59 protein-coding genes and 1 riboswitch (1 of these 60 only partly in view) are annotated in these 57671 nt (G+C 41.4%); of the genes, 11 read left to right on the forward strand and 48 right to left on the reverse strand.

Translation table 11 applies throughout. The features are described from left to right. The 31 genes from L3V38_RS12410 to flgB form a co-directional block, all read right to left on the reverse strand. Nucleotides 1–652 carry the 5' end (the start) of a sigma-54 dependent transcriptional regulator gene (locus L3V38_RS12410; protein ID WP_237119606.1) on the reverse strand. The gene continues 659 nt to the left of window position 1, outside the view, so 652 of the gene's 1311 nt are visible here — the first part of the coding sequence; its start codon is at nucleotides 650–652; the stop codon falls past the left edge of the window. A gap of 15 nt (nucleotides 653–667) precedes the next feature. After that, entirely contained in the window at nucleotides 668–1552 is an 885-nt protein-coding gene (locus L3V38_RS12415; protein ID WP_237119607.1) for an OmpA family protein, read from the reverse strand. 97 nt (nucleotides 1553–1649) lie between these two features. Next, nucleotides 1650–1735, reverse strand: a riboswitch (cyclic di-GMP riboswitch). 132 nt (nucleotides 1736–1867) lie between these two features. Then, the gene (gene flhA / locus L3V38_RS12420) at nucleotides 1868–3946 is read right to left on the reverse strand and encodes a flagellar biosynthesis protein FlhA (RefSeq protein WP_276319622.1); all 2079 of its coding nucleotides are present in this window, start codon (nucleotides 3944–3946) and stop codon (nucleotides 1868–1870) included. Between the two features lie 9 nt (nucleotides 3947–3955). After that, nucleotides 3956–5086, reverse strand: a complete 1131-nt coding sequence (gene flhB / locus L3V38_RS12425) for a flagellar biosynthesis protein FlhB (RefSeq protein ID WP_130151063.1) — start codon at nucleotides 5084–5086, stop codon at nucleotides 3956–3958. Further along, entirely contained in the window at nucleotides 5087–5869 is a 783-nt protein-coding gene (fliR, locus tag L3V38_RS12430; RefSeq protein WP_130151062.1) for a flagellar biosynthetic protein FliR, read from the reverse strand. After that, nucleotides 5866–6135, reverse strand: coding sequence for a flagellar biosynthetic protein FliQ (locus L3V38_RS12435; protein WP_130151061.1), 270 nt, complete (start codon nucleotides 6133–6135; stop codon nucleotides 5866–5868). The genes fliR and L3V38_RS12435 overlap by 4 nt, the downstream gene beginning before the upstream one ends. Then, on the reverse strand, nucleotides 6132–6884 hold the full coding sequence (gene fliP, locus L3V38_RS12440; protein WP_062570313.1) for a flagellar type III secretion system pore protein FliP: 753 nt from the start codon (nucleotides 6882–6884) through the stop codon (nucleotides 6132–6134). The genes L3V38_RS12435 and fliP overlap by 4 nt, the downstream gene beginning before the upstream one ends. 3 nt (nucleotides 6885–6887) lie before the next feature. Further along, on the reverse strand, nucleotides 6888–7217 hold the full coding sequence (locus L3V38_RS12445; RefSeq protein WP_130151060.1) for a FliM/FliN family flagellar motor switch protein: 330 nt from the start codon (nucleotides 7215–7217) through the stop codon (nucleotides 6888–6890). A 7-nt stretch (nucleotides 7218–7224) separates the two neighbouring features. After that, nucleotides 7225–8109, reverse strand: coding sequence for a flagellar motor switch protein FliM (locus tag L3V38_RS12450; RefSeq protein ID WP_237119608.1), 885 nt, complete (start codon nucleotides 8107–8109; stop codon nucleotides 7225–7227). 27 nt (nucleotides 8110–8136) lie between these two features. Then, nucleotides 8137–8526 (reverse strand): PilZ domain-containing protein, encoded by a 390-nt coding sequence (locus L3V38_RS12455; protein ID WP_130151058.1) that lies wholly within the window; start codon nucleotides 8524–8526, stop codon nucleotides 8137–8139. Continuing rightward, complete coding sequence (locus tag L3V38_RS12460; protein ID WP_237119609.1) at nucleotides 8519–9511, reverse strand: flagellar motor protein MotB; 993 nt, start codon at nucleotides 9509–9511, stop codon at nucleotides 8519–8521. Before L3V38_RS12460 ends, L3V38_RS12455 begins: the two co-directional genes overlap by 8 nt. After that, nucleotides 9512–10375: a flagellar motor stator protein MotA gene (gene motA / locus L3V38_RS12465; RefSeq protein ID WP_130151056.1), complete on the reverse strand. Its 864-nt coding sequence runs from the start codon at nucleotides 10373–10375 to the stop codon at nucleotides 9512–9514. 18 nt (nucleotides 10376–10393) lie between these two features. Next, entirely contained in the window at nucleotides 10394–11116 is a 723-nt protein-coding gene (locus tag L3V38_RS12470) for a FliA/WhiG family RNA polymerase sigma factor (RefSeq protein WP_130151055.1), read from the reverse strand. 9 nt (nucleotides 11117–11125) lie between these two features. Further along, nucleotides 11126–11563: a flagellar basal body-associated FliL family protein gene (locus L3V38_RS12475; protein WP_130151054.1), complete on the reverse strand. Its 438-nt coding sequence runs from the start codon at nucleotides 11561–11563 to the stop codon at nucleotides 11126–11128. 16 nt (nucleotides 11564–11579) lie between these two features. Then, the gene (locus L3V38_RS12480; RefSeq protein WP_237119610.1) at nucleotides 11580–12995 is read right to left on the reverse strand and encodes a flagellar hook-length control protein FliK; all 1416 of its coding nucleotides are present in this window, start codon (nucleotides 12993–12995) and stop codon (nucleotides 11580–11582) included. Continuing rightward, entirely contained in the window at nucleotides 12995–13306 is a 312-nt protein-coding gene (locus tag L3V38_RS12485; RefSeq protein ID WP_130151052.1) for a hypothetical protein, read from the reverse strand. The genes L3V38_RS12480 and L3V38_RS12485 overlap by 1 nt, the downstream gene beginning before the upstream one ends. A gap of 276 nt (nucleotides 13307–13582) precedes the next feature. Continuing rightward, entirely contained in the window at nucleotides 13583–13975 is a 393-nt protein-coding gene (gene fliS / locus L3V38_RS12490; RefSeq protein ID WP_062570303.1) for a flagellar export chaperone FliS, read from the reverse strand. Nucleotides 13976–13986: 11 nt separating this feature from the next. After that, nucleotides 13987–15279 (reverse strand): flagellar filament capping protein FliD, encoded by a 1293-nt coding sequence (fliD, locus tag L3V38_RS12495; RefSeq protein ID WP_237119611.1) that lies wholly within the window; start codon nucleotides 15277–15279, stop codon nucleotides 13987–13989. Nucleotides 15280–15379: 100 nt separating this feature from the next. After that, the gene (locus L3V38_RS12500) at nucleotides 15380–16219 is read right to left on the reverse strand and encodes a flagellin (RefSeq protein WP_237119612.1); all 840 of its coding nucleotides are present in this window, start codon (nucleotides 16217–16219) and stop codon (nucleotides 15380–15382) included. Between the two features lie 188 nt (nucleotides 16220–16407). Next, on the reverse strand, nucleotides 16408–17436 hold the full coding sequence (locus L3V38_RS12505; RefSeq protein WP_237119613.1) for a flagellin: 1029 nt from the start codon (nucleotides 17434–17436) through the stop codon (nucleotides 16408–16410). 24 nt (nucleotides 17437–17460) lie between these two features. Further along, nucleotides 17461–18360, reverse strand: coding sequence for a flagellar hook-associated protein FlgL (gene flgL / locus L3V38_RS12510; RefSeq protein WP_237119614.1), 900 nt, complete (start codon nucleotides 18358–18360; stop codon nucleotides 17461–17463). Nucleotides 18361–18369: 9 nt separating this feature from the next. After that, nucleotides 18370–19704, reverse strand: coding sequence for a flagellar hook-associated protein FlgK (gene flgK / locus L3V38_RS12515; protein WP_237119615.1), 1335 nt, complete (start codon nucleotides 19702–19704; stop codon nucleotides 18370–18372). A gap of 5 nt (nucleotides 19705–19709) precedes the next feature. Next, nucleotides 19710–20186 carry a rod-binding protein gene (locus L3V38_RS12520; protein WP_237119616.1) on the reverse strand — a complete coding sequence of 159 codons (477 nt, stop codon included), beginning with the start codon at nucleotides 20184–20186 and terminating at the stop codon, nucleotides 19710–19712. A 15-nt stretch (nucleotides 20187–20201) separates the two neighbouring features. Continuing rightward, on the reverse strand, nucleotides 20202–21311 hold the full coding sequence (locus tag L3V38_RS12525) for a flagellar basal body P-ring protein FlgI (RefSeq protein ID WP_237119617.1): 1110 nt from the start codon (nucleotides 21309–21311) through the stop codon (nucleotides 20202–20204). A gap of 9 nt (nucleotides 21312–21320) precedes the next feature. Next, nucleotides 21321–22040 (reverse strand): flagellar basal body L-ring protein FlgH, encoded by a 720-nt coding sequence (locus L3V38_RS12530; RefSeq protein WP_237119618.1) that lies wholly within the window; start codon nucleotides 22038–22040, stop codon nucleotides 21321–21323. Nucleotides 22041–22045: 5 nt separating this feature from the next. After that, the gene (flgG, locus tag L3V38_RS12535; protein WP_062570295.1) at nucleotides 22046–22831 is read right to left on the reverse strand and encodes a flagellar basal-body rod protein FlgG; all 786 of its coding nucleotides are present in this window, start codon (nucleotides 22829–22831) and stop codon (nucleotides 22046–22048) included. Between the two features lie 15 nt (nucleotides 22832–22846). Continuing rightward, nucleotides 22847–23587, reverse strand: a complete 741-nt coding sequence (flgF, locus tag L3V38_RS12540; protein WP_062570294.1) for a flagellar basal body rod protein FlgF — start codon at nucleotides 23585–23587, stop codon at nucleotides 22847–22849. 11 nt (nucleotides 23588–23598) lie between these two features. Further along, nucleotides 23599–24960, reverse strand: a complete 1362-nt coding sequence (locus tag L3V38_RS12545; RefSeq protein ID WP_130151044.1) for a flagellar hook-basal body complex protein — start codon at nucleotides 24958–24960, stop codon at nucleotides 23599–23601. A 17-nt stretch (nucleotides 24961–24977) separates the two neighbouring features. After that, nucleotides 24978–25634 carry a flagellar hook capping FlgD N-terminal domain-containing protein gene (locus tag L3V38_RS12550; protein ID WP_193988435.1) on the reverse strand — a complete coding sequence of 219 codons (657 nt, stop codon included), beginning with the start codon at nucleotides 25632–25634 and terminating at the stop codon, nucleotides 24978–24980. 4 nt (nucleotides 25635–25638) lie between these two features. Then, nucleotides 25639–26055, reverse strand: a complete 417-nt coding sequence (gene flgC / locus L3V38_RS12555; RefSeq protein WP_062570291.1) for a flagellar basal body rod protein FlgC — start codon at nucleotides 26053–26055, stop codon at nucleotides 25639–25641. 2 nt (nucleotides 26056–26057) lie between these two features. After that, a complete protein-coding gene (flgB, locus tag L3V38_RS12560; RefSeq protein WP_062570290.1) occupies nucleotides 26058–26429 on the reverse strand; it encodes a flagellar basal body rod protein FlgB in 372 nt (123 codons plus the stop codon). 104 nt (nucleotides 26430–26533) lie between these two features. On the opposite strand from flgB, the gene flgA reads away from it, so the two are divergent. The 4 genes from flgA to L3V38_RS12580 all read left to right on the forward strand — a co-directional run bounded on the left by flgA (nucleotide 26534) and on the right by L3V38_RS12580 (nucleotide 28714). After that, nucleotides 26534–27295, forward strand: a complete 762-nt coding sequence (flgA, locus tag L3V38_RS12565) for a flagellar basal body P-ring formation chaperone FlgA (RefSeq protein WP_237119619.1) — start codon at nucleotides 26534–26536, stop codon at nucleotides 27293–27295. Nucleotides 27296–27371: 76 nt separating this feature from the next. After that, nucleotides 27372–27674, forward strand: a complete 303-nt coding sequence (gene flgM, locus L3V38_RS12570) for a flagellar biosynthesis anti-sigma factor FlgM (protein WP_237119620.1) — start codon at nucleotides 27372–27374, stop codon at nucleotides 27672–27674. After that, on the forward strand, nucleotides 27671–28099 hold the full coding sequence (gene flgN, locus L3V38_RS12575) for a flagellar export chaperone FlgN (protein ID WP_228074417.1): 429 nt from the start codon (nucleotides 27671–27673) through the stop codon (nucleotides 28097–28099). Before flgM ends, flgN begins: the two co-directional genes overlap by 4 nt. A 90-nt stretch (nucleotides 28100–28189) precedes the next feature. Further along, on the forward strand, nucleotides 28190–28714 hold the full coding sequence (locus tag L3V38_RS12580; protein ID WP_237119621.1) for a hypothetical protein: 525 nt from the start codon (nucleotides 28190–28192) through the stop codon (nucleotides 28712–28714). A gap of 250 nt (nucleotides 28715–28964) precedes the next feature. Here the strand turns inward: L3V38_RS12580 and metH are convergent, their stop codons facing one another. The 3 genes from metH to metA are packed head-to-tail and all read right to left on the reverse strand — an operon-like array spanning nucleotide 28965 to nucleotide 33609. Then, nucleotides 28965–31595, reverse strand: coding sequence for a methionine synthase (gene metH, locus L3V38_RS12585; RefSeq protein WP_237119622.1), 2631 nt, complete (start codon nucleotides 31593–31595; stop codon nucleotides 28965–28967). A gap of 9 nt (nucleotides 31596–31604) precedes the next feature. Next, a complete protein-coding gene (locus L3V38_RS12590) occupies nucleotides 31605–32672 on the reverse strand; it encodes a homocysteine S-methyltransferase family protein (RefSeq protein WP_058586491.1) in 1068 nt (355 codons plus the stop codon). Then, nucleotides 32662–33609, reverse strand: a complete 948-nt coding sequence (gene metA / locus L3V38_RS12595) for a homoserine O-succinyltransferase (protein ID WP_105181396.1) — start codon at nucleotides 33607–33609, stop codon at nucleotides 32662–32664. The genes L3V38_RS12590 and metA overlap by 11 nt, the downstream gene beginning before the upstream one ends. 246 nt (nucleotides 33610–33855) lie before the next feature. Here metA and ettA point away from each other — a divergent pair, with 246 nt between their 5' ends. From ettA to L3V38_RS12620, 5 genes are all read left to right on the forward strand, one after another. Then, nucleotides 33856–35529, forward strand: coding sequence for an energy-dependent translational throttle protein EttA (ettA, locus tag L3V38_RS12600; protein WP_237119623.1), 1674 nt, complete (start codon nucleotides 33856–33858; stop codon nucleotides 35527–35529). Between the two features lie 116 nt (nucleotides 35530–35645). Continuing rightward, complete coding sequence (locus tag L3V38_RS12605; RefSeq protein WP_237119624.1) at nucleotides 35646–36137, forward strand: TlpA disulfide reductase family protein; 492 nt, start codon at nucleotides 35646–35648, stop codon at nucleotides 36135–36137. Between the two features lie 35 nt (nucleotides 36138–36172). Further along, the gene (locus tag L3V38_RS12610; RefSeq protein ID WP_237119625.1) at nucleotides 36173–36538 is read left to right on the forward strand and encodes a PilZ domain-containing protein; all 366 of its coding nucleotides are present in this window, start codon (nucleotides 36173–36175) and stop codon (nucleotides 36536–36538) included. 53 nt (nucleotides 36539–36591) lie between these two features. Then, the gene (locus L3V38_RS12615) at nucleotides 36592–37500 is read left to right on the forward strand and encodes a histone deacetylase (RefSeq protein WP_237119626.1); all 909 of its coding nucleotides are present in this window, start codon (nucleotides 36592–36594) and stop codon (nucleotides 37498–37500) included. A 117-nt stretch (nucleotides 37501–37617) separates the two neighbouring features. Then, nucleotides 37618–39468 carry a hypothetical protein gene (locus tag L3V38_RS12620; RefSeq protein WP_237119627.1) on the forward strand — a complete coding sequence of 617 codons (1851 nt, stop codon included), beginning with the start codon at nucleotides 37618–37620 and terminating at the stop codon, nucleotides 39466–39468. Between the two features lie 72 nt (nucleotides 39469–39540). Here L3V38_RS12620 and cyoE read toward each other — a convergent pair whose 3' ends face one another. The 6 genes from cyoE to L3V38_RS12650 all read right to left on the reverse strand — a co-directional run bounded on the left by cyoE (nucleotide 39541) and on the right by L3V38_RS12650 (nucleotide 45121). Next, on the reverse strand, nucleotides 39541–40425 hold the full coding sequence (gene cyoE / locus L3V38_RS12625) for a heme o synthase (RefSeq protein ID WP_130151033.1): 885 nt from the start codon (nucleotides 40423–40425) through the stop codon (nucleotides 39541–39543). 142 nt (nucleotides 40426–40567) lie between these two features. Then, nucleotides 40568–40927, reverse strand: coding sequence for a cytochrome o ubiquinol oxidase subunit IV (gene cyoD, locus L3V38_RS12630; RefSeq protein ID WP_237119628.1), 360 nt, complete (start codon nucleotides 40925–40927; stop codon nucleotides 40568–40570). Then, the gene (cyoC, locus tag L3V38_RS12635) at nucleotides 40927–41562 is read right to left on the reverse strand and encodes a cytochrome o ubiquinol oxidase subunit III (protein WP_193988422.1); all 636 of its coding nucleotides are present in this window, start codon (nucleotides 41560–41562) and stop codon (nucleotides 40927–40929) included. The genes cyoD and cyoC overlap by 1 nt, the downstream gene beginning before the upstream one ends. After that, a complete protein-coding gene (gene cyoB / locus L3V38_RS12640) occupies nucleotides 41559–43547 on the reverse strand; it encodes a cytochrome o ubiquinol oxidase subunit I (protein ID WP_237119629.1) in 1989 nt (662 codons plus the stop codon). Before cyoB ends, cyoC begins: the two co-directional genes overlap by 4 nt. 2 nt (nucleotides 43548–43549) lie before the next feature. Then, a complete protein-coding gene (cyoA, locus tag L3V38_RS12645) occupies nucleotides 43550–44464 on the reverse strand; it encodes a ubiquinol oxidase subunit II (RefSeq protein WP_130151029.1) in 915 nt (304 codons plus the stop codon). Nucleotides 44465–44701: 237 nt separating this feature from the next. After that, complete coding sequence (locus tag L3V38_RS12650; protein ID WP_237119630.1) at nucleotides 44702–45121, reverse strand: hypothetical protein; 420 nt, start codon at nucleotides 45119–45121, stop codon at nucleotides 44702–44704. A gap of 498 nt (nucleotides 45122–45619) precedes the next feature. Here L3V38_RS12650 and L3V38_RS12655 point away from each other — a divergent pair, with 498 nt between their 5' ends. Both L3V38_RS12655 and L3V38_RS12660 read left to right on the forward strand, forming a co-directional pair. Then, a complete protein-coding gene (locus tag L3V38_RS12655; RefSeq protein WP_237119631.1) occupies nucleotides 45620–48673 on the forward strand; it encodes an Ig-like domain-containing protein in 3054 nt (1017 codons plus the stop codon). Nucleotides 48674–48904: 231 nt separating this feature from the next. Continuing rightward, nucleotides 48905–50257 (forward strand): M14 metallopeptidase family protein, encoded by a 1353-nt coding sequence (locus tag L3V38_RS12660; RefSeq protein ID WP_237119632.1) that lies wholly within the window; start codon nucleotides 48905–48907, stop codon nucleotides 50255–50257. A gap of 39 nt (nucleotides 50258–50296) precedes the next feature. Here the strand turns inward: L3V38_RS12660 and nqrM are convergent, their stop codons facing one another. The 8 genes from nqrM to L3V38_RS12700 form a co-directional block, all read right to left on the reverse strand. Further along, nucleotides 50297–50509: a (Na+)-NQR maturation NqrM gene (gene nqrM, locus L3V38_RS12665; RefSeq protein ID WP_055020649.1), complete on the reverse strand. Its 213-nt coding sequence runs from the start codon at nucleotides 50507–50509 to the stop codon at nucleotides 50297–50299. Nucleotides 50510–50588: 79 nt separating this feature from the next. Beyond that, on the reverse strand, nucleotides 50589–51620 hold the full coding sequence (locus L3V38_RS12670) for an FAD:protein FMN transferase (RefSeq protein WP_130151025.1): 1032 nt from the start codon (nucleotides 51618–51620) through the stop codon (nucleotides 50589–50591). 112 nt (nucleotides 51621–51732) lie between these two features. After that, nucleotides 51733–52959: an NADH:ubiquinone reductase (Na(+)-transporting) subunit F gene (gene nqrF / locus L3V38_RS12675; protein WP_130052183.1), complete on the reverse strand. Its 1227-nt coding sequence runs from the start codon at nucleotides 52957–52959 to the stop codon at nucleotides 51733–51735. A 19-nt stretch (nucleotides 52960–52978) separates the two neighbouring features. Beyond that, nucleotides 52979–53587, reverse strand: coding sequence for an NADH:ubiquinone reductase (Na(+)-transporting) subunit E (gene nqrE, locus L3V38_RS12680; protein WP_016708692.1), 609 nt, complete (start codon nucleotides 53585–53587; stop codon nucleotides 52979–52981). Between the two features lie 10 nt (nucleotides 53588–53597). Further along, nucleotides 53598–54230, reverse strand: coding sequence for an NADH:ubiquinone reductase (Na(+)-transporting) subunit D (locus L3V38_RS12685; RefSeq protein WP_054554281.1), 633 nt, complete (start codon nucleotides 54228–54230; stop codon nucleotides 53598–53600). Continuing rightward, complete coding sequence (locus tag L3V38_RS12690; protein WP_237119633.1) at nucleotides 54230–54982, reverse strand: Na(+)-translocating NADH-quinone reductase subunit C; 753 nt, start codon at nucleotides 54980–54982, stop codon at nucleotides 54230–54232. The genes L3V38_RS12685 and L3V38_RS12690 overlap by 1 nt, the downstream gene beginning before the upstream one ends. Next, nucleotides 54975–56177 carry an NADH:ubiquinone reductase (Na(+)-transporting) subunit B gene (locus L3V38_RS12695; RefSeq protein WP_062570263.1) on the reverse strand — a complete coding sequence of 401 codons (1203 nt, stop codon included), beginning with the start codon at nucleotides 56175–56177 and terminating at the stop codon, nucleotides 54975–54977. Before L3V38_RS12695 ends, L3V38_RS12690 begins: the two co-directional genes overlap by 8 nt. A 4-nt stretch (nucleotides 56178–56181) precedes the next feature. Next, the gene (locus L3V38_RS12700) at nucleotides 56182–57525 is read right to left on the reverse strand and encodes a Na(+)-translocating NADH-quinone reductase subunit A (protein WP_237119666.1); all 1344 of its coding nucleotides are present in this window, start codon (nucleotides 57523–57525) and stop codon (nucleotides 56182–56184) included. Nucleotides 57526–57671 lie beyond the last annotated feature (146 nt).

Raw genomic sequence — 57671 nt, forward strand, 5'->3', positions numbered from 1 at the left:
CAAGCTCAAACTTACCCGCTTGCTGTGCTACCGCACCGGTAAATGCACCTTTGTTATAACCAAATAACATAGACTCCAGCATATTTTCTGGAATAGCTGCGCAGTTAACCGCAATAAATGGCTTATCTGCACGTGGAGAAGATTGATGAATGAAGTTAGCTAACTTTTCTTTACCTGTGCCCGACTCACCCATAATGAGTACGCTTGCAGATGTTTGTGCTGCACGATTGGCAAGCCTCAGCACTTGTTGTGATTTCAGTGACACAGCAATTAAATCACTCACACCATGCTTCATAGAATCAGCGTTACGGATGGTTAGTTTTAGTTGATCAGCAAAAAACGGTTTAAGTAAAAAGTCGACAGCACCATTATTAAGTGAGTGTGAAGCAAGCTCACCTTGGTTCGATTCCACAAGGGTGATAATTTGTCCACCTTGATGAGTTCTTTTAACTAGTTTTACCAAGTCAACCAAGTTCATTTGTGCTTGTTGAGCATCAATTAATACCAGTTCAGGCTGATAACTCAAACAATAACCAATAGCATCGGGGATCGAATCTGTGTACAGAAGTTGATACTGCTCATCATTGATCGCCAATTCAATTTCACGTGATGGTTGTTCTGGCGCAAGCCATAGTAGATGTTTCTGATCCATATTCCTTCTCACACCTTAGCTTTTTTGACGAAATAGACGAATTAAGACGCGTCTATTTGACGACTGACCGTTCGAATCTGAATTGCTTGCCACGGGATAGCGTCCTCCGTGAGCCCTGATTTCAATTAACTTTGCATCGATCCCATACTCGATAAGTCGGGATGCCACATCATCTGCTCTTTCTTTCGATAACAAACGATTGGCAAGCGGAGAACCTACATTGTCTGTATGCCCATCAATCATGACTTTCTTAACTTTAGGATCGAGTTGAATATAACGAACTAGTTTCTCTAAATAACTCAGGTCTGCGGCACGTTTAACAACACGCTCTCCTGAGTCAAAATTAATTTCATAATCTCTCGCTTGTCGCCAAGACAAAGGTGCTAATTTTTCACGGCATTGCTGATATTGATCAATCGCGTTATCGCTATGAGTTGTAGGAAAAGTCAGTCTGAGCTGCTCATCACCAAACCCGACGATTGTATCTAACCAGTAGCCCTGCTTAATGGCGCTTAAAATAGGTGCAACACCTTGGTTAAACGTAACCTGTTGCTGCTCAATATTGGCTGAAAAGAATTGTATTGAAGGGGCAATCGCTCGTTTATCTTGCCAATCTGCTGTACGAGCAAATACCTGTACATCCGTGATATCACGCTCAGTTAACAGCCACTTAAAATCCAGATGCTGTGGCTCTGAAGGCTCGCTGATAATCGATAATTGTGCATAACTATCTAGTTTCTGGCTAAGCTGGCAATAAAAAGCATCGCCACTGACATACCATGTTGCCTGCTCATAATTTTGGGTAATTACGCGTTCAGCTTTCACAGGCAATGCATAAGCAGTTATAATGCCTACAACAATTAAAAAAGTTGCCTTAACAAGCTGATGTGAGTTATTCATTCGTATTCCAATTATCATAAACAGCCCAATTAGAGCTTTAACGTGTATAATAAGCGGAACAAATTGCCTGAAGAGGCGAATAGACGTGCCGCTAAGTTAATGTAACCCCACTATCATGACCTTGCGGTTTTAGACTGGAAGCTTTGCGTCCTACCCTTTCGGCGTAGTTTGCCATTTAATTGTCTTAGTGTTTCCAACTAAGTAACTGTTATTATAAAACAGTTAACAAGTACCTAATTCTTAATGATTATAGATAAAAAAAACCAAAAAGCAACATTATGGGTATTTATTCATATTAAATTCATACGCCACATACTATCCTAGGGAACCGATAATACTAACCTTAATGTTATCAGGCACTTCGTTATAAGAAAGCACAGATAAACCTCCCTTCGTAAATGAACGAGCATAGCGCGCCAGTAATGGTCTTAGCTGCGGAATAACAATCAACACAGGGTTAACACCTTGAGATTTCATTTCATCTGCAATCACAGGCATGGCTCGTTGAAACTGGCCAAGTAAATTAGGGTCTACAGCAAAACTATCCAATGCTACCTTCCCTGCTTGCATTGCTTGCTCTAACGAACTCTGCATCGTTTGCTCTAGTTTTTCATCTAAGCTATAAGCAGCTAATTCGTCACGACTTCCCATCACTTGTTTTACTAACACACGTTTTAGTGCACAGCGTACATCGGCAGCAAGTAGAATCGGGTCTTTTGTGACTTCAATACTGTCAACTAAAGTACCTGCAATAGTCACGATATCACCAATCGCAACATGCTCCTTAAGTAGCATTCTCATCACTTTTAGTTGCAGGTTAATTGGTAAAGACTTTTCAAGCGCATCAGCCAAACTAGGTGATACAGCCTTTAATCTTTCGTGTAAGTTTTGAATATCCTCATAACTGAACAACTCATCTAAATGCTCTTTTATCACTTTGCCCATATGCGTTGCGATCACAGTGGCTAAGTCGACAACTGAATAACCCATATTCAGTGCCTTGGCTTTATTTTGCTCATCAACCCACACAGCTTCCAAGCCATAAGCCGGATCTGTCGTTAGTTCACCATCTAACTGGCCGTAAGTATCGCCGGTGTTTAAAGCTAGTAGCTGCTTGGCATTCAGTTGAGCAGACGCAACGGCCACTCCCGCTAGTTTGATTTTATATTCTTGAGGATTAAGATTTAGATTATCTTTAACTCTGATTTCAGGTAACAAGAAACCAAGTTGTTCAGATAAGCTCTTACGCATACCACGTATTGTTTTTGCTAGTTCCTCGCCTTTTTCCTTATCGGCCAAATAAACTAAACGAAAACCAAGCTCAACGCTTAAAGTATCGACATGCGGAATATCTTGCCAGCTCAGAGCTGCTTGTTCTTGGGCAATTGTATCTGTAATGCTTTGCGCTTCTTCTAACTGCCCTTGTGGTGTCTTTTTGTAAAGTCGCCAAGCAACATACAAAAGAGGCAATGCAAAGCCAATAAACGCAAGGCTTGGCATACCTGGCACAATACCTAACACCAACATGACTAAGGCGGCGGTTAGAATAACTCTTGGTGAGGCAAGTAACTGGCTTCCCACCGCTTCACTCATGTCACCTTCATCGTTCATTCTGGTAACAATAATTGCTGCAGCAACAGCCAGCAGTAATGAAGGGACTTGCGCAACTAAGCCGTCACCAATTGTTAAAAGAGCGAAACGTTGAAATGCTTCAGCCATGCTTAAGTCATGCTGAAATACCCCGATACTGACACCACCCAGTAAGTTGATTACTAAGATGATCAGACCGGCTATTGCATCACCGCGTACAAACTTAGAAGCACCATCCATTGAACCATAGAAATCAGCTTCTTGTGCCACGGTGGCACGTCGTTCTTTAGCTTGTTCTGGGCCAATTAATCCCGCATTTAAGTCAGCATCAATTGCCATTTGCTTGCCTGGCATTGCATCAAGAGTAAAACGTGCTGCAACTTCAGAGATACGCTCGCCACCTTTGGTGATTACGACAAAGTTAATCACCATCAGGATAATGAATACGACGATACCGACAACATAGTTGCCACCAATCACCACTTCACCAAATGCTTGAATGACTCGCCCTGCCACATCAGAGCCTTCATGACCATGTAGCAAAACAACCCTCGTCGATGCGATATTTAGGGTAAGGCGCATTAAGGTTGCAACCAACAGAATGGTTGGGAAAACAGAAAAATCGAGCGGCTTTGAACTTGAAACAGCAACCAATAACACGATCACAGAAAGTACAATATTGAAGGTGAATAAGGTATCCAGTAGCCATGCGGGTAATGGCAAAATAACCATAGATAAAACAGCTAACAGCAATACCGGTATAGCGGTGTAAGGTCGGGTTAAACTACGCCAATTCAAAGTCATTCTCCACCATTATGGTTTTTGTAAATTTTTGGGAATTTCAAGTTCAGGCAATGGCGCTGGCGCTTGACCTCGCCCTTGCTTGTAAGCCTTTAGCTGCATTACATAAGTAAGTACATAAGCAACCGCTTTATAAAGTCCATTAGGTACTTCTTGGTCGATGCGTGTCGAAAAGTAGATAGCCCGCGCTAAAGCAGGTAACTCAATGACTTCTTTATTGTGCTGACGCCCTAATGTTCTGATCCTAAGTGCCATTTCATCCATACCTTTAGCGACAACATAAGGGGCTTTGGCTTTTTCTTCGTTATAGCGAATCGCAACCGCATAGTGTGTTGGATTTGTAACAATTACATCTGCTGTGGGGACCCGCTCTTCGATACGCCTATTTGCTTGCTGATATTGAATTTGCTTAATTTTGCTTTTGATCTCGGGGTTACCATCGGATGATTTGCGCTCTTCCTTGACTTCTTGATGGGTCATTTTTATTTTATCTAGAATTTGTTTTTGCTGAATAGGCACATCAATCACAGCCACAAATAACAGCAAAGTTACAGTGATCATCATAGCTAAAAATAGCAAGCTAATACCTTGATTAAGAGCCACCAGCAAATCTTGATTTTGTAAGGCTACCAACTGTTGCCATAGCTGAGTCAAAAAGCTGAATAAGCAAATAGCTAACAAGGCAATTTTAATCATCGACTTTAACAGCTCAGTCAAAACTTGCTTACCAAACATTCTTCCTAAACCCGAGAGAGGATTTAGCTTACTTAACTTAGGTGCAAGTAATTTTTTTGAGAAAATAAACCCACCAGGTAACACACCCGTGATCCACATAGCACAGAACGCGAGCAATAAAAAAGGCACTAAAGTTGCCAGCATATCGAGTATTGCTTGAGCAATGGCATTTGGCATGAGTTTCGTATTATCGATAATACTATGATCCAGTTGCATACTTGTGCGCATCAAGCCAATAAATAGGTCATAAAATAAATTAGCGAAAAACAATAGCCCTGCCACACTCACCATTAATAAAATAGCCGTATTAAGTTCTTTAGAACGCGCTACTTGCCCATCTTCACGTGCTTTTTTGAGGCGCTTTTCACTGGGCTGTTCTGTTTTTTCTTGTGCGCTGTTATCTGACATTTACCCTCCCATCGCCGTTTTAAATACGGTTAAAACATGGTAGGTCAGGTTAGCAAATGCATTGCCTGTGTAACTAAGCGTCATAAATACACAAAAGAAACCCATTATTAAGGCCATCGGAAAGCCTAAAACAAAGATATTCAAAGAAGGAGCTGCGCGACTTGCTACACCAAACGTTAGATTGACTAACATCATGGCAATCACGCCAGGTAGTGCAAGCAGTAAAGTAGAAGCTAATAACCAAGCAAATAAATTAACGACAGCCATAATGTCTAAGTTATAAATACTGCTGCCAATAGGCCAAACAGTAAAACTCTCGACCATGACGTGCAAAGTAATTAAATGACCGTCAGCGGCAAAAAACAAAAGCGCTGCCATTATCCAGAACAACTGCCCTAACAATGCAACTTGGTTACCACTGCCTGGGTCCATTACCAAAGCCATCGATAAACCCATTTGCATCGACAACACAAGACCAACCAGAGACATCACTTCAAACAACAACCGCAAGGCAAGCCCCATTAAGACACCAAAAATGATCTGCTCAACAGTCAGCACGACAGCATCTAACGAAAAAATATCAACGGCTGGCGCGAGTGGTAATTGCCCTGCCACTAAAAAGGCCAACATCATAGCCACAGCGATTCGCGCGCGTGGAGTCACTGCAGGGTTTTCAAATACTGGCATTGCCCACAGCAAAGCCGAAAACCGAACAAATGGCCACCACATGGTACCCATCCAGCTAACAATGTCGTTACTGGTTAAAGCAATTAAGGAGTTCAACCAAAAACCCCTGGGATCATAAACTTAAGATCTTCAAACCACGTCAATAAGGTGCGTACTAACCAATGCCCTGCAAACACCACCATTAACAGTGTTAGCAACATACGAGGTAGAAAGGTTAACGTTTGTTCTTGAATAGAGGTGGCGCCTTGTATAACTGCCACCACAATACCCAAGATAAGCCCTGGTACTATCAGTACCAAAATCATCTCTATAATGGTATAGACTGCATCGGCAATCAGTTGCGTGGCCATCTCAGGACTCATATTGGCCCTCCGAATGTCGCAGCCAGCGTTCCTGCCACCATTGACCAACCATCAGCGAGTACGAACACCATCAGCTTAAATGGTAAGCTGATAATCAAAGGGGATAGCATCATCATACCCATCGACATCAATACGCTGGCAACCACTAAATCAATAATCAAAAAGGGAATAAATAGCATAAAACCGATTTGAAAAGCGGTTGTCAGCTCACTAAGCACAAAAGCAGGCATAAGCACTTCAAATGGAATTTCATCCGCTTTTAAGTTGGTGGGCTCATTAGCAATTAAAAGCACTTGATGTAGCTCGCTTTCACGTGTTTGCTTAAGCATAAATGCACGTAGAGGCTGTTCAGCTCGAGCAAGTGCTTGCTCTAATCCCATCTCTTCTGCCTGAAAAGGCTTATACGCATTTTGATATATATCTTGCCAAACCGGACGCATAATAAGCATGGTAAGCATCAATGCAATACCAATTAAGACACGATTTGGAGGGCTTTGCTGTAGACCCATTGCTTGGCGCAAAATCGCGAGCACAACAATGATCCGAGTAAATGAGGTCAGTACCATTAACAACGCCGGTATTAAACTCAACACTGTCATCATTAACAAAATTTGCAGCTTGACGTTATAGTCTTGCCCTTGCTCTGTGTCTTGCAACGAGAACAATGTTAATTCTTGCGCGTTTAACCAAGTTGGTAAAAGAAGGATAAGTAAACCAAACCCGACGTTGAATGCACTGCGTAAATTCATTACTTAACTATCCGCCTTTTCTTGCTCATCTTGGCTGATAAACTTAATGCCATATTGGCCATCAACCAGTACAACTTCAGCTTTCGCAAAGTACACACCGTTCACTTTCACATCCATCGGCTCACCTGCGGCTTTGTCTAAGCGTAAAACATCACCGTGTTTGGCTTGTGATAACTCACCTAACGTTAATTCTGTGCTCGCGACTTCTAGCGTAATAGTTAACGGCACATCAGCAAATACAGACATATCATTCTCATTGCTTGGCTCAGCGGTTAAGTCGTCTAAGCCATCAAGATCTAAACCTGCTAATGCATCATCAAGGTTGTCAGTCATAATTCATTTACTCTTTATTTGTGTTATCTGTAATTTGGAAAGTCAAACTGGCATCTTGTTGTACAATTTGACCTGTAAAGAAGGTTTTATTACCTAACTTGAAAGAAGCAGGCTCACTAAGTTGAATAGGCAATACCTCACCATTTAATGCCGCTTTTAACTGCCTTAACGTGACTTTTTTGCGCGCCATTTCAACATGTCCTTTCACTAAAAATTGGCTGCTTTTTTCCATACTTAATAAGTGTGTTTGTTGTTCGTCATGCTCGCCCTGCGGTTGACTAAAGAAAGCCACTGGTAACCAAATGAACCAGCTGATCACATCGTTATCAAGAATCAACCGTACTTTAAATGCAAGGTAATTGACCGCGCTCGGTAAGTTGTTAGTGCTACATGGTTCAGCGAGTAAGCATGCCCGCTCTTTAAACATAAGCTCTTGAATACCTTGCACTTGTTTTTGTAACAACCGTGCACAAATGCGGCTTTCTGTGCGCGTTAACTCTGCTGGCGGCTCTTCTGCTATAGCCTTATTAGCTTGACTTAAATCACCACCGAGGCATAAATCAGCCATTCTGTGAGCACTTGTGTAATCCAATGCGATATAAGCATCAGCGTCTATTGGCTCAAAAACAGCACTTTTAAAGAAAACGCGTTTCGCTTCAGCCAGCCAGCTTTGCAAGGTGCTGTGTGAACATAAGTTAATATCAACGGCAAACTGACTATCATTAAATAGCTGTCCTAACTCAAATTCGATGGCTTTATGCAAACTAAATTCACCCGCTCGCTGATGGGCAATTTCGTATTGACGTTGTTGCTGCGTGATCGCATACGGCCTAAACTCTTTACCTTGTTCAGCCTTGAAGAGCTTTATTTTTGGCTTAACAAATTGCTTCATAAAATTTTCCAATATCCAAAAGTGTGGCTATAAAGTCGTTGTGTAATTAGCCTGCTTTTGTAACTCAGCAACTAACTCTATACGCCTTAATTCATCTTTCTTTTGCCATTCAATACCAACAAAGTTCAATTTTTCTGTAACGGGGTGCGTATAACGAATTGTGCCAATAAAAGCATTACTATCATTAAATGCTACACGGACCTTGCCCGGTAACTTATGCTCATTAGGCACCAACATTCCAGCCCCACCTACGCTAATATCTTTAACCACAGCACGGCATATAAAGTAGTTAAACAACCATGAATGATGCAGCTTCACGGCAATGCCACCTTGCTGCATTGCCGCAGGAAGTTGAGTATCTTGCTCACAAAGAGGCCAGCGAGGGTGAGTTCGTTTCGACTCTTCTGACTTATTCATATAACTCCTGAGAGCGTAATACGGGCTGATTTGCTGTTGCAGCACTGGCGGCCTTTTTAACAGGATTATTGATGTTATCCTCAGCGAATAACGCCTCTAACTCTGATTCTGCCTTTTTGGTCAGAATCAGGATTTCGACACGTCTATTCTCACTCGCAAATCTATCTTTTTGATTAATCGGTCTATTAGAAGAAAAAGCATTAACTTGCATAACTTGGTTTGTTGGCATCCCACCTGCGGCCATGATTTTTCTTGCTTGAAATGCACGTGCACCTGATAAGTCCCAGTTATTCGACTGAGTTCCTTTGAATGCACTGGCATCACTGTGACCCGAAATAATGATTTTGTTTTCAATACTTCTGAACAGGCCACCTAAGTGTAAAAATAAGTCTTCAAAAAATGGCGACATCGTTTGCTCTGAACGCGCAAACATTTGATGATTTTTATCATCTTGAATAATCACTCTGAGCCCAGAACTGACTTTTTCAACGTGCAGATTGTTCTGTAATAGCTCTTCTTTGGCTAAATCTTGAAAACTACTTAGCAATAAACTCAGCTCACTCGATGCTGCAAATTCACTGTCTATCACTGAGTTAAGCTTATCGCCTTTACCCGCTAAAGGCGCATGATCGCCTTTAGGTACTTTTAAATATTCACTCATGCCTGGGCGAGGATTATCAGGTGGCAAGCGATTTGATGCTTTATGGTCAACAACAGAAGGAGATCCCCCTAAATCGACAGGAAAAGGGCTATTGCCTGGTTCAAATAATGCGGGGCTGCCATCAAAGATTGAATGTGTGCGCATATAATGAGCAATATCTTTTCGCTCTTGCTCATTGGTAATAGCCATGATCCATAGCACCATGAAGAACGCCATCATCGCTAATGTGAAATCAGCAAAGGCTACTTTCCAAGCACCACTGTGTTTTCCACTCTTTGCTGAGCGGCGACCACGTTTAATAATTACTGGGTTAGAATTATTCATTTAAGCTGCTCGGTTATTGATCCACTGTTCCATCGTGGTAAAAGAAGGTTTACTTTCTTGTGTTATCAGTTTTCGACCAGAGTCAGTCGCCACAATAGCTACATGGCCTTTTGCGTGGGCTACTAACATAGCTCGAACACACTCAAGCATAGTCATTTGTTTCTTAACATACTGCTGCATAGCCGATGACAAAGGTGCCAGTAGGCAGTAACAGCCAAAAATACCAACAAAAGTTCCCACCAGTGCTGCTGCAACGTGATAGCCTATTTCGCTCAAAGGGCCATCTAAGTGCTGCATCGTGATAATAATGCCACCTACCGCTGCTAGAATACCGAAGCCAGGCATTGCTTCGGCAATATCGCCTAATGCATTTGACGGCTTCATTTTTTGCTCTTCAATTGAAAAGATCTCTTGCTCTAACATTGCATCGAAATCATGTGGGCTAATTTTCCCCATACTGTATAGACGAAGGTTGTCACAAATAAATGTTACTAACTCAGGGAAGGCTGTTACCTGTGGGTAGGCTAAAAAAATTGAGCTGGTATCAGGGTTTTCTACATGGTCATCTAACTCTTTAATTCCTTTTAGGCGAGCCAGTTCAAGTAAGGTGTATACCACCATGAGCAAGTCATGATACAAGTCTTTGTTATTTTGATTTTTATTGTCAAAGAATTGATATTTCAACTGACTTAACATTTCAGTTAAAACATGGCGTGAATTACCAACAATAAGCGCCCCTAAGCCCGCACCAAAAATGATTACAAACTCTGCAGGCTGCCACATACTCGCTAAGTTACCACCAGCAATAGCAAAGCCACCTAGTACGGCGGCCAGCACAACGACTAAACCTAATATTCTTTGCATAATTGTTTTCCCGGTTGGTTATTCACTTTGTTGAAGTTTTCTTGTTAAAGATTCTATTGCCAATTTATGTAGTTGGCAGACCCGTGCTTCGGTTAAATCAAGGGCAAGGGCTATTTCTTTCATGTTCATTTCATGGCTGTAGTAAAGATGCAGTAACAACTTGTTTCTTTCTGGTAGGCTGGCGAGTGCTTTTTGTAGCATTAACGCTGTTTCTGTATGTGATAACTGGCTGCCCGCATCAGTAAACGAGTCATCGTGACCGAGCAATGCTTCAAGGCTATCAATTGCTTCAGCTTGACTTGCATAATGCAGTTTCAACAACTGCTCTAAATCAATATCCAATGCTTGGCACAGCTCACTATCACTGGGCTCTCTACCTAGTTGCTTCAATAACTTGCGCGAAGCATCACGCAATTGATGCGACTGCTGCCTTAGTTGTCGTCCTCGCCAATCTATTCGACGAAACTCATCTAGCATCGCGCCACGAATACGCTTAAAAGCAAATGCCGAAAATTGTTCGTCGACATTTCGACCATAACGACGAATTGACGAAAGCAGTGCCACTAAACCTATTTGCTGAATATCGTCCATGTCGACAACAACACCCAATTGCGTTCGCATGTGGGAAGCTGCACGCTTCACTAAGTATGCATACCGTTCGAGTAGTTCACCCTCGGTATGTGTACTCATTAAACCTGCTTGCTGCTCATCCGAAGATGGCCATTGTTGTTCAACTAACATACGCGTTCTCTACTGAATGAAAACATTGGTTATTAATACATCAGCCAATTCAAGCGATGACTTATTAGCCAACACCTTATTAAACTGGCTAAGTAGATCTGTTTGAACTTTCTCTACATCGGTAAATGTGCTTCGCACAGTAGCGTGCTCCATATTCGCAAAATTTTTTACAAGCACATTACGTAGTACTGGCATAAAGGTTTCTGCATCTGTTTCGTTTTGTAAGGTTGGTGCAAAACCAAGGCTCAAATCGAGCACTAAATAACGAGCATATTCATCGTCAGCAACACTGATAATAAAGCGATCCATTGCCATATATTTAACGTCTGGTTTATCAACGGAGGCCACTGGGGCTTGCTCTGCTTTTGATTCTTGAAAATAGCTTGCACCAAAAAAACCAAGTGCTAATAATCCGACAGCAAGTACTGCTAATTGTATTTTTTTCAAAGTTCCACTCCCATTTCTATATCAGTCTATTCAACCAATCTTGTTGCTGCGCTTGCCTAGGCTCAACAGAGGTAGGCAAATCATTTAACTGATTAGCTGCAATATCTTGCTCTTGTGTAAATTCGTGTGTTTGTTTGTGCTGCTGATGTTTATCGCTAATATCAACATCAACAGTACTTTGCTCAGCATTAGTGAGTGATTGGCGAAGTTGCTCAAGCGTTTGTTGCATGGCTTCACGTATTTGTGGATTACTCGCAACAATGTGTACTGTGGTTTTTTCTCCCTCAACACTAATACTTATGTCAATACTGCCTAACTGGGGAGGATCAAGACGGATTTGCGCGCGTTGAACCTGTTGGCCTATTTGCAACTGCACCTTGTCATGCAGCACATTCAGTAAGCGTTGGCCCCATTCACTACTATTTGTCGATAACGACTCAGTTCGCCACTGCTGCACCTGTGTGGCTTGCTCTGAACTGGCAGCAGAAGAAAAAGAAAATGAGCGACTTAATTCTGTCGTCGCAAAATTGGGCTGCTCAAGCGCTGTCTTGACCTTACTGGGCTGTGTTGGGCTTGTTTCCAGCATTAAAGCCGGTCCTACTTTAGTTTCACTTGAGCGCAACGTTTCCAACTCAGCCACAGGGGGCATTTGCGGTTGCTGGCTGCTAAGTGGGTATTCTTTACTCGGCGATACAATAGCCGTATTCAAACTTGATGCATTAAATAAAGGTGCTTGCTTTTTAGTTAACTCAACAGTTTCAATGTTTAATAATTGATTAGCTGCCGGTATAGCTTGAGCACCATTAGGGCTAGGCTGTAGTAACTCTTTAGCGTACGGAGCACTCGTTACTTGTAACTGCTCCTGCTCTGTAGCATTTGCTATCGACTGAGTAGATAAACCATCAAGCAAGGTTTTCGAGGCTGATTCACCCTGTGTAGTAGGGCTTTGCTCATTCACGCGTATTTTTTCTGATATAGCTTCATTTTCAGCAGTAGCCTGCATAGCTGAAGTAAGGCTATTCTGCACAGGAAGCGAGCCTAAAGCTTGTGGTTCTGTAACTCCCTGAGAAGCGGGTTGAATAGGCAGGGCTGAATCAACTTGGTCCATATTGATTTGTTCTTGTTCTGTTGCTTCAGCACCTTGTTGTAGCGATGTTTCAGATAATGCAGTTATATCTGGCGCTAACATGCTTGACTCATTTTCAGCTTTAAACTGTGTATATACGCCTGAGCGCCATTGAGACGGTAGCTCAAATGGCTTTTCTGTCTCTATTTGCTCAAGCTCAGAGCCAAGTTCACTAGTAGATTGTGCGTGTTCTTCATGTTCGGTTAAATCGAATTGGCTTGTTTCAGGGTCAGTAAAGTTTGCTTGCACCTTTTCAGCACCGGCTCTATTCCCTGAAACATGTGGGTGTATGATTAATTCTTTCATTAACGCGCACCATCAGTAAATTGTTTGTATGCAATAATGCCGTCACGATCTTTTTGATGTTGCTGCATACGTGTTTGTAATTCGTTTTTTTGCGCATTAATTAATGCTAGAAAGTGTGAATATTCACCTTTCAACTCACTCACTCTAGACTGCCAACTTGGGTACCAAGGTGCTAACTTTGCCTCATTAAGGATCTGCATTAATTGCTGATCAAAATGACGAATATGTTGCCACTGCTGCTCTTCTATCGCTTTCGCCATAGCTTGCAATAGGGTTTGAATTTTCTGGTCTGTTTGCTGTTTATTCATCATGATCATTTCAATTAAAGCGAGCAGCCGTAAACAATTCAGAGCTGCATTAACACCAGCTTAACGAGCAAAAAGCATTCCAAAACACAAGGCGTTGATATATAAATAAAAAATTAATTTACAACATGCAGAACGGAAGTTTAATTTCCGCTTATCGGAAAGATAGGAAGTAAAGAGGAACTTAAGCGTTTGTTGAGAGTGCTAAGTTACAAAAAAAGCCAGCTAAAAATGCTGGCTTTGGATTCAGAACAAATAACATTACTTATAAATAAGGTGTGATTAAGCAGCTTGAGAGCCTAATCCTGCCCAGCCCTGCTGTAGGTTTTGCATAACTTCACGTACAGATGACAATGCAGATAAATCATTTTGAAGACTTGCAGTCATTAAAGCACCACCACAGTACTCATAAAGCTGCTGCATATTAACAACGACTTCGCCGCCTTTTTCTGTATCTAAAGAGGCATCTAAACCGCCAAGAATACGCATCATCTTTTCAATGCCCTGAGCTTTTTTATCAAAACGCTTTTGCTGTATATGACCAGCTACACGCTCAAGTTCATCTAAAAACCCATCGAATAACATTAAAACTAACTTATGAATATCAGCGCCAGCCGCACGGCTTTCTACTGAAGTATTTTTATAAGCTGAAAAGCCATCATTTAAATCATACATAATTAATACCCTTAAAATTGTCCCATTGATGACTCTAATTTAGAAATCGTTATTTGCATTTGCGTAAATTGTGATAAGTAACGGTTGTAAACCTGCTCCATAGAATATTCATGGCGCTGTTGTTTATCCGTCACTAGGTTTAAACTCGCCTGCAAAGTGTTTTTCTTATCATTAATTAAACCATAACTTTTTGTGTATGGCTCAACACGCTGCTCGAGTTTTGCCATCAAACCATCAGCACCTGTTAACATGTGTGTTAGTTGCTCTGGTTGTGTGGCAATTGCATCTTCTAACTTACCTTTATCAATAGATAGCTTGCCATAACGGTCAAATTCAATACCAATGGAAAATAAGGTTTTCCCTGCAAATTCACCTTGAAAGTCATTACGCAATGAACGCCCTATTCCCGATGCCATAACATCTCTTTTTAACGCATCGTTATCGTTTATTGAGCTTAATAATGTATTGAATTTATCAACAAATTGCTGAATATTCTCAACGCTTTTCTCATTATCTTGTGCGACAGACACTTTAATGGGTGTCTCTCCAGCCTGCTGGGCTTGAGTAAGGTTAATGCTCACACCATCAATAACATTATCTAGTTGGTTACTGGTTGAGGTCACCGTAATATTTGAGTTTGCACCTAGCTTTACAATAGCATCTTGCGCACTGGTTAATTCCTGCTGTGATGCAATCGCATTACTAATATTTGCACCATTTGCATCTGCACCAGGTGTAAATGTTGTTGATACAGTATTTGCAGCACCAGACTCTTCACTGGTCAGCACTAAAAATGTTTCACTCCCTGAGCGCATCAACGTCGCTTTTACGCCACTATTGTCAGCATGATTGTTGATTGCACTGGCCAAGTCAGTAAGCGTTGCCCCCGCAGGCAAACCTGCTAGGTCAACAGAGAAGCTGTCCGTGCCAAGGCTAACAGCCAATTCGCCATCGGTCGATAAGGGTTGGCTTGGATCAAAGCTTAATGCTATCTGGTGTGCTTGTGCTAACTGCTCAACAAAAATATCGTAGTCACCGCTGACTGCATCAGCTGAGGCTGTCACATTCATATTTGTTTCGCTACTAACAGACGCTGTATTAGTAAGCAAACCTGTATCAGGGTCTTGGTAATCTTCTAATGCATCAAAAAAATCTGATAAATCATTCTTAAGCTGAGTAAATGCTTTAATTTGATTATTATATTTTGCATATTGCGTAGATAAAATCTGATCTTTTGCTTGTCGCTCAATTTGCGTGTATTGACTCGCTAAATTAGCGGGATCGATGCTAAGCGCTGATGTCATATTGGCTCTCCAATTAACGATAACGAAAGCACTTTACAAAAAAATGCTTTCGTTATTGAAAAGCACCGCTTAATTGGCGGTGCTTATTATAATGATTAGATTAACGTAGTAGTGAACCAATCATTTGTGTTGTGCTGTTTGCTGTACTTAGTACTGAAATACCAGAGTTCATAAGTAGCTGTTGCTTAGTCATATTTGACGTTTCTTGTGCAAAATCAGCATCCATTAATTGACCCGCAGAAGCTTGCGTGTTCTCTTTCATGTTTGTAACGTTGTTCATTGTGTGCTCAAGGCGGTTCATTGTTGCACCTAGACCAGAACGAGCTGTACCAATTTCATCAATGATAGTGTCAACAAATGCGATTTGAGCTTGAGCTGTTGCTACATCAGTAAACGCTGCTGCGCTACCAATTGCAGTAGTTACGTTGCCAAGCTCAGCTGAGATATCCACACCTAGTGTTTCTGCTGCACTTGCACCTACTTGGAAATCAACTTGACCAGCACCGAATTTACCAGCTGCATCAAGTAGTGTTGTACCGTCACCAAACGACGTGTTATCCATGATGTTAGTTAGCTCTGCGGCAAGAGCTGTGTACTCTGCACTTTGTGCTGTCCATTCACCGGCACCATTTGTGTCACTTGCACCTTGCGTTGCAAGTTCTTTCATACGGTATGCAATATTTGTCATTTCTTCAAACGCGCCTTCAGCTGTTTGCATCATAGACATTGCATTGTTACCGTTATAAAGGCCTGCTTCTTGACCACGAACCTGTGCATTAAGACGTGTCGCGATTTGCAGACCAGCAGCATCATCTTTTGCTGAGTTAATTTTAAAACCAGAACCTAAACGCTCAAGTGCAACAGAAAGATCGTTGTTGCTACGGTTAAGTTGGTTTTGAATAGAAAGTGACGCCATGTTTGATTGAATTGATAAAGCCATTTTTAAATTCTCCTGTGAATTCTATTTATTTAACTTTCATTTATTAAGAGCGACCACCTACTGTGAAAACTAAAATTTTTTTTCTATTTTTTTCATTTATTTTTAAATCTGTTCAAAACCGCCTGTTATTAAAAACGCAACAGCGTGCTTCAAGGCACGCTGTACGAATTTAAAAACTAATTTATCTTTTAAGCTAAAGCGTATTTCACCATACTACGGGTCATGTTTGCTTGTGCTGTTATCACAGCAATATTATCAACATTTGGCGTAAGCATTTTTGATTTTAATGATTGGCTAAGTTGCGTCATTTGCTCACCAGAGACATCTGCACTTTTTTCTATTTGCTGTAATTGGGCTGTAAGCTCACGGTGCTGGGCTTGGATTTGTAATAAATTAGCCTTTAGCTGACGCTGAGCACGATTTATAAAATCTAAATGTGCGCTGACATCTTGCTGTTTTTTTACCGACTCTTCTAGTTGTTCAAGCGGACTGGTGAGCTCTGAAAGTTGGAGTGAAATAGGATTACCCGCTGCAACCCGTACTCCCTGGCCGGTAATGACCCAATTTTCTTTAAGTGCATCACTGTGCTCAGGGGATGTAGTGAACAACAAACGGTTATCGCGGTTCACCTCAACATTTATTTGCTGCTTGGCAAATGCTTCAGCAATCGTATTTAAGTTTTCAGCTTCACTTTGATTAGCCGGTAGCTGTAAATGTACGGCTTTACCGCTTCGTCCTAGCAGCAAATGAATACTTTCATCGTGCGGACGCTGTGATATCAAATCGACTTTACTATTTAACTGACGCACAACTTGAGCATTTGGCTGCTGCACTTTAAGTTGCGAATTTAGACCTGAACTTTGTGCGCTTGCTTGTTGCTGCAGTTGAGTAATTTGCTGCGTCATACTGTGGCTTTGTAAAGCAGAAACCGGTGCACTACTAGGCATTGATTTTAACTGTTGCGCGAGTTTTTCAAGACCTGAATACAACTGTTTTATCGTCATTTCACGATGTTCAACTTGCGCCATCGCTTGGCTCAACTGCCCCTTTTTAGCCCATCGAGATAATACGGCAACTTGGCCTTGTTCAGGAGCTGTATTTTTAGCTGATTGCTTTACATCACTAGCCGACACCGAGCTCAGCTGCTCAACAACAGATGCTTTGCTCGACTTAACTGATTCAATCTGCGTTGGCTTCTCGCTACCTTGAACAAGCATGATTAATTATTCCTTAAACAATAACTACTTAATATATGAAAACAATGATAGCTGTGTAACATTTGCATACACTTGCATCGAAGACTCATAAGCGGCCATTGATTCGTTCATGCGAATATAGGCTTCAGGGTAGTCAACTGCACTAATGTCATCACGCAGGTTAGTCGTAAACGTATTGATGTCTTGGTTGCTGGTTGCCAACGAATCCATTGATGCCATCGTGCCACCGATCACTGTTATTTCGCCGGTAATATGCCCTAAGTAATCAGATAAATTATTAATCATAGTGCGTGACTCATTACCAACACCTGCAGCAGGTGGGTTGTCAATTAAATCCAAATAATCTTTCATGGCGTTTAAAAAATCAGCATTAGGGTCTAAATCACTACCGATAATATTTGTTAATACGCTAGAGTCTGGTGACACTGCCACTTCGCGAATACGTTCATCACCGTTATAAATGTAATCTCCCGCTGCATCTTGAATAAAAGGCTTATTATTGGTTTCGCTACCAGAAAATAAATAGCGCCCTTCGCCATCCTGAGCATTCATTAAATCGAGCATTCCTTGAAAAATCACCCGCATTTCTTGTCCAAGTGCTTTTAATTGCTCAGTGCCCATTGAACCATCTGCCGCAGTCGTAATGAGCTCTTGTAATGAGTAGCTTTGATTTACAATGCCTGTTAGCTGTACTTCTTGCTGGCCTAAAGCGTAATTGACTGCATCCATGTTGCTTTGATATTGCGATAAAGACTCGATTTCACTTTCAAGCTTTAGCAACATAACGGCACCTAAAGGGTCATCCGATGGTTTCGAAATACGCTCATTGGTCGACAATTGAACTGATGCTTTATTAAATTCTGCAGTGTTATGCTGGATATTTTTAATTGAATTAAGATGAAATTGGTGACTACTAATACGCATGACTCACTCCTAAAACATGGTTAGTAAAGTATTGAATACTTGATCAGCCGTAGTAATCACTTTGGCATTCGCGCTGTACATTTGCTGAAAATGCAGCAAATTAGCAGCTTCTTCATCTAGGTTTACGCCGCTTCGGCTATCTCGAGCAAGTACCGCATTGCTATTTAACACTTCCGAGGTTGTCGCACTGTTTTGATTTTGTTTACTTGCAATCCCCAAATCCCCAACCAACACAGAGAAGTCATCATCATTACTTTGAATAGCCGCAATAATATTGGCGACATTGGCGTTATCGCCACGCCCGCCTGCTGCAACCCAATTTCCTCCAGCATCAAACTCCCCCCCTATTAACGCAATTTTTTCTGGGGTAATTGCAGGATTAACTTCGATTGACGATAGAGGGTTTGCAACGTTGTAAGTAAATAAAGGAATACCAGCATCACCATTTAAGTCAAACCCTTCAGATAAAGCAGTATTCACATCATCGGCAAAGTCTTTGACCAAATCACTTAGTTTTTCAAGTGTTGGTTGAATAACTTGCAAGTCGGCACTAATTAAGCCACCAAACTTACCACCGACTTGGTCATTAAGTGTAAATGATTGTCCCTTTAATGACGTGCTAACCTCAGTTCCCGCAACTGACACTGTTGCAGCAGAAGTTCCAATAACTAAAGGCGCGCCACTTAGAGTGCTAATATCAAGGCTGCCATCATCACGTTCAGTGATGGCAATGCCTATTTGCGATGATAGTTCTGTTATTAATTGTTCGCGCTTGTCTTTGAGTTCTGCGGTAGGCTGCTTATTTGCTATAGCTTGCACTATATTCTGATTCACGTCCGCGATCTGTTGAGCTGTTGAACTAGTATTACTTGCTAGGTTCGTCATCTCTAGGCTCAATTTATCTATTTGTGCCGAAAGCGCGCCATTCATTTGTGCTAAGTCTTGTATCAACCCTTCAGATGAAGAAATAATTTGCTGTCTATATGCATTTGAATCAGGGCTACTTGCCGCAGCATTAAAGGCATTTGTTATCTGCCCAACAGCATCATTAAAATTTAACGAGTCTGTACCAACAATTTCTTCTACATAACCTAAATATGTTTGCTTGCTTTGATAATAAGACAAGTCAGACTGCGTGCGCCAAATATCATCATTTAAAAATGCATCGACAATACGATCGACTGAATTAACATAAACACCGCCTAACGGCGAGTTGCTCGTAGCAAAACTTGCAGCTTGACGTGAGTAGCCATCAACCGCTGCATTTGCAACATTTTGACCTGCAACCGTCATAGCGACATTAGCCGCATTTAAGCCACTCATGGCGTTACTTATCATTGACATAGCAATTACCTAATCGGAATAATATTAAGTGATTGAGCGAATGCAGGGCCACTTAAACGCTCAACAGGCGCAGGCGCTGCCTCAACTTCATTCACCTCTTTACTATGTTCAGCGACAACTTGTGCCATTTCCTTAAATTTATTTTCAACCGGTGTAAACTTTTCGCTAAATTGACGAACGATTGCCTCAGCTAAACCTAACTGGTTATTTGCAGCTAGCTCCTGAGCTGTTTGGGCATCATACATATCACGAAATTGCTGTTGCTCTTTGCTTGCAAAAAAGCCATTTTGTGATGACACGGCCTCGGTTGCAGCATGCATGTTTTTCAAAACCAACTGCAAGAAAATAGCTTCAAATTGCTCCGCAGCCTTTTGAATTCCTTCCTCTTGCGTATTATTAGCTATAAGCTGCTGAACTTGACCAGGATCGATAGCAAGCGATTGTAAGGTATTAAAATCCGGCTTGGTTAACTCAATAGTCACTGTATTGACCCCTTATTAAATCACGAGTAGTTCAGCTTCTAAGGCTCCAGCCTTATCAAGCGCAATTAGAATTGACATTAACTCACTCGGTGTAGCACCAAGCGCATTAATTGCTTTTACAATTTCATCCAGCGAAGTCCCTGTCGGCATCAGTAACATGCCATTGTGTTGCTCCTGCACATCGATATTACTCGATTGCAATGGCATCGTTCTGCCATTCGAAAATGCGTTAGGCTGTGAAGCCCCTTCCATTTCAGTTATCGTAATGGTCAAGTTGCCATGACTTACCGCAGCTTGGTTCACTTTTACCAACTCGTTCATCACGACCGTACCAGTACGACTATTAAAAATAACACGTGGCTGTTTAGAGCCTTGTTCTACACGAATGTCTTGAAGCATTGACATGAAAGTGTTGCGGCTATCAGGGTCAATTGGCGCACTGACTTTTAAACGCCCCCAGTTTTCAGCACTTGCAACCGATGGCCCAAAAACTTTATTGATCGCTTTAACAATGTTTCGAGCGGTTTGGTAATTGGGTTCTTTTAAATTCAAAATTACATCAGGTTGCAACTTGAACATATCAGCCGTGTTACGTTCAATGATCGCACCGTCAGGAATAATCCCCGACGTGGGGACGTTTACTGTGACAGATGAACCATTACGGCCACTGGCATTTGTACCACCTACAACAAGGTTACCTTGCGCCAGTGCATATACTTTGCCATCAATGCCCTTTAAAGGAGTAAGCATTAAACTCCCCCCATGAAGGCTTTTGGCGTCCCCTAAAGAGTTAACCGTTACATCAATTGCTTGGCCAGGGTTGGCCATAGGAGGAAGTGTTGCATGCACAGCAACCGCTGCGATATTCTTCGATTTAGGCAGACGGCTTTCATCCATTGTGACGCCGAACTGTTTAAGCATATTATTCAAAGATTGCGCAGAAAACTTTACTTGTGCCTTATCGCCTGAGCCAGCTAGACCAACCACTAAGCCGTAGCCTACAAGCTGATTGTCTCTTACTCCTAATACATCAACCAGCTCAAGAAGCTGGCGTGAAGACGGCTCTGCTCGAACTGGCGTAAAGCAACTACTAAGAACAAGCAATAGTAAAAGTATCTGTTTCATATCTACGCTCTAAAATGGGTTTAAATAACGGCTAAATAAAGAAGTAAACCAACCTGGGCTTGATGCATCGGCTAGTGTGCCGCTACCTGTATAGCTAATTTGTGCTTCGGCAACTCTTAATGATGAAATGCGGTTAGCTACGTCAATATCATCTGGGCGAACGAGGCCTTCCATTTCAATGTATTCATCACCTTGATTTAGCTGAATCTGTTTGCGTCCTTTAATCACTAATGTGCCATTTGAAAGCACATGAATAACGCGCACTGTGATTGCACCGCTTAAAAAGTTTTGCTGACTTGCGCTACTACCACCATCAAATTCAGTGCTTGAACCTATTCCTAAATTAAAATCAGCGACATTCAAGTTACCCGCTAAAGGCACCGACACATCAACATCAGTATTTTTTTCTAAGTTACTATCAGCACTTTTGCTCGACTGTGTGCGCTCATTTAAAACAACCGTTAAAATGTCACCCACTCTATAAGCACGTTTATCGGAATACAGAGAAAACATATAGCTGTCACTGTAAAGGCTACCGTTTTCATAATTTAAGCCTACTTGATACGCATCTTTAGCGACTTCATAGTCTTCGCGTGCTCTGGATTGTTTTTGAATCGGGCACTTGGGTTCACCATGAACAACTTTACATTGCACATATTGTTCATGATCGGTATTGCTACACCCTGCTAGCAGCATAACCAATAAAACAGTAGCACTTAACTTAATCATAGCAATCACACATTCTGATTAATGAAACGCAACATTTCGTCAGCTGCAGATACGACCTTAGCGTTCATTTCGTACGCGCGCTGTACCGCAATCATACTTACCATTTCATCAACAACACTGACATTCGAACCTTCAATGGTAAATTGCTGTAATTCACCAAATGCTTCTTCACCTGGCACACCTTCAATGGCTTCACCTGAGGCTGCTGTTTCACGGTAAAGATTACCACCTAAGCTCTCTAGGCCAGCAGGGTTTGCAAAATTAACCGTTAGTAACTGACCCAATTCAATTGGCTCAACGCCATTATCAACAACTGCACTCACTGTACCATCGCGACCGATAGTGACTTTAGTTGTCCCCTCTGGTAGGGCGATATTTTGCGCAAGCGGTAAGCCGTTACCATTTACCAATAAAGACTCTGAATTTAATTGGAATTGACCATTGCGCGTGTAAAGTAGCTCACCATCTGGGCTTTCAATTTGAAAAAAGCCTTGCCCTGCAATCGCAACATCTAATTGATTGCTGCTTGTCTCAAAGCTTCCTTCAGTAAATTGCTTTTGCGTACCATTAATACGCACCCCAGTTCCCACCTGAATACCCGACGGTAACTGATTCAAGTCATCTGCTTGTGCGCCTGGTTGCTTCTGTACTTGGTAGAATAGGTCTTCAAATACGGCACGGTCTTTTTTGAAACCAGCCGTGCTCACATTCGCTAAGTTGTTTGAAATTGTGGTCATACGCAAGTCTTGCGCTGCTAACCCTGTTTTACTTACCCATAATGCTGAATTCATTATTCACTCCACATCCTAACCGCGACCGCTAACCAGCTTATTACCACTGTTTGCCAGTTCATCAGCTGCTTTCATCATGTTGATATTCATTTCAAATTGGCGGCTAATATTCATTGTTTTAATCATTTCTTGAACCGCATTCACATTCGACCCTTCCAGTACACCTGTACGCAAACGAATAGCTTCATCCATGTCTAGCGGCTCGAGGTTCTCAGCACGAAATAAACCATCACGCCCTTTAACCATCACCGCACCTTCATCACCGGTACTAGCAAGTTTAATTTGTGCTTCTTCAGCGATAACACCACCACCGAGCGGAACCACATTAATGATACCGTCAGGAGCAATTTCTAACTCTGCAAAATCCCCTAACTGAATATCACCGATATTGCTTTGCACACGGCGATTGTTTACGGTTAAGAAACCATCTGCATCAATTTCAAGGTTGCCAGAGCGCGTATAAGCAGGTTCGCCATTGTCATCAATCACTTCTAAAAAACCACCATCGCTAAGAGCAACATCCAGTTTTCTGCCAGTGTCCATCATAGGACCCGCTGATAAATCGGTAGTGACTGGCAACATTTGTGCGTGATAACGAGTGCGAAACCCACTGCCTGTAACTTGCATTGATTGCGCTTGCTCTAAATCAGCCTTAAAACCTGCGGTGCTTACATTGGCTAAGTTATTGGCTGTTACTTTTAAGGCTGTATTGTTTAGTTCAGCCCCTGAGACAGCGGTATAAATTAACTTTTCCATAAGATGAAACCTTAAGTATTACTAAATAAAATTTGCATCATTTCATCAGCACTACTGATGGTTTTCGCATTTGCTTGGTAGTTCTGTTGGAACGACATTAAGCCGACTAACTGCTCACTGATATCAACATTAGAGCCAACATACGCACCTGCGATTAATCCGCCAACTGTGCCACTATCTGGCTCACTGTATGAGGCACCTCCAGAGTCACGGGTTTCATACCAAACCGTATTATCACCCGCTTCTAAACCATTTGTGTTTGCAAACGAAGCAAGTACAACCTGCCCTTGAAGCTTAGATTCTCCGTTAGTGAATGTGGCGAAAATTTTGCCATCTTCTTCAACTGATAAACCTGAGAAAGTGCCTGCTGAATAGCCACTGGCATCATTTTCAAGAATATTAAAATTAGTACCAAACTGCGTTGTTTTTGCCATATCCAGCGTTAAAGACATTGGCGCAGCACCGCCACCAACAGGGAAAGTCATGGTAATTTCACGTTGACTATAAGGGTCAAGAACGTTGTCATCTTCTTGTGCTGGCGGCGCAGGAGGCGTAAAGCCTGGATCAAGCGGTTGCATTTGCCCATCGGCATCAAAGGTAATATTAACAACACCTGCTGTGACAACATTGCCATCTACAACAACATCCTGAGTATCAGTCACAGCCCCTGCGGGGGTACCAAGTGCACTTGCAGGTAGTGGTGAACCATCCATAAAGTACATTACTTGCCATTGGTTATCAGCTGTATGATTGAAGTATTGAGTCAATACATGACTGTTACCTTGCGAATCGAATACTTCTGTTAACTGTGAAAAGTTATACTGTGTGCCATCGGTAGGATCAAAATTATTCGGTGCTACAGGATAAGAAATAATGTCGCTGGCTGAGCTTAAGTTGCCATGAAAATCGATTGCATCAGTTGCGACAGCTGGAATGTTCGCACCTTGTACTTTAAGGTCCGTTAACACACCTGGGATGATCTCAGCTTCGCCAGCCGCATCAGCATCACTCACGCCATAACCTTGCAGCTTTGCCCCATTTGCATTAACAATATTAAGCTCGTTATCTAGGGTAAATTGCCCTGCTTGCGTATAAGCAATACGGTTACCTTCAGAGATAGCAAAAAAACCTTGACCATCAATTGCAATATCGAGTGCGTTACCTGTTCTAACAATATCACCACCAGTTACAAAGTCTTCTTTGATATCTGAAACACGCACACCACCACGACTACCACCATTATAAACTGCGGCAAATTCTGTATTACCGGTTTTATAACCAGAAGTTGATGAGTTAGCGATATTATTACTTGTTACTTCTAACCCTGTTTGAGTGCTTTTAAGGCCGCTTAAACCTATATTAAACATAGACATAATTATTCCTCTTTAGTCTAGGCAACTTGATTAATATCGGTTAAGGCAAAATTACCTAAGCCATCAACTTGCAATAAAATATCGTCGCTGCTGCTACCCACAGAGACGCGCTCTACTTCACCATTTAGCCAAGGTGTCAGGCGTTGTGAAACACCATTGGTTGTCGAAAAAGCATTAATCGAATAGCCACCCGCATCTTGTTCATCAAATTCAAAATTCAAAGAACCCACACCACTGTATGCCAACTGTTTTTCTTCAACTAACTGGCCATTACTGTCATAAAGTTGCACAGTGACTGAATCAGCAGGTGTTGATAAGTTAACAAGACCCGACACTTTACCCTCTTTTTCTAAGGCAACCACATCCGCTGGCACTGTCACTGTTTCACCAACTAAGTTAGTCGCTTCAAGGACTAACATACTGCTACTGTTATCTAAACTCGCGCTGGTGTTATTTTTTATACTTTGCAATGATTCAACATTTGAGAATTCAGCTAGTTGGCTAACGTATTCGGTTCCGTCCATAGGTTGTAACGGATTCTGATTACTGATCTGTGCCACCAGCAACTCTAAAAACATGGTCGACATTTCTTCTGCCGAGTTAACATTCCCTGAAATACTTGAGCTTACATTGGCAGCATTGTTATTGCTTTGTGTGGTATTTGCGATATCCATGGTGCTACTGTCCTAATTTAAGAATGCTTTGCTGCATGCTGTTAACACGCGACATAACATCAACGGATGTTTGATAACTACGACTTGCTGACATCATGTCTGCCATTTCTTCAAGTACATTGACGTTTGAATAAAAGACATAGCCATCATCATTGGCAAGTGGGTTGTTAGGCTCATAACGTTGCTCAACAGTACGATTAGACTCTGTCACACCCATGGTATTGACAGCAGCTGCCACATTTTGCTGATCAAAAGAGTCTTTATACATGGCAGAAAAAACCGGCTTAAGCGCCTTATACGCGCCCTCTTCGGTAGACGCCGCCGTGTCAGCATTAGCAAGGTTAGAAGCAATGGTATCTAAGCGCATGACTTGAGCACGCATTGCACTGCCACTAATGTCATAAATAGAATTAAAAGACATTATTAATTTCCTTTGATTACTTTATGCAGGCCACTGATTTTCATGTTTAGAAAGGTCATACTGGTCTGAAAATCCATACTGTTGTTAGAGAATTTTGCCTGCTCGACATTGAGCTCTACGGTATTACCGTCACTGGATGCTTGATACGGCACACGATACATCAGCTCATTGGCAGTAATTCCCGCAAAGCCTACATCATTGTTATGCTCCATACTCGCTGCGACATCGCCCAAAATTTGCTGGTAATCCACATCTCTTGCTTTAAAATTTGGGGTATCGACATTTGCTAGGTTACTTGCGATAACCTCAGCTCTGTCTATTCTCAACTGCATAGCAAATGGGTGTACGCCTAACGCTTTATCAAATAATGCCATTGTTGCCTCAACTGACTACGTCTTGTATGCTCGTTTGCACATTTTGAATTCGGTATAAGGCTATTAACAACCTTTATGCCAAATTTTATAAGACATATTTTTCAATGAGTTACTGTAACAAATTCAATCTAAGGCACGTAAAAGCGGAAGCAATACTTCCGATACGGAATGGTGCTTTTTTCCTCTTTTTTGGAATTATTTCCTTATTATTTTCAGCTAATGTCTTAGCAAGCAATTTTCAAAAAGAGATTAAACAGTATATAAATAGCGAAATAACTCATTACTTAGGCAGCATAAACAAGCAAGGTCAGCAAAAAAAAATTGCGTTATACATTCCAGCTGCAGCAAAAGAGCTTAGCTGTGATCAGTTATCAATAAACAGGGTAAAACCCAATTCCATTCCCGCAGGTAGAATTCGTCTGACCGTCAGCTGTGCAGATCCCATTTGGCAATTTAGAGCCACCGCAAAAGTTGATCTGTGGCTCAATTTAGTCGTTGCTAAACGTGACTTACAACGCGGCGAAGTGTTAAGCAATGAGTTACTAAACTATGACTCCATTAACATTGCAAAACACGTTTACGGTATGGAAACGAGCACAAATGAATTGATTGGAATGACAGTTAAAAGAAACATCAAGCAAGGCGATTTAGTCACTCGCAGACAGCTCGAAAATAACTACCTAGTCAATAAAGAGCAGCATATAAAACTTCTCATCAGCACAAGCTCCTTTACTGCAAGTGTAAAAGCAATTGCACTTGAGGAAGGGATTAAAGGCCAAATGATCAAAGTAAAAAACCTCAGTTCTGGTAAAATTGTTGAAGGCCAAGTGATTGATAAAGGGGTTGTAAAAGCAACACTTTTATAAATTTAAAAATAAATTTAAGAAATCGATAAATTGGGTCGCTTTACAAAATTAGTAGAAAATTAATTGGGGATTGATAATGAACATAAACAACAAAGGTAGCAGTAGTCATGTTGAGCAAGCTGCAAAAGTGAACAACTTTATTGATTCGGGCAGTCAAGATATCAGTAAAAAATCTCACACAGCGGCAAACAAGCAAGCAAGCGCAGAGCAAATTAGTTCGCTTAGTAAAACAATCGATAATACCTTTGAAGACTTAGCGTCAAAGCCTGATGTTGACTTTGAAAAAGTAGCAAAAGTAAAAGCCGCTATTGCGAATGGTGAGCTGTCACTTGACCAAGATACATTAATCAATGCCCTACTAGAGTTTCATAAAAAATGACCATAAACAGCATTAAGCAGTTTATTGAAAGCCTACAACACGATGTACGCAAGCTTGATTCACTCATTAGTGCACTTGAACAACAGTATGTGCTTCTAAGCGAACGAGATACAACATTACAACAGCACAACGCCAAGATGTCTGCTGTTTTACAATCTTTAGATAAAAACCATCTAAGCCGTGATAGCTATTTACAAAGTTTAGGGCTTGCACAAGGTAAAGAAGGCTTAATGATGTTAGTTGAAAAGTTGCCAAAAGAAATCAAACAAACAACACAAACATTAATGCAGCAGTTAGTCATTAAATCAAAGCACTGTCAGGCACTTAACGAACGCTCAGGTTTATTATTAGCCAGACAAAAACAGTTACTGCACAGACTAACAGGCACACAAAGCAAAACCGCTTACCCTGAATCACCTTTTTAATTTTTATGCCTCCCCTAGCATCACATCAGTTTATTGGTGTGGTGCTTTCTATTTTAAAAAAGCTAATCTAGATTTATAAGTTAGAATTAGATGACGTTTAAATTAATATTTTCACACCTAAGTTTAATGAGATATTTACTTTTCATATTAAGCACTTTTTTATTTGGCTGCAGTTCAAGTAATAATACTTTGCATAATAATGACTTGCTCGATTCCTTCAATAAATATAAATCCCTGTACGGCACCCCTAGAGAGCAAACTTTACTAAAAAAAGAGCTCTGGGAGGCTTTAGTGGAAGCAAGATCCATAACTGATAAAACAGCATTTGTTGATCCTCTAGCAAAATTCCCCACAGAAATTACCAAAATAATTGATACTAAAGAGTCAATTGATGATAAAGATGGGTGTTTATTAGTAAGCGGTACCAATACCAGCGGAGTCCCTCTTGATTACTACATTTCATTTAATCGAGAAGACAATCGTTGGATAATAAATAAGGTCACCGCCAAGTATTTTCTCGATGGTTCTGAGCGATACCTTGAAAAAGCGGTGTGTGATGAACAAGAAAGAATGAATTTATGGCTTGAATCAATGGAGAGTAGAGATAACTCATAACAACGAAAGTGATTAAACGAGATGAAGTTACGGAAAAGCTTTACAAAGTTTAACCTCATCCGTTAGAAGGATTAACCTGATGCATCGTACGAGATTTAAAGTACGAAAGTTAAAGTTAGGTACTTAGCCTTATTCACAATTAAGTATCGCCTTAGAGTATCGGCTCTAGCACCACTCCCTCAAATTAAGACTCTATCATGCAAATCTAAGCACAATAAAAAAGCCGAGTATTTACATACTCGGCTGTTTACTATTCTGGCTCGTAGCCTAAATTAGGCGACAACCAACACTCAGCTTCGGCAAGTGTCATGTTGGTACGCTTTGCGTAATCTTCAACCTGATCTTGTTGAATTTGCGCCACCGCGTAGTATTTAGCTTCAGGATGAGAGAAATACCAACCTGATACCGCCGCCCCAGGCCACATTGCATATGAACTGGTTAGTTTCATGCCAATACGTTGCTCTGTATCAAGTAACTGCCAGATTTTCTTCTTCTCTGTATGTTCAGGACAGGCCGGATAGCCTGGCGCTGGGCGAATACCTTGGTAGTTTTCACGAATAAGTTCATCGTTCGATAGGTTTTCATCTACCGCATAGCCCCAATACTCTTTACGCACTTGCTCATGTAAGTACTCTGCAAATGCCTCAGCCAAACGGTCTGCAACGGCTTTAACCATGATCTTATTATAATCATCTTGCTTAGCATCAAAGGCATCGGCAAGGTCGTCTTCTTCAAGACCACCGGTAACCGCAAACGCACCAAAGTAATCAGGGGTGCCTTTAGGCGCTATATAATCAGCTAAACAGTAGTTAGCAAAGTCGGTTTTTTCAGTTTGCTGACGTAAATGACACGATGTAGTTAAAAGCGTTGTACGCGACTCATCGGTGTAAATCTCAATGTCATCCCCTACTCGGTTTGCAGGGAATAAACCAATGACACCTAGAGGTTGTAGCGCACCTGATTGCTCAAGCTCATCAAGCATTGCGTTGGCATCAGCGAATAAGCTTTTAGCCTGTTCACCCACAATTTCATCTTCAAGAATACGTGGGTACTTACCAGCGATTGACCACGTCATGAAATAAGGTGTCCAGTCGATGTACTGTCTTAACGTCGCAATCGAAACATCTTTAAATTCAGTCACACCAAGCTTTTTCGGCACAGGTGGCGTGTAGTTGTCCCAATCCAGTTTTACTGCGTTGTCACGAGCACGCTGTAAAGTAACGGGTTTTGAGCGCGGCTTTTTACGCGCTTGTTGTTCACGTACTTTTTCATACTCAGCCTTGGTTTTCTCTAAAAATGCCGGCTTTAACTCTTTCGACAATAAATTAGAAACCACACCTACAGCGCGGCTGGCATTATTGACATAAACCACACCTTTATCATACTGAGGCTCAATTTTAACCGCGGTATGCGCTTTAGAGGTTGTTGCACCACCAATCAGTAGCGGTAATTCAAAACCACGACGGGTCATTTCTTTAGCAACATGCACCATTTCATCAAGTGATGGGGTAATAAGTCCTGATAAACCAATAATGTCGGCTTTTTCGTCAATGGCGGTTTGCAAAATTTTCTCTGCCGGCACCATCACACCAAGGTCAATAACCTCGTAGTTATTACATTGCAGTACAACGCCTACTATATTCTTACCAATGTCGTGTACGTCGCCCTTAACGGTTGCCATAACCACTTTACCATTGGTTGCGCCCTCTTCTTTTTCGGCTTCAATGAAAGGGTCAAGATAGGCAACGGCGCGCTTCATTACACGAGCAGACTTAACAACCTGAGGTAAGAACATTTTACCCGCGCCAAATAAGTCACCTACAACGTTCATGCCGTCCATAAGCGGCCCTTCGATCACTTCGATAGGCTTAGCTTTGCTCTTGCGGCACTCTTCGGTATCTTCATCGATGTATTCGGTAATGCCTTTTACTAACGCATGTTCTAGGCGCTTTTCAACAGGCCATGTACGCCATTCTAAATCTTCAACTTTCTCTGCTTGCGCCATACCTGAGTACTTTGGTGCAAGTTCAACAAGTCGCTCACCGGCACCAGGGTCGGTATTGAGGATCACATCTTCTACAGCTTTGCGCAGCTCTTCGGGAATATCGTCGTAAACCGCTAATTGACCCGCATTTACAATGCCCATGTCCATACCCGCTTTAATCGCGTGGTATAAAAACACAGAGTGAATAGCCTCACGTACTGGGTTGTTACCACGGAACGAGAACGACACATTCGATACACCGCCCGACACTTTACAGTGCGGTAAGCCTTGCTTAATTCGACGCGTACCTTCGATAAACTCAACCGCGTAGTTATCGTGCTCTTCAATGCCCGTTGCGACAGCAAAAATGTTCGGGTCAAAAATAATGTCTTCTGGAGGAAAGCCAATATCATCAACGAGTATTTTATAACTGCGCTGACAAATCTCGAACTTACGATCAGCAGTTTCTGCTTGCCCAGTTTCATCAAACGCCATTACAACCGCAGCAGCACCAAAGCGCTTAATTAGCTTAGCTTGGCGGATGAATGGCTCTTCACCTTCTTTAAGTGAAATTGAGTTAACAATGGCTTTGCCTTGAATACATTTTAAGCCCGCTTCAATCACCTCCCATTTAGATGAGTCGACCATGATAGGTACTTTTGAGATATCAGGCTCTGAGGCAATTAAGTTTAAAAACTTTACCATCGCCGCTTTCGAGTCCAACATGGCTTCATCCATATTGATATCAATCACTTGCGCGCCATTTTCTACTTGTTCACGGGCAACATCGAGAGCGGTCTCGTAATCTTCTTCCATGATCAAGCGCTTAAACTTAGCCGAGCCTGTTACATTGGTACGCTCACCGACGTTAGTAAATACAGCAATTTGGTCAGTCATGTCGGTTTCCTAGTTTAAGTTACACGCTTCAAGGCCCGATAAGCGCATACGCACTTCAAGCTCAGGTAATTGGCGAGGTTTAACACCTTCAAGGCCTTTCGCAAACGCCTTAATATGAGCCGGTGTGGTGCCACAACAACCACCTACAATATTGATAAAGCCAGACTTGCCCCAATCGATAATTTCTTTGGCCATCTCAGGGGCTTCTAAATCATATTCACCAAACTCATTCGGTAAACCTGCATTGGGATGCACCGAGGTAAAGGTTTCACAGACACGCGATAGCTCTTCAACATATTGACGCAGTAAGTCAGGGCCAAGGGCGCAGTTAAGGCCGATTGAGAGCGGTTTAATATGGCGAATTGAGTTATAAAATGCTTCGGTTGTTTGTCCTGATAAAGTACGACCAGAGGCATCGGTAATGGTGCCTGAGATCATCACAGGTAAACTACGACCAGCTTGCTCGAATGCTTCCTCTACAGCGAACGAAGCCGCTTTTGCATTAAGGGTATCAAAGATGGTTTCTATTAAAATAAGGTCAGCACCACCTTCCATTAATGCCAGTGTTGACTCAACATACGCCGCTACCAGCTTATCAAAGTTGATATTACGATAACCTGGGTCATTTACATCTGGTGAAATAGAACAGGTTTTTGACGTTGGCCCAAGTACACCGGCAACATAACGCGGTTTGCTAGGATCTTTTGCTTCAAGTTCATCACACACGCTGCGTGCAAGCTTCGCTGACTCGAGGTTGATTTCGCGGCTAAGGCTCGCCATATCGTAATCTTCCATCGAAATGGTCGTGGCATTAAAGGTATTCGTTTCGATGATATCGGCACCGGCTTCTAAGTAAGCACGGTGAATATCAGCAATGATTTTTGGCTGAGTTAGGCTTAATAAATCGTTATTGCCTTTAATAAGTACATGCCAGTCTTTAAAGCGCTCACCGCGATAATCCTGTTCTTCTAATTTATATTCTTGGATCATGGTGCCCATCGCGCCATCGAGGATTAAAATTCGCTGTTTTAGCGCCTCGGTTAATTGTTCGCGTTTATTCACTGCATTACTCGGCATAGTTGTTAGTCCTTACATCTTGGCTAACTAAGTTAATATCATACGGTGTAGTTTGGTACACATAATAGTTTAACCAATTCGAAAACAATAAAAAGGCATGACTTTGCCACGTTTTCGACGGTTCGTTGTCTGGGTTATCGTCAGGGAAGTAGTTTTCTGGCTTAGGCGCATCCGCTGATTTTTCTTGGTCGCGTAAATACTCCCCTTTTAAGGTATGGGCATCGTACTCTGGATGGCCAGTAATATACACTTGGCTGCCTGATTTATTTTTAATTAAGTAGGCGCCTACTCGCTCAGATCCAGCTAACACCACCAAATCGTCGCAAGCAGTGATCTTGTCGATATCAATATGACCATAGCGAGAATGCGGCACTAAAAAGGTATCATCAAAACCACGGGTAAGTGCTGCATGGTCAAAATAACTTTTATGGGTAAATACACCGCTTAATTTATTTGGTTTAAGTTCGCGCTTAAGGCCATAGTGATGATAAAGCCCGGCATGGGCCGCCCAACACGAAAACAGCGTAGACGTAACATGCTGCTCTGCCCAATCTAAAATAACTTTTAGTTCGTCCCAGTAAGCAACTTCGTCATACTCTAAATGAGCAAGCGGCGCGCCTGTTATAATCATGGCATCGTAGTTATTATCTTTCACTTCTGAAAAATAACGATAAAACGTATCCATGTGCTGCTCAGAGTTACTACTGGTGCGGTGAGTATCTAAGCGCAACAGCTCAACATTAACTTGTAGCGGTGAATTAGCTAACAAGCGAATAAACTGCACTTCGGTTTCAACCTTGTTTGGCATTAAGTTTAAGATGGCCAAACGCATTGGGCGTATCTCTTGCGTTTTCGCGCGACTTTTTGGCATTACAAACACGTTTTCTTGGCGTAATTTTGCAATGGCTGGCAATTCATCTTTTACTGTAATGGGCATAGCTGGCTCCGAGCATACTTATCTGACTGCTAATTATGAACGGATAGTTAGAAATTTCAACCTCTAGATGTTTAGATGTCCAAATGAAGTGATATTTCTGAGTGGTCATTAATTAAAATGTATGACTCTTTGAGTAAATAACACCTTGATATTAAGCCTATCATAAACGCTGAATTCTGTATTTTGAGGTAGTTTGGGTATACAATACTTGCTGTTAATTTTTATTATAAATTGAAGGCTTCTTTCATGGTGTTACCAGACAAGTTTATATTCTCGATGAGTCGAGTATCTAAGGTTGTGCCACCTAAGCGCACTATCTTAAAAGATATTTCTTTACACTTTTTCCCAGGCGCAAAAATTGGTGTGCTAGGTCTAAACGGTGCAGGTAAATCAACGTTACTGCGCATTATGGCCGGTGTTGACCAAGACTTTGAAGGTGAAGCTCGCCCTCAACCAGGCACTAAAATCGGTTACTTACCGCAAGAACCGCAGCTAGACGAGAACAAAACAGTTCGCGAAACAGTAGAAGAAGCGGTAAGCGAAGTTAAAAATGCATTAAATCGTCTTGATGAAGTATACAACGAGTATGCAATGGACGGTGCTGACTTCGATGCACTTGCGAAAGAGCAAGGTGAACTTGAAGCTATCATCCAAGCACACGATGGTCACAATATTGATAACGTGTTAGAGCGTGCAGCTGATGCATTACGCCTACCACCTTGGGATGCAAAAATTGAACACCTTTCGGGTGGTGAGCGTCGCCGTGTTGCGATCTGCCGTTTACTACTTGAAAAACCAGATATGCTTATTCTTGACGAACCGACTAACCACTTAGACGCTGAGTCAGTTGCTTGGTTAGAACGCTTCTTACACGACTACGAAGGTACCGTGGTTGCTGTAACCCACGACCGTTACTTCTTAGATAACGTAGCAGGTTGGATTTTAGAGCTTGACCGTGGTGAAGGTATTCCTTGGGAAGGTAACTACTCATCGTGGCTTGAGCAAAAAGATTTACGTTTACAACAAGAACAGAAATCTGAAAAAGCACGTCAAAAATCAATCGCACAAGAACTTGAATGGGTTCGTTCAAACCCGAAAGGCCGTCAAGCTAAGTCTAAAGCACGTATGGCACAGTTCTCTGAGCTACAGCAAAACGATTACCAAAAGCGTAACGAAACGAATGAACTATTCATTCCACCGGGTCCACGCTTAGGTGACCAAGTTATCGAAGTGAAAGGCCTGAAGAAGAGCTTTGGCGATCGCGTATTAATCGATGACCTAAACTTTGCAATGCCGAAAGGCGCTATCGTAGGTATTATCGGTGCCAATGGTGCGGGTAAATCGACGCTATTCAAAATGCTAAGTGGTGAAGAAACGCCAGATAGCGGTGAGATCATTGTGGGTGAAACCGTTGAACTTGCAACGGTTGATCAGTTCCGTGGTGACATGGACGAGAACAACACGGTTTTCCAAGAAATCTCTAACGGTCAAGACGTATTGAAAATTGGTAACTTTGAATTCCCAAGCCGTGCCTATGTTGGCCGCTTTAACTTCAAAGGTAACGACCAACAAAAGTTCGTTAAAGACTTATCAGGTGGTGAGCGCAACCGTTTACACCTAGCTAAGCTATTAAAAGCAGGTGGTAACGTATTACTACTGGATGAGCCAACCAATGACCTAGACGTTGAAACACTACGTGCACTTGAGAACGCTATTTTAGAGTTCCCTGGCTGTGTAATGTGTATCTCGCATGACCGTTGGTTCCTTGACCGTATTGCTACACATATTCTTGATTACCGTGACGAAGGTCAAATTAACTTCTTCGATGGTAACTACACAGAATACGAAGAGTGGTTGAAGAAAACCTTAGGCGCAGAAGCGGCGCAACCTAAGCGTATTAAATACAAAAAAATAGGTTAATTGATACTTAAGCTATCATTATCAGAGCCCTGCACACGCAGGGCTTTTTATTTTGAAAGAAAAATGTTTGCATTTAGTTCTTATTAAAGTACCAACTTTAAAAAAGAACTAATCTCATGAAACACCTGCTAGCACTTATTCTACTGTTTTCATACTTTATAAATAGCACCTTTGCATCTGAACTTGAAAACCCCATACAACTTCCTCCTCTCACGCTTGAAATGGCTGATGGGAGCCAGCTTAAAACGGCTGAATTACTTGGCACGCCTTATATTCTTCACTTTTGGGCAACGTGGTGCCCATACTGTAAAAAGCTTCAACCTGGGCTTGAGAAAATTCATCAACAATATAAACGTCACGGCCTTCGCGTGATAGGTGTTAGCTTTCGTGAAGACGATGATGCAGCACCTCAGCAATCTTTAATAAACAGAGGGCATCATTTTAAAACAGCAATAAAGGCAGATCTGATTGTGCAACAACTTGGCGTAAAAGGAACACCCACAACGCTTTTTATCAATAAACAAGGCCAAGTTATTTGGCTAACCACCACATCAGACCCCGACGATAAAAAACTTCATGGCAATGCCGCCAAACTCGTGAGTGATTGACTATACTCTAAGCTTAAGCATCGCTAAGGGTTATTATGAAAAATCGCCGTAAGTATTCGCGTATCTTGTTTTCTACACCAGCAACATTGGTTATGAATGAACACACATACAATTGTGAATTACTCGATATATCTTTAAATGGGGCACTGGTAAGCCTTCCTGATAAGCTCTTGGCTGATAAAAATGCGCTGGCAGAACTTACTTTCTCGCTGCCAGAAAGCCAAGTCACTATTAATATGTCTGTTGAAATCAGGCATATTGAGCCGTTTCATTTAGGCTTACACTGTGTTCATATCGATATTGATAGCATCACTCACTTAAAGCGGTTAGTAGAGCTAAACCTTGGAGACGATGACCTATTACACCGAGAGCTAACTATGCTGATACATATACCCGAATAGACTATTAAAGGTAACTTTATTACCATAGTTAAAAACTGGCTGTGCTGTATTCAATGAATTTAAATCCACACTTACCTATCGTCTATCATCCTAATTACTCATTTAACTTCGATCCGAAGCATCGCTTTGTAATGAGCAAATTTGCATACTTATATGAACATGTAAAAAGCCTTGGTCTTATTAATAGTAATTTAGTCCAACCAAAGTTAGGCACGCCAGAACCACTCGAACTAGTACATTGCGATAATTATATTTATGACCTTTGGCATAACCGCCTTGACGAAAAAGCAATGCGCCGTATCGGCCTGCCTTGGTCTGAGCAACTCATGGCGCGTACTTTTACCGCCCCACTTGGCACCTTGCAAACGGCGCGTCTTGCCTTGAAGCATGGTATAGCATGCCATCTAGCAGGAGGCACCCACCATGCTCATACTGATTTTGGATCCGGCTACTGCATGGTAAACGACTTGGCGTTTACCAGCGAAACCCTAATAAAAAGTGGTGAAGTCACCAATATACTTATTTTTGATTTAGACGTTCACCAAGGTGATGGTACCGCAGCAATGCTTGCGCATCAGCCCTATGCCTATACCTGCTCTATCCACTGCGAAAAGAATTTTCCGTTTCGCAAATCAGCCAGCGATTTAGACATAGGATTAGCACCCAATGTGGCGGATAGTGAATACTTAGGCGTTGTTGACGATACGCTGAGTTATTTATTAAACACCCTTAACCCAGATTTAGTGCTTTATGATGCAGGTGTTGATGTATGGCAAGAGGATGGATTAGGAAAACTTGATATAAGCTGGCAAGGGATAGCGCAACGCGACCATTTAGTCCTTAAGCGTTGCCTAGAGCGCAATATACCTGTCGCAACGGTAATTGGTGGTGGCTATGACAAAGATCACCGTCGTCTTGCCGCTCGCCATGGCATAGTAGTAGAGCAAGCTGCTCAGTTCTAACATTAAATAAACATACAAGAGATTACCACCAGTCACCACAACCATTTAACACATTAATTTTATTGATGAATTTTCAGAAAACGATTAGACTACTTGCTTACAAAAAAGGAAGTAAATATGAAAAAATTATTAATAACTACCCTTTCACTTGTCTTAGCAGGCTGTGGAGGTGGTTCTTCTGATGATTCAACGCAACAGCAAGAAGCTACAAATAATCCCCCTTCTTTAATAGGTCAACTCACCCTAGAAACTAAAGCAATGTCATCAGCATCATTCACACTAGATATGAAAGATGATGATAATGATACACTCACACTAGCCATTGCAAATCAACCTGAATGGTTAACATTAACCACTAATGGCACAGAGGCCACATTAAAAGTTGAACCAGATTTTTTTGATATTGGTGAATACACATTTCAGGCAACACTATCTGACGGCCACGCTAGTAAGGATTATCAATTAACTATCACAATCAACGACGATCCTAGTAAGTGGCAAAAAATAAAACTTACCTCAAGTGAGCTTGCTGGCATTTGGTCTACAAGTGATGAAAAGACTAAGTTTATATTCGGTCAAAATAATGCTGGCGCCCACATATTAAATAATGAACTAACAAGCTTTGATTACCAAGTAAGCAGCGAAGGTGATATAGCACTAACGCGATATGACAGCGGAGTGTGCTATTCTTACTGTAATATTTCAGATCTTACCGTTGTTGCGTCCGATAATGAAAGTCTGCGTGTACACTTCAAAAACGAAACTGAAGAACACGTTCTAAACCTACACGTACAAGATTTAGCCGCAGTAACACCTAGTTACTTAACTGATGAAGGAAGCTACCCTTCTGAAAATATTAGCGTAGTTGATAGCGATAGTCACTTATACAGCGATTTAAAAGTTGATACTGGAAATGGTAGCTTTTCTAGATCTGTAAAAGTTACTGGCAAGCTATCTAATAATCAAATAACTGCTGATAGCAACTCACAGCTTTTCCAAGTTAATTTCCATAACATGAAAACGGGGCTATATGAAGCTCTAGAATTAGCTGTGACTATAAATGCAATTGACATACTTTACTCGGATGATAAATTTTTCTTTGCAGAGCAATCACACAGCGCAGCTCTATTAACCGATCTTGGTACATTCAATACTGAAGACTTTCGAGGATTGGACAAAGCTTTAAGCAACCAAACCAACTTAATAATACAAGAAAAGATAGCGCCTATATCAGTTCCTGACCTTAACTCAGGAAGTATATATACTGGACGGTTACTCTCATCAGAGTTTGAAACTGAAGATGGCACTTTGAGGGCAAATCCAGTCTTTAAGGTAAATACTCAGACAGAGTTTTCTGTTACCTCTTATTTTCCTCATCAAGCTGAAAAAATAGAAACCGTTTTAACCATCAACAATGACGGTGAAAAATTGAGTTATAGTTATGATAATAACAATTACTCAGCCAAGTTTTTCCAAAAAGCTAATGGTGATATTTTTTTAGCTCAAAATAATCAAGGCTTCTATCAAGGCTCACTGTTCAGTGAAGTTAACAGCTCCAATACAATTAAGTATGAAGATGTTATAGGTTTATATATCGACCCAAGCTTATCAAACTCTGATAGTAAAAGTTTTTTTGCTTTTACAGAGGATGAACGCTCACTATTTTCTAGCTCAACAACTGGAGACTTACCAGAGCTCAATACAGAGTTAGAAACAGACAATTTTTGGACAATCAAAAATAATCGAATACTTGTGATCCACAACTTCTCTTGTCCATCCGCTTCTTCATATGAGTCATGTATAAGTGAGTCTGAAGCGACAGAAGATGGCGGTGTGTTTTTTAGAAGTCTTGAGTACCTAGGGGAATACAATAACAGTACTTTATACAATTACTCATACTTTTATAGAATGAATGGAGAGACTAAAGGAAGTGGCTTTCAAGCATTAAAATTGTTACAAAAACAATAACGAAAAAAGGCCCGGTGGAGAAAAAACCGGGCCTTTGCTACTGTAACATTGGGATATGTTAGCAACTTTTTTCTAAGTTAAAACAAGTAGCTGTGGAGCTACCGAATGGTAATCTAAAGCCATCGCTATACTCAAAACCGTAATATTTACTATCGAAAAAGCAAACACTTGGCGCGCCCAGCCGCTTACATCAATATTGCGACGATAGCCACGAAGCGCCATTAGCAACCACCAAAAACTCGTTGTACAAGCCACAGCCATAAAAGCTAAACCTGTATAACCACTAATGGTTAATAACATCACAACCAACGCATACACGGCGATATATAAAACAATGTGATGCTTTGCCTTCTCAATCCCTTGCGCTACAGGTAGCACAGGAATTCTGGCCGCTTGGTAGTCGTTATAACGAAAGATTGCAATTGCATATGAATGAGGCATTTGCCATAAACTGAACATTACCAATAAAATCACAGCACCAGCATCAAACTGCCCAGTTACCGCACAATAGCCCACCACAGGTGGAACTGCGCCCGATAAACTTCCTACAAAGGTGCCGTACACAGAACGACGTTTCATATATAAGCTGTATACACCAACATAAATGACGTAACCAAACGTAGCAAATAAGAGTGCCACTACGTTGGTATACACTGCTAATAATGAGAAACCAAAAACACCAAGCACGATGCCATGTGTCATAGCCGCCTTTGCTGACATTTCGCCAGTGACTGTGACGCGTTTGCGAGTGCGCGCCATAGCAACATCAATATCACGATCAATGACATTATTGATTGCGCATCCAGATGCTACGACTAAAGATAACCCTAGCAAGGTCGCGATCATTAACCATGGGTCAACATCACCACGAGAGGCTAGCAAGAATCCTCCCGCGACGGAGATTAAGTTGCCCATGATAATGCCAGGTTTAGTGACATTTAAATAACGTCGAAACACTTCCTCGACTCCTCTAATATTTCGCACAAACGCAAAATTACGAAAGAAACTAGCTAGTAACAGACTGTAAGAACTGGAGACACAACCTCAAACTAACCAGCTCCTTTCGTAAACTCTTTAATCAATTACAAAGTAATTGTTATTAGTACATCATCATGGCGTTCGATTCGTAGATGATCCACACCGACAAACCAACCACCATTACGATAATGATAGCGCTGAAGATAAATGACAATGAGCTGGCCTTGCCGTCTTCAGTTTTAAAACTTAAATGCAAGAAGTACTTTAAATGCACCCAAATTTGCACAACCGCCATCGTCACAATGCACCATACGGTGGCTGGTTTTGAAAACGACCCACTGATTACAGCCCAAAATGGAATAGCCGTTAAAATCACCGACAACACAAAGCCAACTAAATAGTCTTTGATACTGCCATGTGATTGCGCGTTATGTGCGTGTACTTCTAGATTATTAATGACATGTGATTCACTGTGACTCATTACATTGCTCCCATTAAATAAACAACGGTAAATACACAGATCCACACCACATCTAAGAAATGCCAAAACAGGCTTAAACAACTTAGGCGTGTCACTGTTTGCGGGTTTAAACCACGACGTAAAACTTCGATCATCATGATTGTCATCCAAATTAAACCTGCCGTCACATGCAGACCATGTAAGCCCACTAAAGAGAAAAACGAGGTTAAAAAGGCACTTTGTTGTGGGCCATTACCGTGCGCAATTAGGTGATGGAATTCATATACTTCCATACCAATAAATACGGCACCAAAGGCAAAGGTAACCAGCAACCAAGTTAACGTAGCGGCCTTCTTCTGCGAATGCGCAGAGATCATCGCAAAACCAAAGGTAATACTACTAAGTAGGAGTGCCGCGGTTTCAACCGCAACAAAATCAAGTTCAAAAATATCTTTGCCAGACACGCCACCGGCTGTGTTCATAAACAGTACGGCATAGGTTGCAAAGAAAGAAGCAAACAATAAGCAGTCGGTCATTAAGTACAACCAAAAACCGAAAACCGTGTTGCCACCCGTATCGTGATGCTCATGGTCATGTGCATCAACATGACCTTGAGTATTATCTAAGGTGTTTAAATCAGCAGTGATAGAACTCATGCATTCACCCCTTTAGTCGCGGCGGTATTGTGCGCCGTTTCAAGTTCAACAATTTCATCTGGTTGCACGTAGTAATCAACATCCGCCGTATAACAACGTTTGATAAATACCGCGATAGCGCCCAGTAAACCAAAGGCTGCAAGCCACCAAATATGCCAAATCATGGCAAAACAAAAGGTTGTTAATGCACCACTCATTAACACGCCAGCAGAGGTATTTTTTGGCATGTGAATTGGGCTATAAGAAGCTTCTTGCTTGTAAGCTAGGCCTTTTTCTTTCATGTCTGTCCATGCATCGATATCATCAACATGAGGGATTTTTGCAAAGTTGTAGTACTGCGGAGGTGATGCAGATGCCCACTCAAGCGTATGACCCTTCCACGGATCACCCGTTGTATCATCGAGTTGCTCGCGGTTTTTGAAGCTCACTACCAGTTGCACAACTTGGAATAAGATACCGAACATAATGATCACTGCACCGCCAGCTGCAATGTATAGCCAAATGTTCCAATCAGGGTTGTTAGTGTGGTTTAAGCGACGTGTCATACCTAAGAAACCAAGTACATATAACGGCATGAATGCCACGAAGAAACCAATTAACCAGCACCAGAAAGATCTTCTGCCCCAGCTCTCGTCAAGTTTGAAGCCCATTGCTTTAGGGAACCAAAACGCAAAACCCGCTAAATAACCAAATACCGCACCACCAATAATAGTGTTATGGAAGTGAGCGATTAAGAATAAGCTGTTATGTAATACGTAGTCAGCACCAGGAATGGCAAGTAACACGCCGGTCATACCACCGATAGTGAAAGTCACCATAAAACCTAAAGTCCAAAGCACTGGCACCGTAATACGTAAACGACCACGATACATAGTGAATAACCAGTTGAAGAGTTTCACACCCGTCGGTACTGCAATGACCATGGTCATCACACCAAAGAAGGCATTCACATTAGCGCTTGAGCCCATAGTAAAGAAGTGATGAAGCCAAACGATGAAACCTAAAATCGAAATCGCACCGCTTGCGTAAACCATCGACTTATAACCAAACAGGCGTTTACCAGCAAACGTAGAGATAACTTCTGAGAAAATACCAAACGCAGGTAAGATCAGAATGTAAACCTCAGGGTGGCCCCATGCCCAGAATAAGTTGATGTACATCATCGCATTACCACCTAATTCATTCGTGAAGAAGTGGAAATCGAGATAACGATCAAGCGTTAGCATTGCCAGTACAGCAGTTAAAATTGGGAACGATGCTGCAATTAAGATATTTGCCCACGTACAAGCCCACGTAAAAATAGGCATTTTCATTAATGTCATGCCAGGAGCACGCATTTTAAATACAGTCGCTAAGAAGTTAACTGACGTTAACAAAGTACCCAAGCCGGATATCTGCAAGGCCCATATATAATAATCGACCCCCACACCCGGACTGAATGACAACTCTGACAAGGGTGGATATGCAACCCAACCTGTTTTAGCAAATTCACCGAAAAACAGTGAAATATTAATGAGTATCGCACCACCAGCAGTTAACCAAAAACTTAGATTATTCAAAAATGGGAATGCAACATCACGGGCACCAATTTGCAGCGGTAAAATGATGTTCATTAAACCAATCATGAACGGCATCGCCATAAAGATGATCATAATCACCCCGTGCGCCGTAAAAATTTGGTCGTAATGTTCAGGTGGTAAGTAACCACTTGCACCGCCGGTAGCCATCGCTAATTGCAGTCGCATCATAATGGCATCCGCGAAACCACGGAAAAGCATGATAAGCGCAAGAATGATGTACATCACACCTAAGCGCTTATGATCAATTGAGGTGATCCAGTCGTGCCAAAGCACGCCCCATTTTTTATATTTTGTTACTAAGCCTGCCACTAGCAAGCCTAAGACAGCAACCACCGTCATGGTAACCATGATAATTGGTTCATGAAACGGGATTGCGTCTAATGTTAATTTACCTAACAACGACATGATTATTCCTCGTCCTCGCTATGCCCTTTATGAGCTGAGTGCTCTGGCATTGCGTGTTGCATTGCACCGTGTGAGCCATGCGCTTGCATATATTTCATTACAATTGAATGAAACATATCTTTATCAACACTGGCGTAGTATTTAACTGGGTCGTACTCACTTGGCTTAGCAAGTTCAACATAGGTCTGTTTAGTAAGCGCAGAGCCTGTATTTTTAACCTTATTCACCCATGCATCGAAATCAGCTTGGGTTGGGGTAGCAATGGCATTAAACTTCATGCCCGTGAAACCAGCACCGCTGTAATTTGCAGAGAAACCTTTAAAAGTTCCTGGTTCATCAGCTATCAAGTGAAGTTTGGTTTCCATGCCTGCCATTGAGTAAATTTGGCTACCAAGCTGAGGTATGAAAAATGAATTCATGGTGCTTTCTGAGGTGATCTTGTATTGAACAGGCACGTTAGCCGGAAAAACCAACTCATTCACTGTTGCAATGCCTTGCTCTGGGTAAATAAATAACCATTTCCAGTTTAAAGACACCACTTCTACAGTAAGGTGCTCACCCTTCCCTTCAAGTGGTTTATAAGGGTCAAGATCTTGCGTTGATTGCCAAGTGATCACACCTAAAATAACCACAATAATAATCGGAATGGTCCATACAACCGCTTCAATCTTGTTTGAGTGAGCCCACTTAGGAGCATAAATTTCTTGGTCTCGTCCATCACGGTATTTCCATGCAAAATAAATTGTCATGGCAATAACTGGGATTACAACAATCAGCATTAATACCGTCGCTACGATAATTAAATACTTTTCGTCAGCCCCAATTTGACCTTTTGGATCAAGTACCCCGCCTTTACAGCCAGACAAAGCCAGCACTAAAGACGCTAGAGCAATATTACAAAGGTTACGAATTGACAAAGGAATATCCTACAACCTAAAAGTTAACACTTGTCGATAAGTACACGACGCTTCTCTGTAGCAAAAAACGGCCACAGACATCCCCAGCCAAGTAACGAGCACAGAAAATCGGCACGCTAAAATGTGGGAATAATTAGGTTAGCTGACTGAAATTTGGACGCAGAAGGCCCACTAGGTGCTTAGTAAAGACAACTTAGCAAATGACTAAAATGGCTGAACTTAAGCAACAAAGCTTATTTACAGACAACCATTTACACGAGGAGGAGCACGACAGCCATGAGCGCTGTGTACTACTAAAGACTTTATCGTTTCACGCGCTGCGAAGGCCGCTTTACGTAAAATGACACCTGCACGACGCGCAGGGAAGAAATGGAAGACCAACCAGCATAAACCAATAAGTAACTGGCAAGACACCACTGGGTAAGCTAAAAAGCTCAACACATTAAGTAATGGTGTTTCGTATAAAGCACCTTCGCTTAATAAACTTCTTAGCCCGTGAGCATCTTCTAATGTACCGTTGATTAGCATGGCTGAATTAATCAGCAGCAAAGCTAAAACCGACATTAGCTCTTTACCAGCAAAAAACGCACGCGCAGCCAATTGCAATCTAGATAAACTAGACTGTTTGACACCTTGTGACTGATTAATTGCTCGCAAAACTCACGCCTTTTAAAACTTTCACCACATTTAAGGTAGTTGCTCTACCCTATTTTTTAATACGGTAACATGATCTTCATCAATAAAGTTTCAGTAATTACTGAAATTTCGATGTGGAGTATAACAAAGTCAACTTATCATACAAGAAAAAATTAACAGCGGTCAGTTAACCAGCATTTAATTAAGCTATAAAAAAATGTAAATAACCAATACTAACTTAGATAACCACCTAAAAAATTAGAGGATTTTATATTACAAAGTGAAATAGATAGGAAAGAAATTGTATAAAAACTTCTTAATACTGCAAGGTAATGCAGCTTGAGACAGCTGTGTATCAGTACTCAAACCCAGAAGCATTCTAAATAATATCACTTTTTTATTTTTCATTCCCTAATTCAGTTACGCAGCATAATAAAGTATGTTAATTTACTATTGCCTCTTGTTGTTGATATACAAGGGTCCAAAACAAAAACGCGAAACTATTTTTAAGGGAATAATATGAAGTTTGCTATTACATCGACACTTCTCAGCTTGATGTTAACTACTCAATCATCATACGCCGACGTAGAAAAAATGAAGCATTTTTCAAGCTTTGATGATTTAAGTAATGTTAGAGTGATCGATATTGATAATGATTCGAATAAAGACATCATTGCAATGATTAATGATGACAGCCAAAGGTTGTATATTATTAGTATCATCGGCAATGATGAAACTGTCAACACGCCAGTAACCAATGCAATAGAGTTTGAGAGCGAAGGAGAGTCAATTGCTTCGTTTGAAATTTATTACGATAAAAGTTCAGATAATCACTTTGCTATTATTATTAGCGATCAACGCAACGCACACCTTGTAAATTTAACTGCTAGAAAATATGTAAAAAAGATCCCAAATATAACTGCTGATAACGTTAAATTTAAAGACATAGATAACGATGGCAATATTGAGGTTATGCTAATAAATGAAAGCACTATGTACACGCTAGATATGCATAGCCTCGAAACAAAAGCGCACTACACCCTGCCACATTATGAGTTTACTGTCGGAAAGTTTACCAATCATCTGCTCAATGAAATGCTGACATGGGACGGCGAAATCTACCAAATTCAAGGCAGTGATGTAAAAAAAGTTGGCGAGCTCCCCGTAACAAGCAGATACCTATTTGCCAAAGACTTAAATAATGATGGCATGGATGAAGCAATAGCTGGAAGGTGTACTATCGATGTAAATAAAAACAGCGTTATTTGGCCTTTGGAGAGTACGCTAGAAGATTGTAATCAAGATAGTGGTTTGTTAAATTACACTAGTAGATCGCCTTACTACAACAACGACCTTTATCAAGATTATACAGCCATTGATAACAATGCCGAGATGTACCATGATCTGTATCCTAGTACTCACTTTAACTATTTCTATAACTATTTAACAAGAGAAGAAGAAGTCATTGGCAGGAGCGTCACAACACAGGATGGAGGCGATTATCAACCTAATATTCTTCATTATATCTATGAATATTTAGACTTGTATGGCGATGAGCAAAAAGAAACAATTGAGCAAATACAGAGACTCAATGTTAAAGAAGTGAGATTCGGAGAGGTAACTGAACTCGGCTTTAACGGCAATGCTTATTTAGCCATGCAAAATGAAGAGGTAAAGATTATTGAAGAGTATAGACAGCTTATTATTATCGCAGGTTCGAAGTGGGATCCTGCCTATTTAACAAGTTATACAATATTAAATAGTATTTCTCCTGTCACACAAACTGAATCATGGTCAAAAAGTGTAACTAAAGAGCTTTATGCTTCTAAAGTAGATAAAGTTTCCATAATACCTTTTGGTAGAAACACCGATAATAAAATTGTGTACTCGACTCAAGGTGAGCAGTGGAATCCCGCTATTAGGAAACACTATATATTGAACATGGATGGGTCTAATCATATCGAACAACCTTTTATTGGCTATTTCAAGCTATTGGGTGATATTGACGGTGACGGAAACCAAGAGTACCTCTACCAATATTCGGAATGGTATTATGCTGATCAGTCAAAACCATTTGAAGTCAGAGAGTTATACAGTGACAACATAAAATATACGATTTCACTTATTGGTGAACCTCAACTTGATACATCAGAATTACTAACGACAATTGACTTTGACGGCGATGGTATTAAAGAACTTGTGTTTGAGCATCTAGGAACTAACAAGCAGACAGCCGTCTATAACTTTGTTAAAAACACCCACTCATTACTTGATTTAGGTGATATCCAATCACTTGATACTTTTACGTATAATAATAACGAGCAATTGTATACAACAACGCAGGACGGGGCTTTAGTATCTATTTCCGCCCAAGGAAACAAACAAGAAGTGGCTAACTTCTGTGCATCATCAAAATTAATTGCTGTTGAGCAACACCTTAGTGGCCAACTTCATATCGCCTGCGAAAATGAACTAGGTGTATTTAATTTGGCAAATGCACAATATAATAAGCTGGTTACTCTTGATGTGGCCGCTACACATTCAGATATTGAAATAGTTAACGAAAAGACCTATTGGCTAATAACACACTCAAATGGCAGAGAACTATTTAAAATCGGCGAAAAAACAGAGCAACCTTATCAACTTAGTGTAGCTGAATTTAACACCAATAAGTTCACGCCTGTTGAGTTTAAAGCATTGAGCGAAAAAGATTCCTTCAACTATCGCTTTTATATTTCAAAGGCACCTAGCAAAGGCAATATTACATTTACCGATAGGGCTCTTGGCCACTTTAGTTACACTCCCACAACTGGCGAAGTTGGCCTAGACCAATTTGAGCTTTCTATGTCTATAGGCGGAAGGGCCACTGAAAGTGTGTCGGTTTCAGTCAATATTGATGGAACACCTCTTGTCATTGAGCCTAATTCAATTTCTGCTCATTGGCGCACGCCACTGAGCGAAACTCTCTCCTTATCAGGTGCAGGTGAAAACAGTAATCTTCAACTTAACGTAAAGGTACAGCCAGCATCAGGCGAGTTTGTGTTTAGTAATAATGTAACGGGTGAGTTTACCTATACACCATTAATCTCAACGTTAGAGCCAGCTAATTTTGTCGTTAATATAAGCAACGAGATTGGTTTAAATATTGATAAAATGATTACAATAAATCATACCAATACATCCCCACAGACACAGGCTCTGGAATTAATCATCAATCAATCTGAAGCAGCTCAATTCGAACTATTAGCCCAAGATGCAGATTCAGATCCACTTACTTATGAGCTTGTATCTGAGCCAAGCATAGGTTCAGTAACATTAGACAACAACAGTGGAATCGCATCATATACGCCGCAAACTAATACAAGCTACGAAACTAGCTTTCAGTACCGCGTTTTTGATGGTATGAGCTACTCTGAGCCAAGTACAGTTACTATAACCACTAAAGCCGATGATACAGACGATAATGGCGAAGAAACAAAAGAAAAAAGCGGGGGCAGTATGCCCTTCTATATTCTTTCATTACTTGCCATTGTGGGACTGCTGCGTAAATCGAAGTTTTCTTTCACTGTATAAACTTAGCAACTCCAACCTTTACTTGCTCTTGGGAAATATTCCAAGAGCAATATTCAATAATAGCGCCTTTATTCTGTGTACTTTTAAAAAAATCGACTAAAAACGCGCGCCGCTAAGTACCCCAAAGTTAAAAAGAATAAAAGCAAGAAGATAAGGTTGAACAAAGGTTAGCCAAACGAATGTAAATATAATATTCTTAGCATTAAAATAAAAAGGAATAAAGGATATCTTATGCGGGGCTGTATACTTGCCATGACTTTGCTAATCAGTACACCAATAATTGCCACTGAAATTGAAAATAACGAGGTTGATGGTTTTGATAAAGCAGCGATTAATCTCACAGATATAAAACCTGTTTTAAATCGCATAGCCAAGCATCCTGCAATTACACTACAGCAACTCGGTAGGTCGTACCACAGTCAACCCATTTACGCTCTTGATATAGGCTCTGGCACCACAAAAGTGATGATGTGGAGTCAAATGCATGGTGATGAAAACACGGCCACCGCTGCACTTATGGATTTTCTTGATTTTATAACTTTGCCCGAAAACGCTAACTGGCTACAAAGCTGGCAAGACAAACTAACGCTCAGGATTATTCCCATGATTAATCCTGACGGTGCCAAAGCTCAAACGCGTCACAATGCACAAGGTATCGACCTAAACCGCGATGCAAAAGCATTGAGGACCCCAGAGGGGCAAACACTCATGCGTGCCGCTAAGGAGTTTAAACCTGACTTTGGCTTTAACTTGCATGATCAGAACGCGTATTACGGTGCAGGAAAAAAAGGGAATCAAGCTACTATTTCTGTACTCGCCCCTGCCTATAATGATGCAAGAGAGATTAATACTAGCCGTGGCGAAGCCATGCAGCTTATCGCTCACTTAGCTAAAACAATTGAAACGATGATCCCAGGGCACCTAGCAAAGTATAACGACAGTTACTCGTGTCGAAGCTTTGGTGATACATTTTCCGAAATGGGTATTCGCACTATATTAATTGAATCAGGTGCTTACCCGAACGACCCTCATCGCCAAGTTGCGCGAAAAGTAAATCGTGTACTTTATAAAGAGATAATCGATACACTACAAAATGGCACGTGGAAAGCAGCCAGCATTAACCAATACAATGCAATTCCTTTTAATGCTAGTAATAACTGGGTCGATCTACTTATTGATGATGTGAATGTACAGAGCCATTACGGTGATTACAAAATAGATATAGCCATTAATAACAAAGGCAATGCACCACGTATCAAAGAGCTGGGAGATATAAGTAGCATTCGCCGTGGCTACACTCAAATAGATGCCAACAAGCTCGTTTATAACCCAGGTAAAGGTTTTTCTTTAACAGAACCAATTAAGCTTAATAAGAGGCATTATAAAGAGCTATTAAAGCAAGGTTATAGCTGCTTTTCAGGGGATTTCGCGAAACTCGATAACCGTTCCCACTGGCCAGTTTACTGGTGCCAAGGCGCATTTGATTCGCAACCTAAATTGCACGCCTCAGCGGCATTCTTACTTTACCAAGGACAAACCATAAAATACGCAGTACTAGGTTCAGAACTCATAAAACTCAATTAATAAACATTAAAAAAGCGCCTAAAGGCGCTTTTTTTGTGGTTAAAGAATTTGATTCTCTTTCCAGACTTGTTCTTTTGCCATGCGCTTTTTGCGCTTGTCACACGGGTCGTCGCAGTCGCAGGCTTTGTCGATACCAACAGCACCTAGGCCGCCACAACTACTGGCCATAGATTTCTTTTGCACAATCATACCAACAGCCATCGCTGCCACAATTAAAATAAGTAGACCAAATGTAAGAAGAAAAAGTGACATTGCTTTGCCCCTATTGTTCAGCAATAAAATTGAGCCCAACCTGTTGGGCTGTATGCATTATAAACTGCTTCTTGCCCTGCTACAAATAAGGTTTAAAAGCAGGGCTTGAATAAGTGACTAAGCCATTGTCTGACTTACCAATTAAATATACCGGCAGACTATGTTCTTCAGCATATTTTTGGGCACGATCCATCCCCATAACTGTCAATGCTGTTGCTAAGCCATCAGCCGTCATTGCTGAAGGATGCAATACTGTGACCGACACTAAGTCATGACGACTTGGCATACCTGTTACAGGATCAATTAAGTGACTATATGTCACACCATCCATTTCATAAAAAATTCTGTAGTCACCTGATGTGGCAATACCATTGGTACCTGGTTCAATCACTTTATGTACTTTACGCACGCCAGGCTCTGCATCTGGCTGTTCAATTGCAATTTTCCATGTGATGTTGCTTGGCTTAATACCCGATACACGCAGCTCACCACCTATCTCAACCATATAATTTGTTAAGCCGTGGCTTTCAATAACCTCAGCAACTTTATCTATGCCATAGCCTTTTGCCGTAGCCGAAAACGACAGTTCTAAACCGTCTATCGTTTTCATTAGGCCTGAATCTGTTAATTCAAGCTTATCAACACCAATCTTTTCAATCATCGCCGCCAGGGCTTCATCAGTCGGGCGTTTAGTTGGCTTTTTATCTGGGCCAAAGCCCCATAAGTCAATAAGTGGCCCCATTGTCACATCAAGGGTTTTTGTTGATTCCCCAAGGCGAATTGACTCAGCCACAACCTTACGAAAATCATCACTAACCGGCATAACTTCACCTGCGGGCAAGCGATTAAATTGATTAATTTCTGAATCTGGAATGTACGTCGACATAGATTGGTTTACATCTTTGAGTGCTTGCTTAATTTCAGAATGTAAATCAGCCCCTGCTAGTTTAGAAGGTTCAGCAAATACCTTGATGTGATAAGTCGTTCCCATGGTTTTGCCTTCAAAATAAAGCTCCTCAGCTTTATCTGCTTGGCTACAACCTGCCATGAGTAAAGTAATAGTTAGTAGAAAAAAGGCCATCAAGCCTTGGCGATAAAACACTTTATTCATAGCACTCACCTTTAGGATACCGTGACGTTGGTATAAAAATAAAAAAAGCCTCGTAACACTAAGTGCTACGAGGCTTGTATTCTAACCAAAACTTATTGTTTTGTGTATGGTGTTAGCCACCGAAGTCATCTAATAAGATGTTTTCGTCTTCTACACCTAAATCTTTAAGCATGTTGATAACAGCCGCGTTCATCATTGGAGGACCACACATGTAGAACTCACAATCTTCTGGTGCTTCATGATCTTTCAAGTAGTTTTCATAAAGTACGTTATGGATGAAGCCTGTGTAACCTTCCCAGTTATCTTCTGGTTGTGGATCAGACAGTGCTGTATGCCATACGAAGTTATCGTTTTCTGCTGCTAAGCCGTCGAAATCTTCTACGTAGAACATTTCACGCTTAGAACGCGCACCATACCAGAAGCTCATCTTACGCTTAGATTGTAAACGCTTAAGTTGGTCAAAGATATGTGAACGCATTGGTGCCATACCTGCACCACCACCTACGAATACCATTTCTGCATCAGTGTCTTTCGCGAAGAACTCACCGAATGGGCCAGAAATAGTTACTTTATCACCTTCTTTTAATGACCAAATGTACGAAGACATTTTACCACATGGAAGGCTTAGGTCTCTTGGCGGCGGCGTAGCGATACGCACGTTAAGCATGATGATGCCTTCTTCTTCTGGGTAGTTAGCCATAGAGTATGCACGAATTGTTTCGTCGTCTACTTTAGACTCCAGATCGAAGAAACCGAAGTGGTTCCAGTCGCCACGATACTCTTCTGGAATATCGAAATCAGCGTATTTAACGTGGTGAGCTGGTGCTTCAATTTGAATATAACCACCGGCACGGAAAGGTACTGACTCGCCATCAGGAATTTGTAACTTAAGTTCCTTGATGAACGTTGCCTTGTTATCGTTAGAGATAACAGTACAGTCCCACTTCTTAACACCGAAAATTGACTCTTCAAGTTCAATTTCCATGTCGTTCTTAACATTTACCTGACACGCTAAACGGCAGCCTTCACGCGCTTCACCTTTAGAGATGTGATCAAGTTCTGTTGGTAAGATATCGCCGCCACCTTCTTTGATGTGTACACGACACTGACCACAAGAGCCACCGCCACCACATGCAGATGAAACGAAGATACCTGAATCAGCTAGCGCGCCTAATAGCTTGCTACCTGCTGATGTTTTAATAGCTTTTTCTGGGTCGCCATTAATTCCGATGATGATATCGCCGCTTGCTACTAATTTAGATTTAGCACCAATGATAACTAAAACTAAAATAACAACGATAGCGATGAAAACACCAACGCCTAAGAAAATCTCATTCATGATTTATCCTCGCTACCTATTAAAGTGAAATACCAGAGAATGACATAAAGCCAAGACCCATAAGACCAACAGTGATGAAAGTAATACCTAAACCACGTAAGCCATCAGGAACGTCTGAATACTTCATTTTTTCACGGATACCAGCAAGTAAAGTAATTGCTAGTGCCCAGCCCACACCTGAACCGATACCATAAACAACAGACTCACCGAAGTTATAGTTACGCTCAACCATGAAAGATACCGCACCGAAGATCGCACAGTTAACTGTGATCAGTGGTAAGAAGATACCTAACGCGTTGTAAAGTGCAGGGAAGAACTTATCTAATGCCATTTCAAGAATTTGTACCAGTGCTGCAATAACACCGATGAACGTCAAGAAACGTAAGAAGCTAAGGTCTGCTTCTGGGTAGCCAAGCCACTCTAATGCTCCTGGTGCAAGAACAGCGTGATAAACCAAGTTATTTACTGGTACTGAAATACCTAGTACCACGATAACTGCCACACCTAGGCCGATTGACGTTGTTACTTTCTTTGATACAGCAAGGAAAGTACACATACCTAGGAAGAAGGCTAAAGCTAAGTTTTCAATGAAAACCGCTTTTACAAATAAACTAATATAATGTTCCACTGCTCGCCCCTTACGCTTTTGCTTCTACTTGGTCTTTCTTGAAGGTACGAAGTACCCAGATGAATAAACCAATAATGAAGAATGCACTCGGTGGTAAAATCAATAGACCCATTGGTTGATACCAGCCACCGTTTTGTACAAGTGGGATAATATCAACACCGAATAGTGAACCTTTACCGAATAACTCACGGATGAAACCAACAGTTAGTAGTACTACTGAGTAGCCTAAACCATTACCGATGCCATCTAAGAAAGACATTAACGGTGGTGACTTCATTGCGTATGCTTCAGCACGACCCATTACGATACAGTTAGTAATGATTAGACCAACGAATACTGAAAGCTCTTTTGCCGTTGCATAAGAGAATGCTTGCAATACCTGATCAACCACGATTACTAATGATGCAATAATCGTCATTTGCACGATAATACGCACAGATGATGGGATGTGGTTACGAATTGACGAAATAAACAAGCTTGAGAATGCTGTTACAAGTGTCAATGCGATTGACATGATAAGTGCATTTTTTAAGCTTGATGTTACCGCTAGCGCAGAACAAATACCAAGTACTTGTAGTGCGATTGGGTTATTTGCGAATACCGGACCAAACAGGACCGACTTCATTTCTTTAGTATCAGCCATTATTTCAACGCTCCTTCACGTACTTTCGCAAGGAATGGACCAAAGCCATGCTCGCCAGTCCAGAAGTCAACTGTATGATCAACACCATTTGAAGTTAATGTTGCGCCAGAAAGACCATCGATTTGATGTTCATTGCTTGCACCACTTTTCATGATATTGATTGGTAACTCTTTACCTTGCCATTTAGCAGTCCACTGTGGATTTTGAATTTCACCACCTAGACCAGGCGTTTCGTTGTGCTTGAAGAAATTGATGTTCTTAACAGTTTCACCATCACTCTCAAGCGCTAAGAAGCCATACATTACACCCCAAAGGCCATAACCTTGGATAGGTAGAATGATTGCATCAGTAGAACCATCTGCTTTTTTCGAGATATAAACAGGTGAATTCTTAGTCATGCGTTGAATACCCGCGATGTCTTTAATTCCCTCTTCTTTCAACGCAAAGCTACGCGCTTGGTCGAATTTAGTTTTCTCGAAATCAAATGAGTTAGGATCTGCACCCTCAACAAATTCACCAGTATCCATATCTACAACGCGCGCTTCAATTTTGCCATTGAAAGTCTCTGACACAGAGCCTTCAACGTCAATGTCAGCTGCCGCTAGGATATTACGTTGAATATCTTGAGTTTTGTTAGCTTGCTGTAAAGGACGAAGCTGAACTGAAGCAAACGATACGATGATTGCACACACTAAACATAGTGCAACAACAACGGTTAGCGTTTTGCCGATTGATTCGTTATTACTAGACATTACGTGCCAACCTCCGCTTGATATTAGCTTGCACTACAAAGTGATCGAATAATGGTGCAAATAAGTTAGCAAATAAGATTGCTAGCATCATACCTTCTGGGAATGCCGGGTTAACAACACGGATCATTACAACCATAAAGCCGATTAACGCACCGTAAGCGAACTTACCTTTGTCTGTGAATGATGCAGATACTGGGTCTGTTGCCATAAAGAACATACCAAATGCAAAACCACCAAGCACTAAGTGCCAGTGCCAAGGCATCGCAAATACTGCGTTAGTTTCAGAACCAACTGTATTTAGTAAGAATGCCGTTGCAACCATACCTAGGAATACACCTAGCACGATACGCCATGAAGCAATACGCACATAAATCAGGAATAAACCACCGATTAATAATGCTAATGTTGACGTTTCACCTACAGAACCTTGAATGAAACCGTAGAACGCATTCCACCATAGTTCCATGTTGCTGTAATCAAGTGAACCAACGAACGCTTGGCCTAGCATAGTTGCGCCAGAGAATGAATCTACCGCAGTCCATACTGTGTCACCTGAAATTTGCGCAGGGTATGCGAAGAATAAGAACGCACGACCAGCAAGCGCAGGGTTAAGGAAGTTACGACCTGTACCACCAAAGATTTCTTTAGCGATTACAACACCAAACGTAATACCTAATGCAACTTGCCATAAAGGAATTGTTGCCGGCAGAATGAGTGCGAATAATACAGATGTTACGAAGAAACCTTCATTTACTTCGTGCTTACGCACAGAAGCGAATAGTACTTCCCAGAAACCACCCACAGCAAACGTTACTGCGTATATTGGTAGGAAGAAGCAGGCCCCGTAAAACATTTTCGCGCCCCAACCAGAGTCAGCAGTTAATTCACCGCCAAATAGTTGGAACAGACCAACTTGCCATGTGTTTGCCAGTTCAAAACCTTGCGCTAATGCACCCGCGGCCTGATGACCGATGTTGAACATACCAAAGAACATTGCAGGGAACGTCGCCATCCACACTAAAATCATCATACGTTTTAGGTCGATGTTATCGCGAACGTGTGTTTTGCCTTTATTTACATAACCAGGCGTATAGAAAATAGTTGCAGCAGCTTCGTAAAGCGCATACCACTTTTCATGTTTACCACCCGGTTCAAAATGCGGCTCAATATCTTCTAGAAATTTCTTTAAACCCATCTCTCTAGCCTTCCTTCTCGATCGTAGTCAAGCAATCGCGCAGGATTGAACCGTACTCGTATTTACCTGGACAAACGAAAGTACATAACGCTAAATCTTCTTCATCAAGCTCTAGCGCACCTAACGAAATTGCACCATCAAGATCACGTGCGATTAAATCACGTAATAATAGTGTAGGTAAGATGTCTAAAGGCATAACACGCTCATAACTACCAATTGGTACCATGGCACGGTTCGAACCACCTGTAGAAGTCGTCATGTTAAATAGACGGCTCGGAGTCAGGTGAGATAAGAAGGTACGTGTTACAGAGAACTTATTAGCACCAGGCGCAATCCAACCGAAGAATTCTTTTTCGCGACCTTCAAGTAATACAGATACTTGTACATGGTAACGACCTAAGAAAGCATGTGGACCTTGTGAAGTAGCGCCTGAAAGCACTGAACCAGAAATTACACGGTTATCACCGTCTTCTAATTCGCCAGCAACTAAATCATCTAATGATGCACCTAATTGAGTTTTTACTAAGCGTGGGTTTTTAACACGCGGACCAGCAAGCGAAACTACACGGTCTGTGAAGATTTCACCTGTCAGGAATAAGTTACCAAACGCAATAACGTCTTGGTAGCCTAAGTGCCAAACCTGTTTGCTAGCAGAAACTGGGTCTAAATGATGAATGTGTGTACCAACAAGGCCAGCCGGGTGTTTGCCACCAAACTCATGTACTTCTACTTGAGGGATTGATGAACTAGGCACTTGGCTACCAGCTTGTTTACAAACAAATACTTTGCCGTCAGTTAAACGAGATACCACAGCTAAACCGGCTTCAAATGCTGCAGTGTTTTCAGCAATGATTACTGCAGGATCTGCAGCTAGCGGGTTAGTGTCGATAGCCGTTACAAAGATTGAGCTAGGATTTGCATCCAAAGCCGCTACTCTGCTGAATGGGCGAGCACGTAGTGCTGTCCATTGACCTGACTGAACTAGTACTTCTTTCACTTTTTCACGGTCTAAGCTTGAAAGCTCGTCGGCCTTGAAAGAGTCAAAGGTGATTTGCTCACTGCCATTAACTTCAATAACAACAGATTGCAGCACACGTTTAGCACCACGATTAATTTCTTTAACTACCCCAGAAGCTGGTGCAGTAAATAAGACGCCTGGGTTCTTTTTGTCTTCAAAAAGTACCTGGCCTTTTTTGACTTGGTCATCCACACGAACATGCATGGTTGGACGCATACCAATAAATTCTTCACCTAGCACAGCTACACGTTTGACGGCAGAACCATCATGAATAACTTGCTGAGGTGCGCCCTCTATGGGTAAATCCAGACCTTTTTTTATGTTGATCATACGCACTTGCATTACATTAACGGAAAGAAACTGAAAAATCGTACCAACCACGTCGCTTCTTGATATGCTCAAGTTAAGTTCTTAGTATCTAAAAACAGCTTGTTTCACACCTAAACAAGCAACGCAGTAAACTCCTCACATATATT

It is taken from the genome of Pseudoalteromonas sp. L1 (genome assembly GCF_021728095.1).
In the GTDB taxonomy this organism is placed as follows: Bacteria; Pseudomonadota; Gammaproteobacteria; order Enterobacterales; family Alteromonadaceae; genus Pseudoalteromonas.

Bases quoted from the DNA above. Each gene is read 5' to 3' on its own strand.
- L3V38_RS12655 (WP_237119631.1), top strand. From the start codon at position 45,620: ATGAAGTTTGCTATTACATCGACACTTCTCAGCTTGATGTTAACTACT.
- metA (WP_105181396.1), bottom strand. From the start codon at position 33,609: ATGCCCATTACAGTAAAAGATGAATTGCCAGCCATTGCAAAATTACGC.
- L3V38_RS12580 (WP_237119621.1), top strand. From the start codon at position 28,190: ATGACGTTTAAATTAATATTTTCACACCTAAGTTTAATGAGATATTTA.
- flgL (WP_237119614.1), bottom strand. From the start codon at position 18,360: ATGCGTATTAGTAGTCACCAATTTCATCTTAATTCAATTAAAAATATC.
- flgC (WP_062570291.1), bottom strand. From the start codon at position 26,055: ATGTCTTTTAATTCTATTTATGACATTAGTGGCAGTGCAATGCGTGCT.
- L3V38_RS12435 (WP_130151061.1), bottom strand. From the start codon at position 6,135: ATGAGTCCTGAGATGGCCACGCAACTGATTGCCGATGCAGTCTATACC.
- flgG (WP_062570295.1), bottom strand. From the start codon at position 22,831: ATGAATTCAGCATTATGGGTAAGTAAAACAGGGTTAGCAGCGCAAGAC.
- L3V38_RS12685 (WP_054554281.1), bottom strand. From the start codon at position 54,230: ATGGCTGATACTAAAGAAATGAAGTCGGTCCTGTTTGGTCCGGTATTC.
- L3V38_RS12615 (WP_237119626.1), top strand. From the start codon at position 36,592: ATGAATTTAAATCCACACTTACCTATCGTCTATCATCCTAATTACTCA.
- metH (WP_237119622.1), bottom strand. From the start codon at position 31,595: ATGACTGACCAAATTGCTGTATTTACTAACGTCGGTGAGCGTACCAAT.
- L3V38_RS12530 (WP_237119618.1), bottom strand. From the start codon at position 22,040: ATGATTAAGTTAAGTGCTACTGTTTTATTGGTTATGCTGCTAGCAGGG.
- cyoD (WP_237119628.1), bottom strand. From the start codon at position 40,927: ATGAGTCACAGTGAATCACATGTCATTAATAATCTAGAAGTACACGCA.
- flgA (WP_237119619.1), top strand. From the start codon at position 26,534: ATGAGTTACTGTAACAAATTCAATCTAAGGCACGTAAAAGCGGAAGCA.
- L3V38_RS12670 (WP_130151025.1), bottom strand. From the start codon at position 51,620: ATGAATAAAGTGTTTTATCGCCAAGGCTTGATGGCCTTTTTTCTACTA.
- flgF (WP_062570294.1), bottom strand. From the start codon at position 23,587: ATGGAAAAGTTAATTTATACCGCTGTCTCAGGGGCTGAACTAAACAAT.
- cyoB (WP_237119629.1), bottom strand. From the start codon at position 43,547: ATGTCGTTGTTAGGTAAATTAACATTAGACGCAATCCCGTTTCATGAA.
- L3V38_RS12545 (WP_130151044.1), bottom strand. From the start codon at position 24,960: ATGTCTATGTTTAATATAGGTTTAAGCGGCCTTAAAAGCACTCAAACA.
- flgK (WP_237119615.1), bottom strand. From the start codon at position 19,704: ATGTCAATGATAAGTAACGCCATGAGTGGCTTAAATGCGGCTAATGTC.
- L3V38_RS12620 (WP_237119627.1), top strand. From the start codon at position 37,618: ATGAAAAAATTATTAATAACTACCCTTTCACTTGTCTTAGCAGGCTGT.
- L3V38_RS12525 (WP_237119617.1), bottom strand. From the start codon at position 21,311: ATGAAACAGATACTTTTACTATTGCTTGTTCTTAGTAGTTGCTTTACG.
- L3V38_RS12500 (WP_237119612.1), bottom strand. From the start codon at position 16,219: ATGGCTTTATCAATTCAATCAAACATGGCGTCACTTTCTATTCAAAAC.
- L3V38_RS12660 (WP_237119632.1), top strand. From the start codon at position 48,905: ATGCGGGGCTGTATACTTGCCATGACTTTGCTAATCAGTACACCAATA.
- ettA (WP_237119623.1), top strand. From the start codon at position 33,856: ATGGTGTTACCAGACAAGTTTATATTCTCGATGAGTCGAGTATCTAAG.
- L3V38_RS12550 (WP_193988435.1), bottom strand. From the start codon at position 25,634: ATGGATATCGCAAATACCACACAAAGCAATAACAATGCTGCCAATGTA.
- fliS (WP_062570303.1), bottom strand. From the start codon at position 13,975: ATGTATGATTTAAATGATGGCTTTTCAGCTTATAAAAATACTTCAGTA.
- nqrF (WP_130052183.1), bottom strand. From the start codon at position 52,959: ATGAATGAGATTTTCTTAGGCGTTGGTGTTTTCATCGCTATCGTTGTT.
- L3V38_RS12480 (WP_237119610.1), bottom strand. From the start codon at position 12,995: ATGAAAGAATTAATCATACACCCACATGTTTCAGGGAATAGAGCCGGT.
- L3V38_RS12485 (WP_130151052.1), bottom strand. From the start codon at position 13,306: ATGATGAATAAACAGCAAACAGACCAGAAAATTCAAACCCTATTGCAA.
- L3V38_RS12505 (WP_237119613.1), bottom strand. From the start codon at position 17,436: ATGCTTGTTCAAGGTAGCGAGAAGCCAACGCAGATTGAATCAGTTAAG.
- flhB (WP_130151063.1), bottom strand. From the start codon at position 5,086: ATGTCAGATAACAGCGCACAAGAAAAAACAGAACAGCCCAGTGAAAAG.
- L3V38_RS12690 (WP_237119633.1), bottom strand. From the start codon at position 54,982: ATGTCTAGTAATAACGAATCAATCGGCAAAACGCTAACCGTTGTTGTT.
- fliD (WP_237119611.1), bottom strand. From the start codon at position 15,279: ATGACATCAGCGCTTAGCATCGATCCCGCTAATTTAGCGAGTCAATAC.
- L3V38_RS12445 (WP_130151060.1), bottom strand. From the start codon at position 7,217: ATGACTGACAACCTTGATGATGCATTAGCAGGTTTAGATCTTGATGGC.
- L3V38_RS12695 (WP_062570263.1), bottom strand. From the start codon at position 56,177: ATGGGTTTAAAGAAATTTCTAGAAGATATTGAGCCGCATTTTGAACCG.
- L3V38_RS12470 (WP_130151055.1), bottom strand. From the start codon at position 11,116: ATGTTAGTTGAACAACAATGGCCATCTTCGGATGAGCAGCAAGCAGGT.
- flgN (WP_228074417.1), top strand. From the start codon at position 27,671: ATGACCATAAACAGCATTAAGCAGTTTATTGAAAGCCTACAACACGAT.
- L3V38_RS12460 (WP_237119609.1), bottom strand. From the start codon at position 9,511: ATGAATAATTCTAACCCAGTAATTATTAAACGTGGTCGCCGCTCAGCA.
- L3V38_RS12455 (WP_130151058.1), bottom strand. From the start codon at position 8,526: ATGAATAAGTCAGAAGAGTCGAAACGAACTCACCCTCGCTGGCCTCTT.
- L3V38_RS12700 (WP_237119666.1), bottom strand. From the start codon at position 57,525: ATGATCAACATAAAAAAAGGTCTGGATTTACCCATAGAGGGCGCACCT.
- L3V38_RS12415 (WP_237119607.1), bottom strand. From the start codon at position 1,552: ATGAATAACTCACATCAGCTTGTTAAGGCAACTTTTTTAATTGTTGTA.
- L3V38_RS12590 (WP_058586491.1), bottom strand. From the start codon at position 32,672: ATGCCGAGTAATGCAGTGAATAAACGCGAACAATTAACCGAGGCGCTA.
- L3V38_RS12605 (WP_237119624.1), top strand. From the start codon at position 35,646: ATGAAACACCTGCTAGCACTTATTCTACTGTTTTCATACTTTATAAAT.
- cyoC (WP_193988422.1), bottom strand. From the start codon at position 41,562: ATGAGTTCTATCACTGCTGATTTAAACACCTTAGATAATACTCAAGGT.
- flgM (WP_237119620.1), top strand. From the start codon at position 27,372: ATGAACATAAACAACAAAGGTAGCAGTAGTCATGTTGAGCAAGCTGCA.
- L3V38_RS12450 (WP_237119608.1), bottom strand. From the start codon at position 8,109: ATGAAGCAATTTGTTAAGCCAAAAATAAAGCTCTTCAAGGCTGAACAA.
- motA (WP_130151056.1), bottom strand. From the start codon at position 10,375: ATGCAAAGAATATTAGGTTTAGTCGTTGTGCTGGCCGCCGTACTAGGT.
- flhA (WP_276319622.1), bottom strand. From the start codon at position 3,946: ATGACTTTGAATTGGCGTAGTTTAACCCGACCTTACACCGCTATACCG.
- nqrM (WP_055020649.1), bottom strand. From the start codon at position 50,509: ATGTCACTTTTTCTTCTTACATTTGGTCTACTTATTTTAATTGTGGCA.
- L3V38_RS12610 (WP_237119625.1), top strand. From the start codon at position 36,173: ATGAAAAATCGCCGTAAGTATTCGCGTATCTTGTTTTCTACACCAGCA.
- flgB (WP_062570290.1), bottom strand. From the start codon at position 26,429: ATGGCATTATTTGATAAAGCGTTAGGCGTACACCCATTTGCTATGCAG.
- fliP (WP_062570313.1), bottom strand. From the start codon at position 6,884: ATGAATTTACGCAGTGCATTCAACGTCGGGTTTGGTTTACTTATCCTT.